The 57671-nt window shown below is 39.0% G+C and carries 49 protein-coding genes, 1 other RNA gene and 1 riboswitch (2 of these 51 running past the window's edge); of the genes, 20 read left to right on the top strand and 30 right to left on the bottom strand.

Annotated elements, in window-relative coordinates:
- The 5 genes from rsxC to sohB all read right to left on the bottom strand — a co-directional run.
- A protein-coding gene (gene rsxC, locus DV428_RS07080; RefSeq protein ID WP_114909202.1) for an electron transport complex subunit RsxC crosses the window boundary here: on the bottom strand, positions 1–1732 show its 5' portion. 644 nt of this gene lie to the left of the window's left edge; the window shows 1732 of its 2376 coding nt (coding positions 1–1732); it begins with the start codon at positions 1730–1732; its stop codon lies beyond the left edge, outside the window.
- Positions 1733–2314, bottom strand: coding sequence for an electron transport complex subunit RsxB (gene rsxB / locus DV428_RS07075; protein WP_114909201.1), 582 nt, complete (start codon positions 2312–2314; stop codon positions 1733–1735).
- Between the two features lie 87 nt (positions 2315–2401).
- Entirely contained in the window at positions 2402–2980 is a 579-nt protein-coding gene (gene rsxA, locus DV428_RS07070; RefSeq protein ID WP_114909200.1) for an electron transport complex subunit RsxA, read from the bottom strand.
- A 221-nt stretch (positions 2981–3201) separates the two neighbouring features.
- Positions 3202–4053 carry an OmpA family protein gene (locus tag DV428_RS07065; protein ID WP_114909199.1) on the bottom strand — a complete coding sequence of 284 codons (852 nt, stop codon included), beginning with the start codon at positions 4051–4053 and terminating at the stop codon, positions 3202–3204.
- Positions 4054–4238: 185 nt separating this feature from the next.
- Complete coding sequence (gene sohB / locus DV428_RS07060; RefSeq protein ID WP_114909198.1) at positions 4239–5300, bottom strand: protease SohB; 1062 nt, start codon at positions 5298–5300, stop codon at positions 4239–4241.
- Positions 5301–5500: 200 nt separating this feature from the next.
- Between sohB and DV428_RS07055 the strand changes: the two genes are divergently transcribed.
- A complete protein-coding gene (locus DV428_RS07055; RefSeq protein WP_114909197.1) occupies positions 5501–6169 on the top strand; it encodes a curli polymerization inhibitor CsgI-related protein in 669 nt (222 codons plus the stop codon).
- Between the two features lie 67 nt (positions 6170–6236).
- Positions 6237–8372, top strand: a complete 2136-nt coding sequence (gene yccS / locus DV428_RS07050; RefSeq protein ID WP_114909196.1) for a YccS family putative transporter — start codon at positions 6237–6239, stop codon at positions 8370–8372.
- Between the two features lie 116 nt (positions 8373–8488).
- On the opposite strand, the gene DV428_RS07045 is transcribed toward yccS, so the two are convergent.
- Both DV428_RS07045 and DV428_RS07040 read right to left on the bottom strand, forming a co-directional pair.
- Positions 8489–9031 carry a KdsC family phosphatase gene (locus tag DV428_RS07045; RefSeq protein ID WP_114909195.1) on the bottom strand — a complete coding sequence of 181 codons (543 nt, stop codon included), beginning with the start codon at positions 9029–9031 and terminating at the stop codon, positions 8489–8491.
- Between the two features lie 9 nt (positions 9032–9040).
- On the bottom strand, positions 9041–9976 hold the full coding sequence (locus DV428_RS07040; protein ID WP_162790796.1) for a KpsF/GutQ family sugar isomerase: 936 nt from the start codon (positions 9974–9976) through the stop codon (positions 9041–9043).
- Between the two features lie 160 nt (positions 9977–10136).
- On the opposite strand from DV428_RS07040, the gene rnpB reads away from it, so the two are divergent.
- Positions 10137–10513, top strand: an RNA gene (rnpB, locus tag DV428_RS07035) — RNase P RNA component class A.
- A gap of 75 nt (positions 10514–10588) precedes the next feature.
- On the opposite strand, the gene ytfE is transcribed toward rnpB, so the two are convergent.
- Positions 10589–11260, bottom strand: coding sequence for an iron-sulfur cluster repair protein YtfE (ytfE, locus tag DV428_RS07030; protein ID WP_114909193.1), 672 nt, complete (start codon positions 11258–11260; stop codon positions 10589–10591).
- A 316-nt stretch (positions 11261–11576) separates the two neighbouring features.
- Positions 11577–11717: riboswitch (molybdenum cofactor riboswitch) on the top strand.
- On the opposite strand from ytfE, the gene moaA reads away from it, so the two are divergent.
- The 4 genes from moaA to moaE all read left to right on the top strand — a co-directional run bounded on the left by moaA (position 11706) and on the right by moaE (position 13989).
- Positions 11706–12719 carry a GTP 3',8-cyclase MoaA gene (gene moaA / locus DV428_RS07025; RefSeq protein WP_114909591.1) on the top strand — a complete coding sequence of 338 codons (1014 nt, stop codon included), beginning with the start codon at positions 11706–11708 and terminating at the stop codon, positions 12717–12719. Its footprint overlaps the riboswitch before it by 12 nt.
- 87 nt (positions 12720–12806) lie before the next feature.
- Complete coding sequence (moaC, locus tag DV428_RS07020) at positions 12807–13289, top strand: cyclic pyranopterin monophosphate synthase MoaC (RefSeq protein ID WP_114909192.1); 483 nt, start codon at positions 12807–12809, stop codon at positions 13287–13289.
- 1 nt (position 13290) lies between these two features.
- Complete coding sequence (moaD, locus tag DV428_RS07015; protein WP_114909191.1) at positions 13291–13536, top strand: molybdopterin synthase sulfur carrier subunit; 246 nt, start codon at positions 13291–13293, stop codon at positions 13534–13536.
- Positions 13537–13989 carry a molybdopterin synthase catalytic subunit MoaE gene (gene moaE, locus DV428_RS07010; RefSeq protein WP_005631888.1) on the top strand — a complete coding sequence of 151 codons (453 nt, stop codon included), beginning with the start codon at positions 13537–13539 and terminating at the stop codon, positions 13987–13989.
- Positions 13990–14034: 45 nt separating this feature from the next.
- Here the strand turns inward: moaE and DV428_RS07005 are convergent, their stop codons facing one another.
- The 3 genes from DV428_RS07005 to purE form a co-directional block, all read right to left on the bottom strand.
- Positions 14035–15225: an amino acid aminotransferase gene (locus DV428_RS07005; RefSeq protein ID WP_114909190.1), complete on the bottom strand. Its 1191-nt coding sequence runs from the start codon at positions 15223–15225 to the stop codon at positions 14035–14037.
- Positions 15226–15364: 139 nt separating this feature from the next.
- Positions 15365–16453 (bottom strand): 5-(carboxyamino)imidazole ribonucleotide synthase, encoded by a 1089-nt coding sequence (gene purK, locus DV428_RS07000; RefSeq protein ID WP_114909189.1) that lies wholly within the window; start codon positions 16451–16453, stop codon positions 15365–15367.
- 69 nt (positions 16454–16522) lie between these two features.
- Positions 16523–17017 (bottom strand): 5-(carboxyamino)imidazole ribonucleotide mutase, encoded by a 495-nt coding sequence (gene purE / locus DV428_RS06995; RefSeq protein WP_114909188.1) that lies wholly within the window; start codon positions 17015–17017, stop codon positions 16523–16525.
- Positions 17018–17304: 287 nt separating this feature from the next.
- On the opposite strand from purE, the gene DV428_RS06990 reads away from it, so the two are divergent.
- From DV428_RS06990 to rnm, 6 genes are all read left to right on the top strand, one after another.
- On the top strand, positions 17305–17649 hold the full coding sequence (locus DV428_RS06990; RefSeq protein WP_114909590.1) for a type II toxin-antitoxin system HicB family antitoxin: 345 nt from the start codon (positions 17305–17307) through the stop codon (positions 17647–17649).
- Between the two features lie 53 nt (positions 17650–17702).
- Positions 17703–20312 carry an aminopeptidase N gene (pepN, locus tag DV428_RS06985; RefSeq protein WP_114909187.1) on the top strand — a complete coding sequence of 870 codons (2610 nt, stop codon included), beginning with the start codon at positions 17703–17705 and terminating at the stop codon, positions 20310–20312.
- Between the two features lie 295 nt (positions 20313–20607).
- Positions 20608–22878, top strand: coding sequence for a 5-methyltetrahydropteroyltriglutamate--homocysteine S-methyltransferase (metE, locus tag DV428_RS06980; RefSeq protein ID WP_114909186.1), 2271 nt, complete (start codon positions 20608–20610; stop codon positions 22876–22878).
- Positions 22879–23059: 181 nt separating this feature from the next.
- Complete coding sequence (locus DV428_RS06975) at positions 23060–30214, top strand: ESPR-type extended signal peptide-containing protein (RefSeq protein WP_114909185.1); 7155 nt, start codon at positions 23060–23062, stop codon at positions 30212–30214.
- 193 nt (positions 30215–30407) lie between these two features.
- A complete protein-coding gene (gene pyrD, locus DV428_RS06970) occupies positions 30408–31427 on the top strand; it encodes a quinone-dependent dihydroorotate dehydrogenase (RefSeq protein ID WP_114909184.1) in 1020 nt (339 codons plus the stop codon).
- A complete protein-coding gene (rnm, locus tag DV428_RS06965) occupies positions 31427–32251 on the top strand; it encodes an RNase RNM (RefSeq protein ID WP_114909183.1) in 825 nt (274 codons plus the stop codon). The genes pyrD and rnm overlap by 1 nt, the downstream gene beginning before the upstream one ends.
- 90 nt (positions 32252–32341) lie before the next feature.
- Here rnm and DV428_RS06960 read toward each other — a convergent pair whose 3' ends face one another.
- The gene (locus DV428_RS06960; RefSeq protein ID WP_114909182.1) at positions 32342–32950 is read right to left on the bottom strand and encodes a chalcone isomerase family protein; all 609 of its coding nucleotides are present in this window, start codon (positions 32948–32950) and stop codon (positions 32342–32344) included.
- A 127-nt stretch (positions 32951–33077) separates the two neighbouring features.
- On the bottom strand, positions 33078–34472 hold the full coding sequence (gene fumC, locus DV428_RS06955; RefSeq protein WP_114909181.1) for a class II fumarate hydratase: 1395 nt from the start codon (positions 34470–34472) through the stop codon (positions 33078–33080).
- Positions 34473–34706: 234 nt separating this feature from the next.
- Between fumC and DV428_RS06950 the strand changes: the two genes are divergently transcribed.
- Genes DV428_RS06950 through DV428_RS06925 form a run of 6 tightly spaced genes read left to right on the top strand, consistent with a single transcriptional unit; the run spans position 34707 to position 40130 of the window.
- On the top strand, positions 34707–35141 hold the full coding sequence (locus tag DV428_RS06950; protein ID WP_065245738.1) for a DNA polymerase III subunit chi: 435 nt from the start codon (positions 34707–34709) through the stop codon (positions 35139–35141).
- A gap of 15 nt (positions 35142–35156) precedes the next feature.
- Positions 35157–35669 (top strand): hypothetical protein, encoded by a 513-nt coding sequence (locus tag DV428_RS06945; RefSeq protein ID WP_114909180.1) that lies wholly within the window; start codon positions 35157–35159, stop codon positions 35667–35669.
- Between the two features lie 46 nt (positions 35670–35715).
- The gene (gene yqfB / locus DV428_RS06940) at positions 35716–36039 is read left to right on the top strand and encodes a N(4)-acetylcytidine aminohydrolase (RefSeq protein WP_114909179.1); all 324 of its coding nucleotides are present in this window, start codon (positions 35716–35718) and stop codon (positions 36037–36039) included.
- Between the two features lie 9 nt (positions 36040–36048).
- The gene (locus DV428_RS06935) at positions 36049–36351 is read left to right on the top strand and encodes a hypothetical protein (RefSeq protein ID WP_114909178.1); all 303 of its coding nucleotides are present in this window, start codon (positions 36049–36051) and stop codon (positions 36349–36351) included.
- Between the two features lie 17 nt (positions 36352–36368).
- Positions 36369–39233, top strand: coding sequence for a valine--tRNA ligase (gene valS / locus DV428_RS06930; RefSeq protein ID WP_114909177.1), 2865 nt, complete (start codon positions 36369–36371; stop codon positions 39231–39233).
- Between the two features lie 45 nt (positions 39234–39278).
- A complete protein-coding gene (locus DV428_RS06925) occupies positions 39279–40130 on the top strand; it encodes a hypothetical protein (RefSeq protein ID WP_114909176.1) in 852 nt (283 codons plus the stop codon).
- 41 nt (positions 40131–40171) lie between these two features.
- Here the strand turns inward: DV428_RS06925 and DV428_RS06920 are convergent, their stop codons facing one another.
- From DV428_RS06920 to DV428_RS06845, 16 genes are all read right to left on the bottom strand, one after another.
- Positions 40172–41452 carry a type II toxin-antitoxin system HipA family toxin gene (locus DV428_RS06920; protein WP_114909589.1) on the bottom strand — a complete coding sequence of 427 codons (1281 nt, stop codon included), beginning with the start codon at positions 41450–41452 and terminating at the stop codon, positions 40172–40174.
- Positions 41452–41730, bottom strand: a complete 279-nt coding sequence (locus tag DV428_RS06915) for a helix-turn-helix domain-containing protein (protein ID WP_005631862.1) — start codon at positions 41728–41730, stop codon at positions 41452–41454. Before DV428_RS06915 ends, DV428_RS06920 begins: the two co-directional genes overlap by 1 nt.
- Before the next feature lie 310 nt (positions 41731–42040).
- On the bottom strand, positions 42041–42316 hold the full coding sequence (gene hybG / locus DV428_RS06910; RefSeq protein WP_005626486.1) for a hydrogenase maturation factor HybG: 276 nt from the start codon (positions 42314–42316) through the stop codon (positions 42041–42043).
- Between the two features lie 29 nt (positions 42317–42345).
- Positions 42346–42855, bottom strand: a complete 510-nt coding sequence (gene hybE / locus DV428_RS06905) for a hydrogenase-2 assembly chaperone (RefSeq protein WP_114909175.1) — start codon at positions 42853–42855, stop codon at positions 42346–42348.
- Positions 42856–42946: 91 nt separating this feature from the next.
- A complete protein-coding gene (locus tag DV428_RS06900) occupies positions 42947–43420 on the bottom strand; it encodes a HyaD/HybD family hydrogenase maturation endopeptidase (RefSeq protein ID WP_114909174.1) in 474 nt (157 codons plus the stop codon).
- Entirely contained in the window at positions 43420–45129 is a 1710-nt protein-coding gene (gene hybC, locus DV428_RS06895) for a hydrogenase 2 large subunit (RefSeq protein WP_114909173.1), read from the bottom strand. Before hybC ends, DV428_RS06900 begins: the two co-directional genes overlap by 1 nt.
- Positions 45129–46355, bottom strand: a complete 1227-nt coding sequence (hybB, locus tag DV428_RS06890; RefSeq protein ID WP_005629305.1) for a Ni/Fe-hydrogenase cytochrome b subunit — start codon at positions 46353–46355, stop codon at positions 45129–45131. The genes hybC and hybB overlap by 1 nt, the downstream gene beginning before the upstream one ends.
- Positions 46348–47388 (bottom strand): hydrogenase 2 operon protein HybA, encoded by a 1041-nt coding sequence (hybA, locus tag DV428_RS06885; protein ID WP_005636015.1) that lies wholly within the window; start codon positions 47386–47388, stop codon positions 46348–46350. Before hybA ends, hybB begins: the two co-directional genes overlap by 8 nt.
- Positions 47389–47390: 2 nt before the next feature.
- Positions 47391–48536, bottom strand: a complete 1146-nt coding sequence (gene hybO / locus DV428_RS06880; RefSeq protein ID WP_114909172.1) for a hydrogenase 2 small subunit — start codon at positions 48534–48536, stop codon at positions 47391–47393.
- A gap of 209 nt (positions 48537–48745) precedes the next feature.
- Positions 48746–50179 carry a bifunctional indole-3-glycerol-phosphate synthase TrpC/phosphoribosylanthranilate isomerase TrpF gene (trpCF, locus tag DV428_RS06875; RefSeq protein WP_162790795.1) on the bottom strand — a complete coding sequence of 478 codons (1434 nt, stop codon included), beginning with the start codon at positions 50177–50179 and terminating at the stop codon, positions 48746–48748.
- A 56-nt stretch (positions 50180–50235) separates the two neighbouring features.
- On the bottom strand, positions 50236–51237 hold the full coding sequence (gene trpD, locus DV428_RS06870) for an anthranilate phosphoribosyltransferase (protein ID WP_114909170.1): 1002 nt from the start codon (positions 51235–51237) through the stop codon (positions 50236–50238).
- A 52-nt stretch (positions 51238–51289) separates the two neighbouring features.
- Positions 51290–51676, bottom strand: coding sequence for a tautomerase family protein (locus DV428_RS06865; protein WP_005636019.1), 387 nt, complete (start codon positions 51674–51676; stop codon positions 51290–51292).
- Between the two features lie 48 nt (positions 51677–51724).
- A complete protein-coding gene (locus tag DV428_RS06860; protein WP_114909169.1) occupies positions 51725–52306 on the bottom strand; it encodes an aminodeoxychorismate/anthranilate synthase component II in 582 nt (193 codons plus the stop codon).
- A 12-nt stretch (positions 52307–52318) separates the two neighbouring features.
- A complete protein-coding gene (gene trpE / locus DV428_RS06855) occupies positions 52319–53869 on the bottom strand; it encodes an anthranilate synthase component I (protein WP_162790794.1) in 1551 nt (516 codons plus the stop codon).
- 105 nt (positions 53870–53974) lie between these two features.
- Positions 53975–54739 carry a glycosyltransferase family 2 protein gene (locus DV428_RS06850; protein WP_420920774.1) on the bottom strand — a complete coding sequence of 255 codons (765 nt, stop codon included), beginning with the start codon at positions 54737–54739 and terminating at the stop codon, positions 53975–53977.
- A 411-nt stretch (positions 54740–55150) separates the two neighbouring features.
- Complete coding sequence (locus DV428_RS06845) at positions 55151–55633, bottom strand: Dps family protein (protein WP_046949279.1); 483 nt, start codon at positions 55631–55633, stop codon at positions 55151–55153.
- 269 nt (positions 55634–55902) lie between these two features.
- Here DV428_RS06845 and cdd point away from each other — a divergent pair, with 269 nt between their 5' ends.
- Positions 55903–56781, top strand: coding sequence for a cytidine deaminase (gene cdd / locus DV428_RS06840; RefSeq protein WP_114909166.1), 879 nt, complete (start codon positions 55903–55905; stop codon positions 56779–56781).
- A gap of 49 nt (positions 56782–56830) precedes the next feature.
- On the opposite strand, the gene cmoB is transcribed toward cdd, so the two are convergent.
- Positions 56831–57671: the 3' portion of a tRNA 5-methoxyuridine(34)/uridine 5-oxyacetic acid(34) synthase CmoB gene (gene cmoB, locus DV428_RS06835; RefSeq protein ID WP_114909165.1), read on the bottom strand. Its footprint extends 125 nt past the window's final position; the window shows 841 of its 966 coding nt (coding positions 126–966); its start codon lies beyond the right edge, outside the window; it ends in the stop codon at positions 56831–56833.

The raw sequence follows: 57671 nt of genomic DNA, 5'->3' as shown, positions 1-57671 counted from the left end.
CTCGAGCAAGCGCGGCTGCAACTGCTGCTTTTTTCGCATCGGTTGGTTGAGTTTGTTGTTCTTGGTTTTCGACTTGAGATTCTGCTTGCTGACGAGCCAGACGACGAGCTTTACGTTGTGCCATTAAATCAGCGTTATCAGGTAAAACTTCCCCTTTTTCTGAGGTAATCGTTTTAACTTGTACTGATTCTGTTTCAGTGGATTTTTTCGCTTTCAAGCGTTCTAGCGCCGCTTTAACAGGATCTTCACCTTTGGTTTGCGCTAATTCTTCTCGACGTGCTTCTGCTGCACGTTGTGAACGCGCTTTACGCTCTTGTTCTTCACGTTCCATCCGTGCTTGTTTTGCTTCAAAGCGAATTTTGGCTTCATCTGATTTCTTTTGTTTTTCTTTGATTTGCCAAATTTTTGCTTTTTCTTGGCGGAAATATTGAATCAGTGGAATATGGCTTGGGCATACGTAGGCGCAAATCCCACACTCGATACAATCTTTGAGGGCGTATTCTTCCGATTTTTTGTGATCTTCACTACGCGCAAACCAGTAGAGTTGCTGTGGCATCAAGTTGACTGGGCAGGCATCAGAACAGCTAGAACAGCGAATACAAGCTTGTTCAGGCTCTGGTTCTGCATATTCAAAATAGTCTGGTGCAAGCAAGCAGTTGACAATTTTTGTCACTGGTGCATTGAGATTGGAAAGTTCCAATCCCATCATCGGGCCACCTGCAAACACTGGATAACGTTCATCAAATTGATAACCAGCGTGCATCAATACTTGAGAAATTGGTGTACCAAGTCGGACCCAATAATTACCTTTTTCAGAAATTTTATCACCAGTAAGGGTGACGACACGTTCAATTAAAGGTTCGTCATTTATAACCGCTCTTTTAATTGCAAAGGCTGTACCAACATTATGCATCAGTACGCCAATACTAGAAGAACGCACACCACTTGGCACTTCCATTCCTGTAAGCAAATAAATAAGTTGTTTTGCAGCACCCGAAGGATATTTTGTTGGAATTACTCGAATGCTAATGTCATTTGCTCCCTGTAGCGCTTTGCTAATTGCCTCTATCGCTTCAGGTTTGTTATCTTCAATGGCGATGACTACGTTTTCAGGTCGTAGGATATAACGCAAAATACGAATGCCTTCTAAGATTTCATCTGAGCGTTCACGCATAAGACGATCATCACAAGTAATATAAGGCTCACATTCTGCACCATTGATAATTAGGAGTTTAACTTTTTTCTCTGCTGATTGAATTTTAGCGGCAGTCGGAAACACTGCACCGCCCAAGCCAGCTATACCTGCTTGATAGATTTTGTTAATGAGTTGTTCTGACGAGAGTGTTAAAAAATCATCAATAGGATTACGCTCTAGCCATTGATCTAAGCCATCCGCTTGCAAATGAATTGCTGGTTCATCAAGACCAGACGGATGTGCGGCGACATAAGGTTTAATCGATTTAATTGTGCCTGAAGTTGGCGCGTGAACTGGCAACATACGCAAGCCATCACCTTTTGTTAAGGCTTGACCTTTTAGTACGTAATCGCCCTCTTTTACCAAGAGATTTCCTGTTGTTCCTGCGTGCTGTTTAAGAGGAATGTAAAAATCCGTGACTAAAGGGTGATGACGTAGTGGTTGTGAATTAGATTGTGATTTCATTTCAGGCGGATGAATGCCACCTTTGAAATCCCATAATTTACCGGAATTGAAACGAGATAATACGTCCGCCATTTATTCCCCCACAACCAATTTTTTCTCAGTACCATTTACATTCATTACTGGAATGACTAATTTGGCATCAAACTTCCAATCCCAATTATCGATATTTTTTTTCACGGGAATCATTGATATACAATCTGTCGGGCAGGGAGCTACGCAAAGTTCACAACCTGTACATAGATCTGGAATGATCGTATGCATGAATTTATTTGTACCAATAATGGCATCAACAGGACAGGCTTGGATACATTTCGTGCAGCCAATACACATATTTTCATCAATAAAAGCGACTTTCTCGATAGGTTCTTCTACGCCGTCCATAGCTGGCACATCAACACCTAAAATCTCTGCGATTTTTACGATGGTAGGTTGACCTCCAGGAATACATTTTGTGATTTCATCTCCATTGCAAATAGCTTCAGCGTATGGTTTGCAGCCTGGATAACCACATTGTCCACATTGGCTTTGTGGCAAAATAGAGTCGATTTTTTCCACAATGGGATCGGCTTCGATTTTGAGTTTAAGTGAAGCAAAGCCTAAAATCGCACCGAAAATTAAAGCGAGTAAAGTGATTACGATGAATAGAAGGGTCATTATTTCTTTCTTGTTCCTGAAAAATACTGAGAGAATCCAATAAATAAAATCAAAATAGTAATAGCCATTAAAAGATAAATCATTTTATTACTTCACTAGTCCTGTGAATCCCATAAAAGCAAGAGACATCAACCCAGCTGTAATAAGTGCGATAGATGAACCTTTGAAAGTTAAAGGTACATCGGCTGCGACAAGACGTTCACGAAGCGCAGCAAAAAGCACTAATACAAGTGCAAATCCAAGAGATGCACCAAAACCATAAACAACAGATTCCGTTAAATTATGAGCAAGATTTACATTTAATAATGCGACACCGAGAACTGCACAGTTTGTGGTTATCAAAGGTAAGAAAATTCCAAGTAAACGATATAGTGTTGGGCTAGTTTTATTTATCACCATTTCGGTAAATTGTACAACTACGGCAATAACCAAAATAAATACTAATGTGCGTAAAAAAGTAGCATTTAAAGGAACAAGAATATAATGATCAACTAAATATGCGCAAAGGGAGGCAACGGTTAATACAAACATTGTTGCTAACCCCATTCCCACTGCGGTTTCAATTTTTTTGGATATGCCCATAAAAGGACAAAGTCCTAAGAATTTCACTAATACAAAGTTGTTAATCAGCGCAGTACCGATAATTAATAAAATATAGTGTGTCATTGCTTTCTGCCTTGTGTATAAGTCGGCTATTATCCTCATTTATAGGAACGATAACAATAGAAAATTTGGGGTAGGAGAAAGAGAAAATTGAGATTTTCACGTTTTGTTAGATATGAATAAAAAATGCAGCTAATCATTTAAATGATTAGCTGCGCAATATCTGAATTAACAATACTCAACTTGATTATGTTAGTAGAGTACTATTTGACGTTCTATATCAATTATTTTTGGTATAGTTTTACTGGACCTTGAGTACCACCGTTAGATTTTCCACCTTCTTGTAGTTTTAATTCAGAACCAGAGGCAGTGATCTCAACACGACGATTAGGACGTAAACAATCTTTTAACGCTTGTCCATTAATACCCTCACAAGCTTTTACTTGAGGATTTTTACCATAGCCTACAGCAGTAATTAGAGAATTTACACCATCTTCAACTAAACGAGCTTTAACGGTATTTGCACGACGTTGAGATAGATCCAAATTGTAAGCATCAGAACCTAAACGATCTGTATAACCAGCAACTTTAACTTCTTTCGCACCAGTAGATTTTAATTGAGATGCAACACTATCAACTACCTTCTTACCCTGAGCTGTTAAAGTATCTTTGTTAAAATCAAATAAGGAGTCGCCACTCAAATTGAATGCTGAATTTCCGTTACAACCGTTTGGATACCAGAAGAAACTTTGCGCATTATGGTTTTTATCAAATAATACTTTATATTGACAAATTTTGTGGGTGCCATTTTCACGATAATTGAATACATAATCCCATTCAGATACACCATACAAACCTTCAGTGAAGTGTGGATCACCAATTAATTGACGAATTTGATCTTTGTTCATGCCATTTTCAATCATGCGTACATTATCCCAGTTTGGCCAAGTACCAAATTGGCTACCATCATGATTGAACTTCGCTGAATCAATTTTAGGCCATACTAATTGAGGAACTTGTTCACCATTTACGTCTTTATATTCTGGGGTACCTGCGTCAGTCACTTTGCTTAAGTTGCCACAAGCGGCAACAGTTGCAATAGCAATGCTTGATAATAAAATACGAGATAATTTCATTTGTTTTACCTTTTATTTGTCAATAACTCTTTGGAAAGAGGATAAATAACTAAACTTCACGAATTAAATATTATAAAACTGTCAAAGTTTCGGTCGCACATACTAAAGGCAAAAAATCGACTTGTAAACAATAAAATCAGTGAACTAACTCTCTTTTTTGTAAAGAAATGTAAAGATATCTATATTTAATGTATAAAATCATTTGCTCGCTTTGTAGCATAACGATGAATAATATTTACCACACTTTCTTCAGCTTGACGACCTAATTTTTTTATTAAGGATTTTTTCAAGCGGTACTTTACACTTAACACATGTTTTTCTTTCATTTTTTCCAAAATTAAATCATCACTGGTTGAAATTTCATCGACTAATTTCAAGTCGATTGCTTGTTGGCCAAACCAATGTTCCCCAGTAGCAATTTTATCAATATCTACACAAGGGCGATTCTGTGAGACGAATTGTTTAAATAATTTATGTGTTTCTTCCAACTCTTGTTGAAATTTTTGTTTACCTTTTTCGGTATTCTCACCTAATACAGTTACTGTGCGTTTAAACTCACCCGCAGTCATCACATCTACATCAACATCATACTTTTTCAATAAACGATGAACGTTTGGAATTTGTGCTACGACGCCAATAGAACCAATGACAGCAAAAGGCGCAGATACAATTTTATCTGCTATACAAGCCATCATATAACCGCCACTTGCGGCAACCTTATCTACAGCGATGGTTAATTTTATGCCTTTTTGTTTCAAACGAGACAACTGAGAAGCTGCAAATCCATAATCATGAACAATACCACCTGGGCTTTCTAAACGTAATAATACTTCGTCTTCTGGTTTTGCTACATTTAAAATTGCTGAAATTTCTTCGCGAAGTGCGGTCGTTTCTGACGCTGAAATATCACCATGAAAATCTAAGACATACACACAGCTTTTCTTTTCGTCATCTAAGGTTTCACCTTTTTTTAATTTCTCTTTACGTTTTTTAGCCTTTTGTTTTTCGGCTTTTTTCTCTGCTTTCGCTTGCTGTTTTAGCTCTTCTTCTGAAAGATTAAAATCACGCAATACACGAACTTGATGATCAAATTCTTCAGATAAATCTTTAATTTCTAATTCCCCTATTTTAGATTTGTTATGTTGACGATAAGAAATTACCAAACCAACAATAGCAAGAATGAGTAATAAAATTGTCAAAATTTCCAGAATAAAAATTCCATAGCCAGTTAAAATATCGTTTAACATTGTTACTCCTATTGATATTTAATAGATTACATTGTGCTTTTTACTAGTTGTGACTAGGCTAGATATCAATATGATAAAATATTGTGAGTATTTGTGCTATTACAACAAAGGTTTTTAAACCAATTCTCACTTTTTTATTTTCATTTTTCCTGATTTAGCATAGCATAGGCAAGAATTTCATTTATACCAAAGGAGCAATTATGAAATTACGTGCTGTTGTATTAGGTCTTGCAACATTATGTGCTAGCACAGCGACTTTTGCTGGCATGGTTTCTACTTCATCTAACCTTGAGCTTTTAGCCATTGATGGTCAAAAGGCATCTAAATCTCTTGCAAAGGATGCTAAAACCTTTGCTGTAAATGACACCCAAAACCATCAGGTTGTTGTTCGTTTAAGTGAAATTATTGGTTCTGGATCTAGCCAAACCCTTTTTGAATCTAATCCAGTAATTGTGACATTCCAAGGTAGCACAGAGGATCTTGTTATTTCTGCGCCAGTTATTCGTAGTCGTTCTGAAAGCGATAAATTCAATGAGATGCCAAGCATTATCGTAAAAACAAAATCTGGTAATACGCTTTCAACAAAAGTGGATGTGTTAAAACAAGAAGGTTTATTCCCAAGTGCTAATGTGGTGAATGATCTTGCTGAATATAATGCCTCTGGTGCAACCGCATCTGTTGCTGCATTTGCTGCAACCACAGCTGCTAGCCCAATGGTCGCTACTCCAGCAAGTAATGCAAAAGCGAATAAAGGTAAAGTGGTTGTTCAAGGTGAAAACGTTGCAGAGCAACAGCTTCAATATTGGTTCCAACAAGCTGATAAAGAAACTCAAACACGTTTCTTAAATTGGGCAAAATCCCATAAATAATTACCGCACTTCGTACAATAAAAAGTGAGCCTTGTTGCTCACTTTTCTATTTTGATAAGGATTTGAAATGAATATTCGGTTAAATGCCAAAGTAATCGCTGCAATTCCTGTTTTTATTGCTGTAAATATTGCGGCAGTAGGAATATGGGCTTTTGATATTTCTTCGCAATCAATGCCTTTGATTCTAGGGATTATTGCAGGTGGTTTGGTGGATTTGGATAACCGTTTAACTGGACGATTGAAAAATGTATTTTTCACGCTAATTGCCTTTTCTATTTCATCCTTTATTGTGCAGTTACATATCGGTAAGCCTATCCAATATATTGTGTTAATGACGGTGCTGACGTTTATTTTCACCATGATTGGCGCTGTGGGGCAGCGTTATAGCACGATTGCGTTTGGTTCATTAGTGGTTGCCCTTTATACTACGCTGACTTATGTGCCTGAAGGAAATGTATGGTTTATTAATCCCGTAATGATTTTATGCGGTACCTTGCTGTATAGTGTGGTCACTCTGATTGTTTACCTGTTTTTCCCAAATCGCCCCGTGCAAGAAAGTGTCGCTAAAGCGTTTTGTGCGTTGGGTGAATATTTAGATACTAAATCCTGTTTTTTTGATCCTGACGAAGTGGCTGAGATTGAAAAAAAACACCTCAATTTTGCAATGAAAAATACGAATGTTGTCGCGGCATTTAATATTGTGCGCACCGCACTTTTTTATCGTATTAGAGGACAACATCGCCATCCTCGCACTCAGAGAATGTTACGTTACTATTTTGCCGCGCAAGACATTCATGAGCGCGCCAATTCTACGCATTTTGATTATCAACAAATAACAGAAAAACTAAAAAATACAGATTTGATTTTCCGTATTCAACGTTTGTTAGAGCTACAAGCACAATCGTGTAAAGAAATTACGGCGAGTTTGCGTGAAAATAAACCCTATCATTTTAATGAACGTGTCGAACGTGCACTTTTAGGTACATTGCATTCCTTTGAACTATATAAAGGACAACATCTTAATGATCAAGATGAACTGATTGATATCCAAACTTTGTTAGATAATTTACAAAGCATCAACTGGCAACTTCGCCAGTTAGCACAAGAAACGACGGATACAGAACAATTAGCTCAAATTCATACGGAACAAATCACAGGGTTAAAAAATATAAGTGCGGTGATTTTTAGCCATTTTACTTTTGAGTCACCGTTGTTCCGTCATGCAGTCCGCTTATCTATTGTGGTATTTTTATGCTGTGCAATTGTCGAGTTTTTCCAATTTAATCTTGGTTATTGGATTTTATTGACCACTGTATTTGTGTGCCAGCCAAATTATTCTGCAACTAAAGTACGTTTACGTCAGCGTATTATTGGCACGATATTAGGCGTAGTGGTGGGGTCTCTATTACCTTATTTAAATCCAACCTTAGAATTAAAACTAGGTCTTGTGGTACTTACAAGTACGTTGTTCTTTTTCTTCCGTAGTAATAATTATAGTTTCTCGACCTTTTTCATCACACTACAAGTATTACTGAGTTTTGATGTGATGGGATTTGATACGGCAGCTGCGTTAATGCCTCGTTTACTCGATACTTTACTTGGTGCCGCGATTTCATGGTTTGCCGTATCTTACTTATGGCCAGATTGGAAATATTTGCAGCTTGATAAAGTGAGTCATCAAGCATTGCGTAGTGACGCGGTGTATTTATTGCATATTATTAGTCAATTGCAATTTGGTAAAAGTGACGATCTTAAATATCGCATAGCACGTCGTAATGCGCATCAATATGCAGCCGCACTGAGTACAACACTTTCTAATATGAATAATGAGCCAGTGAAATACAAGGCATATTTACAGAAAGGTTTTGATTTGCTCAAGCTTAATTATTCTCTATTAAGCTATATTTCGGCCCTTGGCGCTTATCGCGACAGAATGAAAAATTTGCAACAGACCGCACAGTTTTTATCTGGTTTTTATCCTGTGGCAAAGAAAATTATCTATACCTTAGAACACATTGAAGAAATACCCGAAGCTATTTTTAACCAACAGCAAGAACGTATTGAAACACATTTAAAAGAATTAGAAAAACAAGAGATGACCGCGGAAGAACGAGCCGTCTTTAGTTTACCGTATCAGCAATTGAATTTGATTACCCAACTCTTACCGCAGTTCTATGAGTATTTTAGGAAAGAGTCTTGTTAAAGAGTATGGGGCTTTATAAATATAAAAGTGCGGTTGATTTTTGAGAGATTTTAAACCTCCTTGAAAATTAACCGCACTTTATTTTTTATTGAGCAATAACATTGACGAATGAGTTATTACTGTCCCATGTTTTTCACTGATTTTAGGAAACCTTGAGCACTATCAAACACAGAAGATTTTCCCTGTGCCAGTAAAATCATGTCGGACATTTCTCGGAAGGCACCTTTGCCGCCATTGGTAGAAAGTACATGATCAACAGCATTTTTCACATAAATAGGGGCATCAGCCACAGCAAAAGAAGTTCCACACGCTGCAAAGGCGGGGAGATCTACACTATCATCGCCAATATAAGCGGTCTGCTCGGCAGTGACGCCTGCTTGTTTCATAAGATCAAAACAAGCGGTTTCTTTTTCAAGTTTGCCAAGAAAGAATAATTTAATACCAAGATCGGCAATGCGACGACGTAAAATAGGGGAGTCGCGACCAGAAAGCACAGCCACTTGAATACCTACATCCATCAGCATTTTTATGCCTAAACCATCTCGTACATGAAAGCTTTTGATGGCTTCACCATTGGCATCATAATGAAGTTGTCCATCGGTGAGTACGCCGTCTACATCAGTAATGACAAATTTAATGTTTTCTAATTTTTGTTGCATTGAAATTCCTTAGCTTGAAAATTCCACTAAACCTACCACGTGATTTTCATCATTAACAACCACTAGCGAGTGAATTTTTTTCGCTTTCATAAAGTCTTCTGCTTTTGATAAAAATTCGTCTTGATGAATAGTTTTTGGTGAACTTGTCATAAAGTCTTTAGCTGTTTTATTCAACGTTTCTGCACCATTGGCGGTAAGCGCGCGGCGAATATCGCCATCCGTGATAATGCCTTTAAGTTGCTCGTTTTCCATTACCAAGGCAACGCCCATTCGCCCTTCATTCATGACAGTGAGGCAGTCAGTAAAATTGGTGGTGGGTAAAATTGTTGGTAGGCGAGTTTGCATTTGATCTTTCACTTTACATAATAAACGACGACCCAGACTGCCACCTGGATGGAATTTGGCAAAATCCGCAGGTTGGAAATTGCGAGCCGTAATAAGTGATACGGCGAGTGCATCGCCAAGCGCAAGTGTAACAAGTGCGGAGGTTGTTGGCGCGAGATTATTTGGACAGACTTCACGCTCAACAGTAATATCTAAAACATAATCTGCGTGACGTGCGAGTGTGGAATTTTTATTGCTCGTCACGGCAATAATTTTATTACCAAAATTTTTTAAACTTGGAATGAGTTTATTGACGTCATCGGTTTCGCCGCTATAGGAAATTAACATCACAATATCAATTGGTTTTAACATACCTAAATCGCCGTGAAAGGCTTCTGTCGGATGTAAAAAGAAACTTGGTGTACCAGTAGAGGCAAAGGTAGCCACCATTTTTTTCCCAATTAAACCGGATTTCCCTATTCCGCCGATGACTAATCGACCTTTGCAAGCAAGGATTAAATCCACGACTTGATTAAAATCCTCTCCTAAACGTTGGCTGAGTTGCAAAAGTGCGTTACTTTCTACTGAAAGGGAATCCTGTGCAATTTTTAGATAGTTCATTCTTCTTCCTAAAAGAGCGGTTGAAATTGGCGCTATTTTAGCGGAATCATAAAAAAATACGAATGAAAAATTAGGCATTATTGTTTATAAGATTGATGAGCAATATTCAAAAATTGGGGATTTTATTGACCGCACTAGCGATTGCCCCTATACTACGCGCCGAGTTGGTTAGACAATCGCTGGTTTATTGAAGCCCTTAACCGTATTTATACGACCTAGTGGGACAAGTAAACGAGAGGAAAGTCCGAGCTACACAGGGCAGAGTGCCGGATAACGTCCGGGCGGCGTGAGCCGACGACCAGTGCAACAGAGAGCAGACCGCCGTGTAAACGGTAAGGGTGAAAGGGTGCGGTAAGAGCGCACCGTGCCTCCGGTAACGGTTGGCAGCAGGGTAAACTCCACTCGTAGCAAGACCAAATAGGAACTCAATGGGTGGCCCGCTCAGAGTTCGGGTAGGTTGCTTGAGCGGCAGAGTAATTTGTCGCCTAGAGGAATGATTGTCCACGACAGAACTCGGCTTATCGACCAACTCAAAATTTTTATAGAAATGACCGCACTTTAGTTTGTTTTTCGGAATAGATTAAAGTGCGGTTATTTTTTGATGAATATGAATTATTTTTCGTTTAATACACGTGGAAATAAAATATTATTTTCCAAATGAATATGGTGCATTAAATCATCAATAAATTCATTAATACCGCTATATAAGGCTTTCCAACTGAAACAAGCATCTGCTGGTGGCGTGCAGTTATTAGTAAGTGATTTGATCACTTCCACATCTTGCCCTGCTTCATCGTGTTCCATTTCCATTACACGAATTGGCATTGAGGCCATAGCATAATTTCCCATTTTGATCATTGGGAACAAAATTTGTTCTTCTTTCATTAAATGCTGACTAAGTTCAGCATAAATTTTTTCTAACTGTGCGGCTATGCCGACAGGGCAGTCATCATGATCACCATGTACATTTTCTACTTTCTCCGCCAATGTAATTAATTCAGGGAGTTGTTCACGGTGGCGATTATGAAAACGAGTAATAATGTGATCGATCATTTCTGCATAAGATGCCGAAGTCCAATCTTTATCATTATTTTCTGCTTTACTTTGTTGTAAATCAGTTAAACGTTTTTCAATTTCAGTAAGGTTAAGATTCTTTTGTTGTGCTGCGACTTCTAATAATACAGAACCGCCGCAGCAAAAATCTAAATCATATTCACGAAAAATTTTAGTTGCACCTGGAATTGAAACAGCGAGCTCGCTAAGTTTTTGTTGGGCAAAAGACATAAATCACTCCTATATTGATTAAGTAAAAATAAATCCGATAAAAATAGTAGGATATTTTTCTGATTATGAAAAGTAGAGAGATTTATTTATTGATTAAATTATGATTTAAATCAATAAAAAATACCTCATAATAATCAGCTAAAAATTTATGGTTATTTACATAAATAGGATTAATTATCACTAATGAGCCAGCTTTAAATTCATTATGTATTTTTTTATATAATTGATTTTTAATAATTTAGGAAAATACTGATTTTCATCAATATTATTGATTGTGTTTATGAAGTGAAATCTTTTAGAATGACGTTAAATCAAATTTAACGCATAACTCCGAGCTTGTTTAGCCTAAGTTTCATCGAAATACGGCGACAAGCCAATAACGCCGTGTGTTATTCAGGGATACGCTGGAAACGGTTTATCCTCTCCGTATTTAGAAAGGTGTAAAATGCAATCCATTCCTATCAAGAACGTAGGAGAGTCTCGCTTAGTCGATCCTTTCCAACGCCAATATTACTATCTACGACTGTCGATTACCGATCAGTGTAATTTTCGTTGTACCTATTGTTTACCTGATGGTTATCAACCCGAAGCTAACAAACCAAGTTTCTTAACCTTAAAAGAAATTACCCATCTCGCTCAAGCATTTGCTGAAATGGGCACAGAGAAAATCCGTTTAACGGGTGGCGAACCGACTTTACGCAAAGATTTTATTTCTATTGCTGAAAGCATTGCTAATATTGATGGCATTGGTCAATTAGCCGTCACAACAAATGGCTATCGCATGACAAAAGATGTGGCTGATTGGAAGAAAGCAGGGATTACGTCTATTAACGTCAGTGTTGATAGCTTAGATCCAAAAATGTTCCACCAAATTACGGGTATCAATAAATTTGATGACGTGATGCGTGGTATCGATCGTGCGTTTGAAGTGGGCTACAACAAAGTCAAAGTTAATTCAGTTTTGATGAAAAATTTGAATGACAAAGAGTTTGAACAATTCCTTGTTTGGGTTAAAGATCGCCCAATTCAAATGCGCTTTATCGAACTGATGCAAACAGGTGAAATGGATAGTTTCTTTGATAAACACCATCTTTCTGGACAAGTCTTAGCCGATAAATTGATGCAAAACGGTTGGCAATTACAACACAAATCCCATACTGATGGTCCTGCAAAAGTATTCACGCATCCTGATTATGCTGGCGAAATTGGCTTAATTATGCCTTATGAGAAGAATTTCTGCTCAAGCTGTAATCGTCTCAGAGTATCAGCGAAGGGCAAACTTCATCTCTGTTTATTCGGCGAAGAAGGCATTGAATTACGTGATTTATTGCAATCCCATGAACAGCAAGATATTTTGCAAGCACGTATTTTTGCCGCACTGCAAGGCAAACGTGAACATCATTATTTGCATATCGGTGATAGTGGCGTAAGAAATCATTTAGCTTCTATCGGTGGCTAGAAGAAAATAGGTGAATTTACTATTCACTTATTTTGCTTTCATCACACATGTAAAACATTCAATATTTTAACCGCACTTTATTTTATTATGACTACATTTACGCATATCAATTCTCAAGGCGAAGCCAATATGGTGGATGTTTCTGCAAAAGCAGAGACTATTCGTGAAGCTCGTGCTGAAGCCATCGTTACTATGTCAAAAGAAACCCTTGCTATGATCGTGGAAGGCAAACATCACAAAGGCGATGTATTTGCTACTGCTCGTATTGCAGGCATTCAAGCGGCAAAACGTACTTGGGAACTTATCCCGCTTTGCCATCCCTTATTACTTTCTAAAGTAGAAGTAAATTTAGAACCATTACTTGAAACCAATCAAGTTCGTATTCAATCTCTTTGTAAATTAACTAGTAAAACCGGCGTAGAAATGGAAGCATTAACCGCTGCAAGTGTGGCTGCCTTAACCATTTACGATATGTGTAAAGCCGTACAAAAAGATATGGTAATTGAGCACGTTCGCCTGTTAGAAAAAAGCGGTGGAAAATCCGGTCATTTTATTGCAGAGGAAAAATAAGATGTTAAATGTTTTATTTTTTGCTCAAACTCGAGAATTAATTGGGGAAGATTCTATTCAGCTTGAAGGCGACTTTGCGACAGCGGAAGCTGTGCGTGAACATCTTGCTCAAAAAGGCGATAAGTGGTCATTGGCACTTGAAAAAGGGAAGCTTTTAGTAGCGATTAATCAAACTTTGATGCCATTAGAAAGTGCGGTCAAAAATGGGGATGAAATTGCATTTTTCCCACCTGTAACTGGGGGCTAAATGACGGATATTCAAATTTCAGTACAAGAACAACCTTTTGATCAAAATGCCGTTTATCAATGGCTATCTGAGCAACATTCGGTTGGCGCAACGGTTATTTTCGTGGGTAAAGTACGCGATCTTAATTTAGGCGATGAGGTATCCAGTTTATATTTAGAACATTATCCCGCAATGACAGAAAAAGCCTTACGTGAAATTGTAGAACAAGCAAAAGCCCGTTGGGATATTCAGCGGGTGTCGGTTATTCATCGTGTTGGACTTTTACATACTGGTGATGAAATTGTTTTAGTCGGTATCAGTTCTGCTCACCGAGGTGATGCTTACCATGCCAACGAATTTATTATGGACTTCTTAAAATCCAAAGCGCCGTTCTGGAAAAAAGAACAGACCAATCAAGGTGAACGTTGGATTGAAGCAAGAGAGAGCGATAAAGAAGCGTTAGAGAAGTGGTAATGACAAAGTGCGGTTAAACTTAACCGCACTTTTGCTTTTTATGAATTACAGCACTTTCACAATGCTTTCACATAAATAATGAATATTATCTTCTGTGATACCTGCCACATTGATACGACCAGAACGAACAGCGTAAATGGCAAATTCTTCTTTTAAACGATCTACTTGTTCAGGTGATAAGCCACTGAAAGAGAACATACCATTTTGTTCCATAATAAAGCTGAAATCTTGTTCCGCACCGTATTCTTTTAATAACTGAACGAATAAATGACGCATTTTTTTGATGCGTTCACGCATTTCAGTTAATTCATTTTCCCATTCTTGACGAAGTTGCGGATCATTTAACACTGTTGCTACGGTCGCTCCACCGTGAGATGCAGGGTTAGAGTAGAGTGTGCGAATAATTGATTTCACCTGTGTTAATGCGGTGGAAGCAATTTCTGCATTTTCAGCCACAAGAGTAAATGCGCCAATACGTTCATTATATAAACCAAAGTTTTTCGAGAATGAACTCGCCACTAATAATTCTTTGTGGTTTGTCGCAAAAGCACGCAAGCCATAAGCATCTTCATCTAAGCCATTTGCTAAACCTTGATAAGCAAAGTCAAAGAGTGGCAACCAGCCATTTTTTGCTGAAAGCGCGGCTAATTCTTGCCATTGTTCAGGGGTTGGGTCAATACCCGTTGGGTTGTGGCAGCAACCGTGTAAAAGCACCACATCACCTTCGCTTGCTTGGCTTAAATCTTCGAGTAAATGTTCCCAATCAAGGGCTTTGCGTTCAGCATCATAATAACGATATTCACGAATCGTCATGCCCACCGCATTGAAGATTGCATTGTGATTTGGCCAAGTTGGTGTGCTGATCCAAACATTTTGTGCTTTGGTTTGACGTTTAATAAATTCTGCCGCAATGCGTAATGCGCCTGTTCCGCCTAAACTTTGTACTGTTCTTGCACGATTAGATTGGATGACTTCAGAATCTTTACCGAAAAGTAGTGCTTTTGTACGCTCGTTATAATCCGCAATACCATCGATAGTCAGATAATTCTTTGTTTTTTCCTTATCAAATAAGCGTTTTTCTGCTTCTTTTACCGCGCGCATAATTGGGGTTGTGCCTTGCGCATCTTTATAAACGCCAATGCCCAAATTGATTTTATTTTCGCGAGTTTCGGATTTGAATGCTTCGCCTAAGCCTAAGATTGGATCGGCTGGTGCCGCTTTGATATGTTCAAACATAGCTTTTCCTTATGTATGTGTTGTGTGGTGGATAGTTTTATACTTCAGCCGTTTTGTTTTATCAAGAAAGATTTTTATAAAAATTAACCGCACTTTGATATTTTTAAATATTCATCAAAAAGTGCGGTCATTTTTTACATTATTTTAGTTTTTCAATCGTCCAATTTAATCCCGATTGATAATCTTCTGGTAACTCAGTGCGGAGTTTTTCTAATTGTTGAACAATGACCGCTTTATTAGGATGAGAAAGATTGATATGCCCAACTTTACGCCCAGCTCTCACTTCTTTACCGTACCAATGAAGTTGTGCAAACGGTGTATTAAGCCATTTTGGGTTATGGTTTGTGCCGATTAAATTCACCATTACACTTGGGGCGAAAGTTTGTAATTCAGGTGTTGGCAAATCAAGTAGCGCACGTAAATGTAATTCAAATTGGCTAATCGAGCATCCTAGTTGTGTCCAATGCCCACTGTTATGTACACGGGGCGCAAGTTCGTTAATCAGCAATTTATCGCCAACAACAAAACATTCCATTGCCATGACACCCACATAGCCTAGTTTATCCATAATTTTGCCGAGCATTGCTTCTGCTTGTTTTTGTTGTACAGATTGTTGAGGAAACGAAATATCAACCACACTGTAGCGTAAAATACCGTTTTGTTGCAGGTTATGCGTAACGGGATAAAAACGCTTTTCACCATTTTTAAATCTCGCGCCTACAATAGAAACCTCATAATCGAAAGGAATAAATTTTTCTGCGATCACTTCACCGAATAAGTCATCAGTGATGTCCGCTTTATTTTCATCGCTGATAATCCATTGACCGCGTCCATCATATCCGCCTGTTCTACGTTTGACGACGAATTTCTCGCCAACGGTTTGGAAAATATCATTCCATTGTGTTTTATCTTTTAATAAACACCAAGGAGAGGTAGAAAGATTGAGTTCATCTAGCAAGGATTTTTGAGTAAAACGATCGGCCAATAATCCAAATACATGTTGATTGACGAAGTTTTTATGATTGCCGAGTAATTCAGTCAAAGGCGTTTTTTCCCAGCGTTCAATTTCTGCCGTGATGATTGCATTTTCAGGTAAGTCAAAAACTGGCGCATTGAAGGCTAAGGGTTCAACATAAATATCTAAAGGTGCGCCCGCGTAACGTAACATTCTGCCTAGTTGCCCGTTGCCAAGTACATAAACGGTTGGATATAAGGTGGAGTTTTGCATAATATTTCTCGTTAAATTTACGAAAAAAACAACCGCACTTTAAAAGTGCGGTCAGATCTAAAGATATTTTTATGTGCGTGGATCGGGATTATCCAGTACAGCACGAGTTTGACTTTCACGGAAAGATTGCAAGCGTGAAAGCAATTCTGCATCCCAACCTGCTAGAATTTGGGCGGCTAACAACCCAGCATTTGTCGCGCCTGCAGGGCCAATTGCTAATGTTCCGACTGGGATTCCTTTTGGCATTTGCACAATTGAATAAAGACTATCTACACCACTTAACATAGAACTTTTTACTGGCACCCCTAGCACTGGCACAAGTGTTTTCGCTGCGATCATACCAGGTAAATGCGCTGCACCACCCGCACCAGCAATAATCACTTTGTAACCATTTTTTTGTGCATTTTCGGCAAATTCAAAAAGTTTATCAGGTGTACGATGAGCAGAGACGATTTCCACATGATAAGGTACTTTTAATTCATCTAAAATCTGAGTTGCCTCTTGCATGGTAGCCCAATCGCTTTTGGAACCCATCACAACGGCAACTTGTGCAGTTTTTGACATGCTATTTTCTCAATTTTTTACTTAAAAACGTGGTGTAGAATAGCATATCTTATATATACCAAGCAAACGTTTGCTATCTGCGTAGGTACTATCTAGTCTTATTTTATAATTATTTGATTTTTAAATTTTAGTAACTATACTTGATACCAAATTAATGGGCGATAGTTTATATGGGACGAACTGAAAAATTATTAGATAAGCTCGCACAGTCAAAATCTACATTTAATTGGAATCCTGAAAATTATATTAAAGTCAGTGAAAGAATCATTAAAACAGGTAGGTATTCTATGAAATTATTAAATTATAAAGGTTATGTAGGCACGATTGAGGCGGATTTAGAAAACAATATATTGTTTGGCAAACTTGCTTACATTCGTGATTTAGTGACTTACGAAGCAGAGTCATTATCTGAGCTAGAAAAAGAATTTCGTCAATCTGTTGATTTATATTTACAAGATTGCTTGGAATTAGGTAAAGAACCGAATAAGCCTTTTAAAGGTGTATTTAATGTACGAATTGGCGAGGAATTACATAGAGAAGCAACGATCATAGCAGGCGAGCGTTCGCTTAATGCTTTTGTGACGGAAGCGATTCAAGAAAAAATTTTTCGTGAAAAAACAAGTTTAAGATAACAAAACGTAACGATATCATATTCACATTTTCTTTCTTCAAAGTAGGGCAAATTATGTTAGCCAAAGCAAAATATAGAAAAGATTACAAACAACCAGATTTTACGGTCACAGACATTTATTTAGATTTTCAACTTGATCCTAAACACACAGTGGTGACGGCAACCACAAAATTCCAACGCTTAAATAATGAAGCGACTTCTTTACGTTTAGATGGGCATAGTTTCCAGTTTTCTTCTATTAAATTTAATGGTGAGCCATTTTCTGCCTATCAACAAGATGGCGAGAGTTTAACGCTCGATTTAAAAGGTAAAAGTGCGGAAGAATTTGAGCTTAAAATTGTGACTTTCCTTGTGCCAGCTGAAAATACTTCATTACAAGGGTTATATCAGTCTGGAGAGGGCATTTGTACACAATGCGAGGCGGAAGGTTTCCGTCAAATTACTTATATGCTTGATCGCCCTGATGTGCTGGCGCGTTATACAACCAAAATTACCGCAGATAAAACCAAATATCCTTACTTACTTTCTAATGGTAATCGCATTGCAAGTGGTGAATTAGAGGATGGTCGTCATTGGGTGGAATGGAACGATCCGTTTCCGAAACCAAGCTATTTATTTGCTTTAGTGGCGGGGGATTTTGATTTATTACAAGATAAATTCATCACCAAAAGTGGACGAGAAGTGGCGTTAGAGCTTTATGTGGATCGCGGGAATCTTAACCGCGCAACTTGGGCAATGGAAAGTCTGAAAAAAGCGATGAAATGGGATGAAGATCGCTTTACTTTAGAATATGACCTAGATATTTACATGATCGTTGCAGTGGACTTCTTCAATATGGGCGCCATGGAAAATAAAGGGTTAAATATCTTTAACTCTAAATTTGTATTAGCCAATCCACAAACGGCAACAGATGAGGATTATCTTGCTATTGAAAGTGTGATTGCACACGAATATTTCCATAACTGGACTGGAAACCGTGTGACTTGCCGAGATTGGTTCCAGTTAAGTTTGAAAGAAGGCTTAACAGTTTTCCGTGATCAAGAATTTTCTTCAGATACAGGTTCGCGTGCGGTAAATCGCATTAATAATGTGAAATTTTTACGCACCGTACAATTTGCCGAAGATTCAAGCCCAATGTCACACCCAATTCGCCCTGAAAAAGTGATTGAAATGAATAACTTCTATACAGTGACAGTATATGAAAAAGGGGCAGAAGTGATTCGTATGTTGCACACTTTATTAGGTGAACAAGGTTTCCAAAAAGGCATGCAACTTTATATTGCTGAAAACGATGGAAAAGCGGCAACCTGTGAAGATTTTGTTTCTGCGATGGAACGAGCAAATAAGCTCGATTTAAACCAGTTCCGCCGTTGGTATAGCCAATCGGGTACACCAGAATTATTGATTAGCGATGCTTATGACGAAAAAACGCATACTTATCGTTTAACGGTTTCACAATCTACACCGCCAACTGCCGATCAAATGGAAAAAGTGAATTTACATATTCCATTAAAAATCGCGCTTTATGATGCGAATGGCACGAAACAAATGCTACAACATAATGGCGAATTGTTGAGTGATGTATTAAATGTTACTGAAAAAGACCAAGCCTTCGAGTTTCATGGCATTTATGGTCGCCCAATTCCAGCATTGTTATGTGATTTCTCCGCGCCAGTAAAACTTGATTATGATTATAAAACCGAGCAGTTATTAGGCTTGCTTAAATTTGCAGACAATCAATTTATCCGTTGGGATGCGGCACAAATGCTATTTACGCAAGAATTACGTCGTAATGTTGTGCGTTTCCAACAAGGCGAGCCACTAGAAATTTCGCCTGAAATTTTGACCGCACTTTCTTATGTTCTGAACCATTATGAGAAAGATATTGAACTGGCAACCTTAATTCTCACCCTTCCAAAAGAAATGGAATTTGCGGAAGGTTTTAAAACCATCGATCCTGATGGCATTTCAGCCGCAAGAGCATTTATGCAAGCGCAAATTGCCGAGACTTTAAAAGATGATTTCTTGCGTGTTTATACCCATATTCGCCTTGATGAGTATCAAGTTACGCAACAAGACATCGCCTTGCGTGCAATGCGTAATCTTTGCTTAACTTATTTGGCTTACACCAATTTGGGCAACAACCTAGTGCAAAAACATTACAACAATGCGAATAATATGACAGATACATTGGCTGCATTAAGTGTTGCAACTAAAGCGGCATTACCTTGCAGAGATGTGTTATTAACTGATTTTGAACAAAAATGGCAACACGATGGATTAGTAATGGATAAATGGTTTGCATTACAAGCCACTCGCCCAGATGAAAATGTATTGGAAATTATTCAGTTATTAATGGATCATCCAAGTTTTAACTTCAACAATCCAAATCGTTTACGTGCATTAGTAGGTAGCTTTGCAAATCACAACTTAAAAGCATTTCACAACGTAAGCGGATCAGGCTATCGTTTCTTAACGGATGTGTTAATCCGTTTAAATGAAAGCAATCCGCAAGTGGCGGCGCGTTTAATCGAGCCATTAATTCGTTTTTCTCGCTTTGATGCTCAACGCCAAACGCTCATGAAACGAGCTTTAGAACGTCTAAGCATTGTAGAAAATCTGTCAAAAGATTTATTTGAAAAAATTGAGAAAGCGTTGCAGTAGGTGGAGTAAATGTGCGTAAAAGGGAAATGAGTTGGCTACAATTTGTAGCCAACTGAAAATCAAATCACCTAAAGCCAGATCTTTAAAATATGGTTAAAAGTGCGGTAAATTTTTCAATAGTTTTTGGGGCATTGATATGCCCCTTTGTTTTATACCTGGCTTTAATATTAATTTATTTCATACAAATCCTGAAAATAATAAGTTTGCATAATATATTGAGATGACGCATTCTATACCCGTACAGACGTTTAGCCGTCTAAATGATTAAGAAGATTACTTTAAAACGGGAGTTATTATGACAACATCACATATCTTAGGCTTTCCTCGTGTGGGTGCAAAACGTGAATTAAAATTTGCACAAGAACGTTATTGGCGTAAAGAATTAGCAGAGCAAGATTTATTAGATTTAGCGAAAGCGTTGCGTGAAAAAAACTGGAAACATCAAGCAGCGGCGAATGCAGATTTCGTTGCAGTGGGCGATTTCACGTTCTACGATCATATTTTAGATTTACAAGTGGCAACTGGGGCAATTCCTGCTCGTTTTGGTTTTGATAGCCAAAATTTAACCCTTGATCAATATTTCCAACTTGCACGCGGTAACAAAGATCAATTTGCGATTGAAATGACCAAATGGTTCGATACGAACTATCACTATCTCGTACCAGAATTTCATAAAAATACACAATTCAAAGCTAATCCAGCACATTATGTAAATCAAATCCGTGAAGCAAAAGCTTTAGGTTTAAACTTCAAACCAGTGATTGTTGGTCCATTAACATTCTTATGGTTGGGTAAAGAAAAAGGCGAAGCATTTAACCGTTTCGATTTGTTAAATCAATTAGTGCCTGTTTATGTTGAAATCTTAAATGCATTAGTGGCTGAAGGTGCGGAGTGGATTCAAATTGATGAGCCTGCATTAGCATTGGACTTACCTGCAGAATGGGTTGAAGCCTATAAATCTGTTTACGCTGAATTAAGCAAAGTGAATGCAAAATTATTATTAGCCACTTATTTTGGTTCAGTTGCACAACACGCTGAGTTATTAAAAGCTTTACCTGTTGCAGGCTTACATTTAGATTTAGTGCGTGCACCAGAACAACTTGCAGCCTTTGAAGATTACAGCAAAGTGTTATCCGCTGGTGTGATTGAAGGTCGTAATATCTGGCGTGCAAACTTAAACAAAGTGTTAGATGTATTAGAGCCATTAAAAGCAAAATTAGGCGAGCGTTTATGGATTGCACCAAGCTGTTCATTATTGCACACCCCATTTGATTTAGAAGTGGAAGTACAATTAAAAGAAAAAAATACCGCACTTTACAGCTGGTTATCTTTCACACTACAAAAAGTGGAAGAATTAAATGTATTAAAACAAGCGTTAAATCATGGCAGAGCTTCTGTACAAGCGGCATTAGATGCAAGCCAAACGGCTGCAGATGCTCGTGCAACCTCAAAAGAAATTCATCGTCCAGAAGTGGCTGAGCGTTTAGCAAACTTACCAAAAGGTGCGGATCAACGTAAATCGCCATTTGCAGAACGTATCGTTAAGCAAAATGCGTGGTTAAATTTACCGCTTCTACCAACTACAAACATTGGTTCATTCCCGCAAACGACTGAGATTCGTCACGCTCGTGCAAGTTTCAAAAAAGGCGAGTTATCTCTTGCAGATTATGAAGCGGCAATGAAAAAAGAAATTGAATATGTGGTACGTCGCCAAGAAGAATTAGATTTAGATGTGTTAGTTCACGGCGAAGCAGAACGTAACGATATGGTGGAATACTTTGGGGAATTATTAGACGGTTTCGCATTCACTAAATTTGGTTGGGTACAAAGCTACGGTTCACGTTGTGTAAAACCACCAGTGATTTACGGTGATGTAACCCGCCCAGAGCCAATGACAGTACGTTGGTCACAATATGCACAAAGCCTCACAAACCGCGTAATGAAAGGAATGCTCACAGGCCCTGTAACTATTTTACAATGGTCATTTGTGCGTAACGATATTCCACGTTCAACCGTATGTAAACAAATCGGCGTAGCATTATCTGATGAAGTGTTAGATTTAGAAGCAGCCGGCATTAAAGTTATCCAAATTGATGAGCCAGCAATTCGTGAAGGTTTACCACTTAAACGTGCAGATTGGGATGCATACTTACAATGGGCAGGCGAAGCATTCCGTTTAAGTTCAATGGGCGTGCAAGATGATACACAAATTCATACACATATGTGTTATTCCGAGTTTAACGACATCTTACCAGCGATTGCTGCATTAGATGCAGACGTGATTACCATCGAAACTTCACGTTCAGATATGGAATTATTAGATGCCTTCGTGAAATTCAACTATCCGAATGACATCGGTCCAGGTGTGTATGATATCCACAGCCCACGTGTACCAACCGCAGGTGAAATTGAACACTTATTACGCAAAGCGTTAAAAGTAATTCCAAAAGAACGCTTATGGGTAAACCCAGACTGTGGCTTAAAAACACGTGGTTGGACAGAAACTATCGATCAATTAAAAGTGATGGTGGATGTAACCAAAAAATTACGTGCGGAATTAGCGTAAATTTTAAGTTTATCATCATTCAACTGTAACTTAAGGACTGAATAAATTCAGTCCTTTATGTTTATGGTAGAGTCTAAAATAGACAATTATTATATTGTTGTTGTTGTTGTTGTTGTTGTTGTTGTTGTTGTGTATAATCCAGGACTATTTTATTTAATTTAATTATGTAAAAAGAGGACTTATGAATAAGATTTTTAGAATTGTATGGAGTGAAGTTTCTCAAGCTTGGGTAGCTGTATCTGAACTTACTAAATCACACAAAAAACGTGCTTCTGTAACCGTGGCAACCGCCGTATTGGCGACGCTGTTGTCTGCAACGGCTCAGGCGAGTACGAGTGAGTCGGATTGGGGACCAAACCCTGATAATCCTTCAGATGGGTATACTCCACCTAGACCAACTGGAATTATAGATGCAAATGGTAATGAATTAGGCGGCTTGGGTTTCGGTCTTGTTGTTGTTGATAAAGAAGGGAAGCGAAAAGAATTTCAAAAGGGTAAGAAGATTAATGATGATAATATCCCTGATGATGAGAAGATAAGTACAGTCATTACCGTAGAACCAGCTCCAGAGAGTGCTGCAGTACCACCGACTAATAAAACCAGCTACCTTTACTTAGTTGAGGGTAAAGGTGTTACGATTGATCAGACTGGACGTTCAGCTAAATTTAGCGTAAACACTGGCGACGGATTAAAAATTGATGAAGATGGTAATAAACTCACTGCCGACACCATTGGTCTTACCGTTAATAACGGCAAAGTAACCGCCCCTAAAGAAGAGGATAAGAAAAAACTTGTTAATGCAGGAGATTTATCGAGCACGTTAAATGAATTGGGTTGGAAAGTTTCTGCAAATGGCGGTGAAGCTTCAACCGTAAAAAGTGGCGAAGAAGTAGAATTTAAAGGCGAGGGCGGTATTACCGTAACTGCTACAACTGATACTAATGGTAAACACGTAGTTACTATTAAAACTGAACAACCACAAGGCGGTGCAGCTGCGGGTGGTAGCACCCCTGTTACTGCAGGAGATGGAATTTCAGTTTCTGCGGATAATAAGGTTTCTGTTAATGCGAAAACCAACGGTGGTCTTACTGTAGATGCAAATGGTGTGTCTGTCCATGCGAAAACTGACGGTGGTATTACTGTAGATGGAAGTGGTGTGTCTGTAGATACAGATAACACAACGATTAATGTCACAGGTGGCAAAGTCTCCGCGGTAACGGGTACGATTACGGCAGGGAATGATGCAAGTGTTGCAGATGCAGATAAAGGTAAGTTAGCGAAAGCAGGTGAAGTAGCGGCGGCGATTAATGCGGCGAAAACTAGCGTCACAAATGCAGATGCGACAACTACCGTGACACAAGATGGCAATGTTTATAAAGTAGCGGCGAAAGTTGAGTCGAATAAAGGTCTTGAAACCACTAATGGTTTAGCGGTGAAACAGGGTTCAGGTATTACTGTAGATGGAAGTGGTGTATCTGTTAAAGCGAAAGAGAAAGGTGGTATTAATGTAGATACAGATGGTGTATCTGTGAATACGGATGGTACGACAATCACACTGGATACTGCGACGGGTAATGTTAAAGCGGTAACGGGTGAGTTTGGTAAAAATAATAAAACAGGTGATACGATTGCATCGAATGGTGATGAGAATAAACTTGCGACAGTAAGCAGTGTAGCGACAGCGATTAACGCGGCGAAAGTGAAAGTTGAAGCGGGTAGTGGTGCTGACGTTTCTCATAATAAAGCGACTAATACCTATACGGTTTCAGCGAAAGTTGAGTCGGATAAGGGTTTAGAGAGCGGTGCTGCAGGGTTGTCAGTAAAAGCTGGAGATGGAGTTACAGTTGATAATAAGGGTGTCTCTGTTAAATCTAAAACCAACGGTGGTATTACCGTAGGTGCTGATGGCGTATCAGTACAAAATGGAAATGGTATTACTGTGGGTGCGAATGGTGTCTCTGTTAATGCGAAAACCAATGGTGGTATTACTGTAGATGGAAGTGGTGTGTCTGTAGATACAGATAACACAACGATTAATGTCACAGGTGGCAAAGTCTCCGCGGTAACGGGTACGATTACGGCAGGGAATGATGCAAGTGTTGCAGATGCAGATAAAGGTAAGTTAGCGAAAGCAGGTGAAGTAGCGGCGGCGATTAATGCGGCGAAAACTAGCGTCACAAATGCAGATGCGACAACTACCGTGACACAAGATGGCAATGTTTATAAAGTAGCGGCGAAAGTTGAGTCGAATAAAGGTCTTGAAACCACTAATGGTTTAGCGGTGAAACAGGGTTCAGGTATTACTGTAGATGGAAGTGGTGTATCTGTTAAAGCGAAAGAGAAAGGTGGTATTAATGTAGATACAGATGGTGTATCTGTGAATACGGATGGTACGACAATCACACTGGATACTGCGACGGGTAATGTTAAAGCGGTAACGGGTGAGTTTGGTAAAAATAATAAAACAGGTGATACGATTGCATCGAATGGTGATGAGAATAAACTTGCGACAGTAAGCAGTGTAGCGACAGCGATTAACGCGGCGAAAGTGAAAGTTGAAGCGGGTAGTGGTGCTGACGTTTCTCATAATAAAGCGACTAATACCTATACGGTTTCAGCGAAAGTTGAGTCGGATAAGGGTTTAGAGAGCGGTGCTGCAGGGTTGTCAGTAAAAGCTGGAGATGGAGTTACAGTTGATAATAAGGGTGTCTCTGTTAAATCTAAAACCAACGGTGGTATTACCGTAGGTGCTGATGGCGTATCAGTACAAAATGGAAATGGTATTACTGTGGGTGCGAATGGTGTCTCTGTTAATGCGAAAACCAATGGTGGTATTACTGTAGATGGAAGTGGTGTGTCTGTAGATACAGATAACACAACGATTAATGTCACAGGTGGCAAAGTCTCCGCGGTAACGGGTACGATTACGGCAGGGAATGATGCAAGTGTTGCAGATGCAGATAAAGGTAAGTTAGCGAAAGCAGGTGAAGTAGCGGCGGCGATTAATGCGGCGAAAACTAGCGTCACAAATGCAGATGCGACAACTACCGTGACACAAGATGGCAATGTTTATAAAGTAGCGGCGAAAGTTGAGTCGAATAAAGGTCTTGAAACCACTAATGGTTTAGCGGTGAAACAGGGTTCAGGTATTACTGTAGATGGAAGTGGTGTATCTGTTAAAGCGAAAGAGAAAGGTGGTATTAATGTAGATACAGATGGTGTATCTGTGAATACGGATGGTACGACAATCACACTGGATACTGCGACGGGTAATGTTAAAGCGGTAACGGGTGAGTTTGGTAAAAATAATAAAACAGGTGATACGATTGCATCGAATGGTGATGAGAATAAACTTGCGACAGTAAGCAGTGTAGCGACAGCGATTAACGCGGCGAAAGTGAAAGTTGAAGCGGGTAGTGGTGCTGACGTTTCTCATAATAAAGCGACTAATACCTATACGGTTTCAGCGAAAGTTGAGTCGGATAAGGGTTTAGAGAGCGGTGCTGCAGGGTTGTCAGTAAAAGCTGGAGATGGAGTTACAGTTGATAATAAGGGTGTCTCTGTTAAATCTAAAACCAACGGTGGTATTACCGTAGGTGCTGATGGCGTATCAGTACAAAATGGAAATGGTATTACTGTGGGTGCGAATGGTGTCTCTGTTAATGCGAAAACCAATGGTGGTATTACTGTAGATGGAAGTGGTGTGTCTGTAGATACAGATAACACAACGATTAATGTCACAGGTGGCAAAGTCTCCGCGGTAACGGGTACGATTACGGCAGGGAATGATGCAAGTGTTGCAGATGCAGATAAAGGTAAGTTAGCGAAAGCAGGTGAAGTAGCGGCGGCGATTAATGCGGCGAAAACTAGCGTCACAAATGCAGATGCGACAACTACCGTGACACAAGATGGCAATGTTTATAAAGTAGCGGCGAAAGTTGAGTCGAATAAAGGTCTTGAAACCACTAATGGTTTAGCGGTGAAACAGGGTTCAGGTATTACTGTAGATGGAAGTGGTGTATCTGTTAAAGCGAAAGAGAAAGGTGGTATTAATGTAGATACAGATGGTGTATCTGTGAATACGGATGGTACGACAATCACACTGGATACTGCGACGGGTAATGTTAAAGCGGTAACGGGTGAGTTTGGTAAAAATAATAAAACAGGTGATACGATTGCATCGAATGGTGATGAGAATAAACTTGCGACAGTAAGCAGTGTAGCGACAGCGATTAACGCGGCGAAAGTGAAAGTTGAAGCGGGTAGTGGTGCTGACGTTTCTCATAATAAAGCGACTAATACCTATACGGTTTCAGCGAAAGTTGAGTCGGATAAGGGTTTAGAGAGCGGTGCTGCAGGGTTGTCAGTAAAAGCTGGAGATGGAGTTACAGTTGATAATAAGGGTGTCTCTGTTAAATCTAAAACCAACGGTGGTATTACCGTAGGTGCTGATGGCGTATCAGTACAAAATGGAAATGGTATTACTGTGGGTGCGAATGGTGTCTCTGTTAATGCGAAAACCAATGGTGGTATTACTGTAGATGGAAGTGGTGTGTCTGTAGATACAGATAACACAACGATTAATGTCACAGGTGGCAAAGTCTCCGCGGTAACGGGTACGATTACGGCAGGGAATGATGCAAGTGTTGCAGATGCAGATAAAGGTAAGTTAGCGAAAGCAGGTGAAGTAGCGGCGGCGATTAATGCGGCGAAAACTAGCGTCACAAATGCAGATGCGACAACTACCGTGACACAAGATGGCAATGTTTATAAAGTAGCGGCGAAAGTTGAGTCGAATAAAGGTCTTGAAACCACTAATGGTTTAGCGGTGAAACAGGGTTCAGGTATTACTGTAGATGGAAGTGGTGTATCTGTTAAAGCGAAAGAGAAAGGTGGTATTAATGTAGATACAGATGGTGTATCTGTGAATACGGATGGTACGACAATCACACTGGATACTGCGACGGGTAATGTTAAAGCGGTAACGGGTGAGTTTGGTAAAAATAATAAAACAGGTGATACGATTGCATCGAATGGTGATGAGAATAAACTTGCGACAGTAAGCAGTGTAGCGACAGCGATTAACGCGGCGAAAGTGAAAGTTGAAGCGGGTAGTGGTGCTGACGTTTCTCATAATAAAGCGACTAATACCTATACGGTTTCAGCGAAAGTTGAGTCGGATAAGGGTTTAGAGAGCGGTGCTGCAGGGTTGTCAGTAAAAGCTGGAGATGGAGTTACAGTTGATAATAAGGGTGTCTCTGTTAAATCTAAAACCAACGGTGGTATTACCGTAGGTGCTGATGGCGTATCAGTACAAAATGGAAATGGTATTACTGTGGGTGCGAATGGTGTCTCTGTTAATGCGAAAACCAATGGTGGTATTACTGTAGATGGAAGTGGTGTGTCTGTAGATACAGATAACACAACGATTAATGTCACAGGTGGCAAAGTCTCCGCGGTAACGGGTACGATTACGGCAGGGAATGATGCAAGTGTTGCAGATGCAGATAAAGGTAAGTTAGCGAAAGCAGGTGAAGTAGCGGCGGCGATTAATGCGGCGAAAACTAGCGTCACAAATGCAGATGCGACAACTACCGTGACACAAGATGGCAATGTTTATAAAGTAGCGGCGAAAGTTGAGTCGAATAAAGGTCTTGAAACCACTAATGGTTTAGCGGTGAAACAGGGTTCAGGTATTACTGTAGATGGAAGTGGTGTATCTGTTAAAGCGAAAGAGAAAGGTGGTATTAATGTAGATACAGATGGTGTATCTGTGAATACGGATGGTACGACAATCACACTGGATACTGCGACGGGTAATGTTAAAGCGGTAACGGGTGAGTTTGGTAAAAATAATAAAACAGGTGATACGATTGCATCGAATGGTGATGAGAATAAACTTGCGACAGTAAGCAGTGTAGCGACAGCGATTAATGCGGCGAAAGTGAAAGTTGAAGCGGGTAGTGGAATTTCTGTAGAACACAATCCTGTATCGAATGCTTACACTGTTTCTGCACCGTTTGAAAAAACTGAAAACGATAAAGGAACAACAGTAACCTTTAAAGGTAAAACAACAACTGAACATCCAAATGGAGAAACTAAACTATCAGGGATCGCAGCTGGCGATATTTCACCAACAAGTTCAGATGCTGTGAATGGTGCTCAAATTTATGCATTAAATCGTGGAGCTAAAACAGAAGTAACGAATGTTACTATCGGTGGAAACACTTATGAAAATGTGATTGTAAGTAGTGATGGTAAAAATACTCCGCTCTTAAAAACCTATAATACGCAAGACAGAAGAACAGTTCTTACTAATTCTGTTTATGAAGCAATTTATAATATGAATGAGCATGGTATTAAGTTCTTCCATGTTAATGATGGTACTGTGAATACTAAGAGAGAGGGGCACAGTGAAAATGATTCAAGTGCGAGCGGTAAATATGCGACAGCTATTGGTGCATTATCTGAAGCATCGGGTCAGAATGCCGTTGCAATGGGCTTTGGTTCTACAGTAACAGGTGATAATTCTATTGCGATTGGTACTGGTAACCAAGTAAACGCTGCAAAATCAGGTGCCTTTGGTGACCCGAATATTATTAACGGTAAAGATGTGAATAATGTCGCTGTTTCAGGTAGCTATGCTGTAGGTAACGATAATATTATTGATAGCAGTAATACCTTTGTTTTAGGTAATGATATTAATAATAAAGGAAACTCTACAGCTGTTGGACATACTGTTGAAAATTCTGTTTATCTAGGTAATAAAACAACAGCAAGAGGTGGTGATGGTAGCCAAACTGCGGCATTGAAAAATATTAAGCATGATGGCTCTGAAGGAACTACAACGACAGCGGGTTCTATTGGAACAGTGAATGAGGCGATCGTAAATGGTATGAGTTATGGTGGTTTTGCTGGTGCTAAAGGGCATGGTGTTGTTTCTGTTGGTGCAGCAGATGCTGAACGCCGTATTCAAAATGTGGCAGCTGGCGAAATCTCTGCTACTTCAACAGATGCGATTAATGGTAGTCAGTTGTATTCTATATCTAGTCGTTTAGGTAACAATATGAATAGATTAAATGATCGCATCAATAAGGTTGGCAAACGTGCAGATGCAGGTACGGCAAGTGCAATTGCTATGGCAAACTTGCTCCAATCTTATCGCCCTGGTTTGTCAGCTGCTACTGCTGCAGTAGGTCAATATCGTGGTCAATCTGCGATTGCTGTTGGTTATAGTCGCCTTTCTGATAATGGAAAATATGGGGTTAAATTCTCATTAGGTGCTAATACACAAGGTAATGTTGGTGCCGGTGCTGGTGTAGCATATTTCTGGTAATAACCTGATTTTCCTTTAACTTTCGAATGAAAGGTTGATATTAAAATGTGATGATTACGTTGTGATCATCACATTTTTTATTATTTGCACATTATTCCTGTTCCTCGTAGAATACGAGCAGTCTTACCCTTAAAGTGCGGTGAAAATTGACCGCACTTTTCTTACAGTCAACTATCCCGAGAGATAAACGAGTATGTATCAATTATTCCGTCACGGCATTTTCCAAATGGATGCTGAAAAGGCTCATAATTTCACGATCCAATGCTTGAAATTAGCTGGTAACCCTTTATTTCAACCGATCTTAAAATCTCTTATTCATGCTCCCAAAGGTTTTCCGAAAACGGTAATGGGTGTGAATTTTCCTAATCCCATTGGATTGGCAGCAGGGGCGGATAAAAATGGTGAGGCGATTGATGGTTTCGGTGCATTGGGTTTCGGATTTCTTGAAGTAGGAACTGTTACGCCCGTTGCACAAGATGGTAATGCAAAACCACGTCAGTTTCGCTTGATTGAAGCTGAAGGCATTATTAACCGTAATGGCTTTAATAATAATGGTATTGACTATCTTATAGAAAATGTGAAAAACGCACGTTATAAAGGCGTGATTGGCATTAATATTGGTAAGAATAAATTTACACCTTTGGAACAAGGCAAAGATGATTATATTTTCTGTTTGAACAAAGCCTATAACTACGCTGGTTACATTACGGTAAATATTTCATCACCCAATACACCGGATTTACGTCAGTTACAATATGGTGATTATTTCGATGATTTATTGCGAAGCATCAAGGATCGTCAAGCTATTTTGGCAAACCAATATAATAAATATGTGCCGATTGCGGTAAAAATTGCACCAGATTTAACGGAAAGTGAATTAGTGCAAATTGCGGATACGTTAGTTCGTCATAAAATGGATGGCGTTATTGCAACGAATACCACGATTTCTCGTGATACTGTTATGGGGATGAAAAATGCGGAACAGCAAGGGGGATTAAGTGGAAAGCCGCTGCAACATAAAAGCACGGAGATTATTAAGCGATTACATCAAGAACTGAAAGGTCAGATTCCGATTATTGGTAGCGGCGGCATTGATGGCTTGCAAAATGCGCAAGAGAAAATTGAGGCTGGCGCCGAGTTGTTACAAGTTTATTCAGGATTGATTTATCATGGTCCAAAATTAGTAAAAGAATTAGTAAAAAATATTAAATAATGACAAAAAAATACGACTTACATTGCCATAGCACCGCATCAGATGGGGTGTTGAGCCCAACTGAATTAGTGCATCGTGCTTATGCGCAAGGCGTGAACGTGTTGGCATTATGCGATCACGATACGATTGCGGGCATTGATGAAGCTGAGATTGTAGCGAAAGAAGTAGGCATTGAATTAATTACCGGAGTAGAAATTTCGACAAATTGGGAAGGGCGGGGGATCCATATTGTAGGATTAAACTTCGATAAAACTCATCCCAAAATGACCGCACTTTTGCAAAGCCAAAAAGCATTACGCGAAAAAAGAGCGGTGGAAATTGGCGATAAATTAGAAAAAGCAGGGATCCCTAATGCTTATGAAGGAGCAAAGGCTTTAGCCGATGGTGAAGTTACACGCGCTCATTACGCACGTTATTTGGTGCAGATTGGTAAGGTATCTAATGATGGTCAGGCCTTTAAACGCTATTTAGGGCAAGGAAAATCGGCATTTGTCAAAGCTGAATGGACAGATATTCCTACAGCGATTGAGACAATCCATGCCTCGGGCGGTATAGCCGTTATTGCACATCCATTACGTTATAACATGACAGGAAAATGGGTGCGTAAGCTGATAACCGATTTCAAGGCTTGGGGCGGTGATGGCATGGAAATGGCGGACTGTGGTCAGACAAAAGATCAACGTCAAATGCTTGCTCGTTGGGCAAAAGAATTTGAACTACTGGGATCCGTTGGTTCTGATTTTCATTTTCCTTGTGGTTGGATTGAGTTAGGAAAAAATTTAGATTTAGTTGATGGCGTTATCCCTATTTGGGAAAAATTTTAACAAGCCATAATGTATAAATACCTGTTTCCTTGATAATAAAATTTATTTGGAAACAGGTATTTTTTATGGTTCAAAATATAAAAACTGAATTTATCCTTCGGATTTTTTCTGATTATCTAATAAATAATGTGGCGGCAATTCAGGCATTGAATCTTGTTCATCAACGGATTCAATTTCAGGTTTGAGATAAAATTCAGCCGCTTCATGATTGCTTTTCGTTTTGCCTAATAATTGTGGCTGAAGTTTTACAAAAGTGCTATTCGGTGCAAGCCAGATGCCGATAAATGCTTGATTAAATTTAGCATCAAAATTATGTTCCAAAACAGTATCATTTAATACAAAGTAGCCTCTATCTGGTAAGGCAATATAGTTCAAAATATCGTTTGGGGAAAAATCAGGAAAGGTCGCTTGCATTTCTTTAAGCCAGCTTTGAGTATCGCCATCATTAAGTTTTAAGGTTTCGATTTCTTTAATGAGCGTAATTGCAAAATTTTTTCCTTCAATGGGTTTTTCATATTTGAAAGAGAGCATTAATGGGCGTTCATTTTCTTGATAAGTGCCCGTTTCGGAAAATAAGCCAATGGTATAAACATGGAACGGCCCCCAAGTGTATTCTGCATTTCCGATGGGTTGCCAATGAGCAAAAGGTGCGGCAGAAAAAAACGTTATCATTGCCACAAAAAGGGATTTCATTTTCATAATAAATTGCCGTGAGTAAAATTGTGTTGATTATAACAAACCGCATCAAAAAACAAATGAGAAACGAGTAAAAAGGCGAGTAATTTTACTCGCCTTTAATATTACTGATGTTAATTTGTGCGCTGAATTATTTTAGACTACCTACCATATCTTCAGGGCGAACCCATTTATCAAAATCTTCTGCAGAAACTAAGCCTAAATTAATCGCTTCTTCACGCAATGTTGTGCCATTTTTGTGAGCTGTTTTTGCAATTTTAGCTGCGTTTTCATAGCCAATATGCGTATTAAGTGCGGTCACCAACATTAATGAATTTTCAAGTTGTTGTTTAATTCGAGGATAGTTTGGTTCAATACCCACTGCACAGTGTTCATCGAAAGATACGCAAGCATCACCCAATAATTGAGCAGATTGTAAGAAGTTTGCAATCATCACAGGGTTGAACACATTTAATTGGAAGTGACCTTGTGAGCCTACAAATGCGATAGTGGTGTCGTTACCAAATACTTGTGCGCAGACCATTGTCATCGCTTCGCATTGAGTGGGGTTGACTTTACCTGGCATGATTGAAGAACCTGGTTCATTTTCAGGAATTAAAATTTCGCCAATTCCTGAACGAGGGCCTGATGCTAATAGACGAATATCGTTCGCGATTTTAAATAAACTCATTGCTAATTGACGTAATGCACCGTGAGTTTCAACAATCGCATCATGAGCCGCTAATGCTTCAAATTTATTATCTGCGGTGACAAACGGAAGTACGGTGAATTTTGCAATGTAATCTGCCACTTTCACATCATAGCCTTTCGGCGTGTTCAAACCTGTACCAACTGCAGTTCCACCCAATGCTAATTGACTTAAATGGGGAAGGGTGTTTTTTAATGCTTTTAAGCCGAAATCTAATTGAGCAGCATAAGCTGAAAATTCTTGACCTAATGTGAGTGGCGTTGCATCCATTAAGTGAGTGCGGCCAATTTTTACCACGTTTTTGAAGGCTTCAGATTTTGCCGCAAAAGTTTTTTGTAAACGTTCAACACAAGGAATAGTGTGTTCAACTACTTTTTTATATGCCGCAATGTGCATTGCCGTTGGGAAAGTATCATTTGAGGATTGTGATTTGTTCACATCATCATTTGGGTGAATGATGGATTTTTCACCTAATTTGCCACCGTTTAGCACATGAGCACGATTTGCAACCACTTCGTTCACATTCATATTGGATTGTGTACCAGAACCAGTTTGCCAAATAACGAGTGGGAATTGATCATCTAATTTATTTGCTAAAATTTCGTCACAAGCCTGAGCAATTAAATCACGTTTTTCAAGAGGTAATACACCTAAATCATGATTAGCAAATGCGGCTGCTTTTTTCAAATAGCCAAAAGCTTTGATAATTTCATGTGGCATTGAGGCGGCAGGACCAATTTTAAAGTTATTGCGTGAACGTTCAGTTTGTGCAGCCCAGTATTTATCTGCTGGAACTTGAACTTCACCCATTGTGTCTTTTTCAATACGAAATGCCATTCTGTACTCCTATGAATTGAATGAAAATTAAAACTAGATTGATTTTAACACTTCCGAGTTATGAGTGGAACGTAACAAAAACGTTAAAAATCAGTTTTGTGACATAGATCATAAAAGTGCGGTGGATTTTCATGCATTTGTAATAATGTGTATTTAATTATTTATTTTTTAGGGTTTTTTCGTTAGAATTTCACCCTTTTTATAGGGCAAGATTGAGAAAATAACGGGGCTAAAATGGCAAAAACTGCGCAATTTTACATTCTTACGGAAGATTGTACTTTAACTGTCGAAGAAATTGCCTGTAATCTTGCTGCCTCAATATGGCGTTCAGGGAAAAAAGTATTGATTAGCTGTGAAAGTGAGGCTCAAGCGTTAGAGATTGACGAGCGTTTATGGCAACGAGATCCTAATGAATTTGTTCCACATAATTTATCGGGTGAGGCCACACAATATCCTACACCAATTGAGATTTCGTGGCTTGGGAAACGGAATTTACAACGCCGTGACGTGTTAATTAATTTGCAACAAGAAATTCCAGATTTTAGCCATAGTTTTACCCAAATTATTGATTTTGTGCCGAAAGATGATGCCTTAAAAACACAAGCTCGAGAACGTTATAAACAGTTAAGGACATTGGGATGGGCACTTTCTACAGAAAATATAGCATAACAGAATGGAGTAATGATGAAGAAAACCAAATTTTGCTTAAGTTTATTATTAGGAACAGCTGTATTGATGATTTCAGCTTGTGAGAAACAAGAAAATAAAGTTGAAGCTACACCTAAAGTTGAAGCAACCCCTAAAGTTGAAGAAACTCAACAAGCCACAAAACAGGATGTTAAAAAGGAAGCAGTTCTTTTAGAGGAAAATAAAGAGAAAACTTCTGTTGTAGATCAGAAATCTGAAGCTGTTGAACAAGAAAAAATGGTTGAAGCTGAAAAAACGGTAGAGATGACTACTCAACAAAAAACGCAAGAGGCTCAAGTTTCATCTAAAGTATCGCCGGCTCCAGCTAAAATAAAACAAAAGAATGATCCAAATACAGAAAAACGAAAAATATTACAAATACTAGAACAACAATATCAGCAAGTTCGTTGTACTAGCGAGGGAGAGAAACTAGGTTCTGAGAGTTTTTGCCATCAAGAAGAATATCGCTTATTAAATGAAATTGATCGTTTAAAGAAAGAATTGAAATAGTTTTTGTAAAAACTTTTTAAAACCCAACCGCACTTTAAGGATCAAAATGCAACCAAACGACATCACTTTTTACCAACGCTTTGAAGCCGATATTCTCGCCGGGCGTAAAACGATTACTATTCGAGATAAATCTGAAAGCTATTTTAAAGCGGGTGATATCTTGCGTGTTGGTCGATTTGAAGATAATCAATATTTCTGTACGATTGAAGTGTTAAGTGTGTCGCCGATTACCCTTGATGAACTGACGGAACAGCATGCGAAGCAGGAGAATATGGGATTGGAAGAATTAAAAGAGGTAATTCGGGGGATTTATCCGAACGAAAAAATATTTTGGCTAATTCAGTTTAAAACTATCTATAAAAAACAATAGGAGATTTATATGGGCGGCGAATGGTTGCTTGAGGAACAAGATAAAGAGTGTGACTCAAAAAATTATCAAGAAAGATTAAAAGAAGTTGTTGTTGATGTTATTGATGGAAATTTAACTCGCAGAGGTGCCATTAAAATAGCAGAAGAAAGAACTGAAATGATGAAGGAATATACTGAAGAGTTAGAGTATCATCCTGACTATCAATTTTTACAGAACACATCTTATGATCCCAAAAATCCACAGCATCGTGCAGTATTAAAAGCATTGTATGACGAATCAGATAATTATACAGATTCTGAACTGGAATTTTAGTTAGAGACAATTAAACGATGACAAAAAACCTCCAAATGGCAGACCGTTTTAATCCGTCTGCGGTAGAACAAGCCCTTTATCAACATTGGGAAGAGAGCGGTTATTTTAAACCGTCTGAAAATGAAAATGCGCCGAGCTATTGCATTGCGATTCCGCCGCCGAACGTAACAGGTTCGCTACACATGGGGCATGCTTTCCAACAAACCTTAATGGATACTTTAATCCGTTTTAACCGTATGGAAGGGCATAACACCTTATGGCAAGCGGGGACAGACCATGCGGGTATTGCAACTCAAATGGTGGTGGAACGTAAAATCGCCGCAGAAGAAGGCAAAACCCGCCACGATTATGGCCGCGAAGCGTTTATCAATAAAATTTGGGATTGGAAAGCCTATTCTGGTGGCACTATCAGCCAACAAATGCGCCGTTTAGGTAACTCAATCGACTGGGAACGTGAGCGTTTCACTATGGACGAGGGGTTATCCAATGCGGTAAAAGAAGTGTTTGTTCGTTTGCACGAAGAAGGTTTGATTTACCGTGGCAAACGCTTAGTAAACTGGGATCCAAAACTTCACACCGCGATTTCTGATTTAGAAGTAGAAAACAAAGAGAGCAAAGGTTCCCTTTGGCATTTCCGCTATCCGTTAGCAAATGGTGCAAAAACGGCAGATGGTAAAGATTATTTAGTAGTGGCAACCACGCGTCCAGAAACTATGTTGGGCGATACGGCGGTGGCTGTGCATCCTGAAGATGAACGCTACAAAGATTTGCAAGGTAAGACGGTAATTCTACCGCTTGAAAACCGTGAAATTCCGATTATTGCCGATGAATATGTAGATCGTGAATTCGGTACTGGTGTGGTTAAAATTACCCCTGCGCACGACTTCAACGACTACGAAGTGGGTAAACGTCACAGATTGCCAATAGTTAATGTATTAACTTTAAATGCAGATATTCGTGATGAAGCGGAAATTATCGGTACTGATGGCAAACCACTTACCGGCTATGAAGCAACTATTCCTGCGGATTACCGTGGCTTAGAGCGTTTTGCTGCACGTAAGAAAATCGTGGCAGATTTTGAAGCGCTTGGTTTATTAGACGAAATTAAACCACATGATTTGAAAGTGCCTTATGGCGACCGTGGCGGCGTGCCAATCGAGCCGATGCTAACCGACCAATGGTATGTGAGCGTGAAACCGCTTGCTGATGTAGCGATTAAAGTAGTGGAAGATGGAGAAATCCAATTCGTACCGAAACAATACGAAAACCTTTACTTCTCTTGGATGCGTGATATTCAAGATTGGTGTATCTCTCGCCAACTTTGGTGGGGGCACCGTATTCCAGCGTGGTATGACGCGGAAGGCAATGTGTATGTTGCGCGTAACGAAGCAGAAGTGCGGTCAAAATACAACTTAGATTTTGCGGTTGAACTTAAACAAGATGAAGACGTGCTGGATACGTGGTTCTCCTCAGGCTTGTGGACGTTCTCAACTTTAGGTTGGCCAGAGCAAACTAAAGAACTCAAAATGTTCCACCCAACGGATGTGTTAATCACTGGTTTTGATATTATCTTCTTCTGGGTTGCACGTATGATCATGTTTACGATGCACTTTGTGAAAGATGAAAACGGCAAACCACAAGTACCATTCAAAACGGTGTACGTAACAGGCTTGATCCGTGATGAGCAAGGCCAAAAAATGTCGAAATCAAAAGGTAACGTACTTGATCCAATCGATATGATTGACGGTATCAGCCTTGAAGATTTACTTGAAAAACGCACTGGCAACATGATGCAGCCGCAATTAGCAGAAAAAATTGCTAAAGCAACCCGCAAAGAATTTGCGGACGGCATTGCTGCTCACGGTACAGACGCATTGCGTTTTACATTAGCTGCGTTGGCTTCAAACGGTCGTGACATCAACTGGGATATGAAACGCCTAGAAGGCTACCGCAACTTCTGCAATAAATTGTGGAATGCAAGCCGTTTCGTCTTAACTAATGACAAATTAGATTTAAGCGAAGGCGAGATCGAGTTATCATTAGCGGATCGTTGGATTCAATCAGAATTCAATCGTACCGTGGAAACTTTCCGTAACTCACTAAGCCAATACCGCTTCGACCTTTGTGCCAATGCGATTTATGAGTTTACTTGGAACCAATTTTGTGACTGGTATTTAGAATTGACTAAACCAGTATTTGCAAACGGCAATGCAGCGCAAATCCGTGCGGCAAGTCAAACCTTGGTTCACGTGTTAGAAAAATTATTACGTTTAGCCCATCCGCTTATTCCATTTATTACCGAAGAAATTTGGCAAAAAGTGAAAGGATTCGTCGATATTACTGCTGACAGCATTATGTTACAACCTTTCCCCCAAGTGGAAGAAAACGGCTTTGATCTAGAAGCAGAAGCTGAAATTGAGTGGTTAAAAGAAGTGATCGTTGCGGTGCGTAATATCCGTGCGGAAAGCAACATCGCACCAAGCAAAGGCTTAGATCTGTTATTCCGTAATTTAAGTGCAGAAAACGCAAAAATTCTCGAAAAACAGACCGCTCTTTTAAAAGCCATGGCGAAATTAGACAACGTTCGAGTGTTAGCCGCAAACGAAACAGCACCACTTGCGGTAGCGAAACTTGTTGGCAATGCTGAATTGCTCGTGCCAATGGCTGGCTTTATCAATAAAGAAGCAGAGCTTGCCCGTTTAGCTAAAGAGATTGAAAAATATCAAAATGAAGTTAAACGCATCGAGAATAAACTCAGCAATGAAGCTTTCGTGGCTAAAGCACCTGAAGCAGTGATTGCGAAAGAACGCGAAAAACAAGCGGAATACCAATCTGGATTAGAAAAAATCCAAGAGCAGTATAAGGAGATAGAAAAATTATGATTAAATTAAGTTGACAATTTTACTGACCATTTTATGGATATCAAGATGTGTAAAAATATTGGAACCTGCAGATTATGTGATACTGAAAAAATTCTGTTAAAGGAATCACACATTATACCTAAGTTTATTTATGATTGGATAAAGGAGACATCTCCAACTCCCTATTTGAGATACTCAGATAATGTGAATAAAAGAGAACAAGATGGTATTAAGGTATACTTATTATGTAATAGTTGTGAACAACGATTATCTTCTTGGGAAGATAAATTTTCTAGAGAAATTTTTAGGAAAATTGCAAATTATCGAACTCAATCGAAGGAATTAAATGTAAGTAAAGAAAGTTTACTGGCAATTATTTCTATTTTTTGGAGAAAACTTATAACTATCGACTTTAATAAAAATAATAATTGGGAGTTGGCAGATAAAGAGTATATCTTTAAGCTTTCTGAAATTTTGAAAAAGCAAATGCTAAGTTTAGTAGTTAATACTAAAATTTATTTTTTACCATTATTTCGTGAAGATATTAGTGGTATGGAAATATATGCTAGATATTTTCTAGAAAGATCTGTAGATAATTTTGATATTAGATTTTTAGATGATCCTCATAGGTATATTTCTTTATTTAAATTACCATTTATGTATTTTTATATTTTTAATGATGGCTGGGATGCGATATCAGAAATAAATAATACTCTAGAATTGGAAGAGGGTATATTTAACATCAATAATATTGTGGATGCGCCTGAAGTTTTGAAGAAATTAATTTGTGATCAGATATGTTTTTTTTATGATATGAGGAGGGAGATGAACGATAATAATTTAAACAAAATTCGTGATGACATAAAAAATAATCCTAATTTCAAGACTACTGGTGCTTATAAGTCATTAGTTAAATAATTCTTTAGTTGTAAAAGTGCGGTGGAAATTCACCGCACTTTTTAACTTATCTTTTTCATCTGCATTTCTAATCCCATTAAAATAGGCTCAACAATTTCATCAGGTAATCCATGGGTATTTATTTCACTTACTCTTGGATATAGTGCACAGATCTCATGCAAAATGTCTTCTACCGTTTCCTTTGCTAGGCCGGCGAGTTTAGCCGTATTAAAAATGTGGCGGAGTTGTATTTTATCCCATAAATAATGTTTATTTTCGCCGTGCCACGTCATTGCCATTTTGACTTTTTGCTTTTGTAGTCCGTTGTGTTTGATGAGCGGATAGGCGGACATCACATCATAAAAAGGCGTTAGACGATAGCGATTCTCTTGTTCCAAAAATAAACTGAAGTTTTTGCCATGACCGTCAATGGCACAAAGTAGCCAGAAAATAATTTGTGCTTTAAAAAACTGCTTGCGATCTGCTTGGGCGTTGGATGAACCGTTGAGGAGCGACATAATTTGCAGAATGCTCGGACCACCGTCATTTTCATATTTTCGTGCAGGAGCGATGTTGAGTGCTTGGCACATATCTTCTTGTGGTAAACGAATTAGCCAACTCCTATTTTCAGACCAACGACGATCAAAGCGCTCCACAATCAGTACTTTCATTTCACCGAAATAATGAATTTGGCTTTGAGGAACCGATAAACCGAGGGCTTTCATGATATTCAAGCAAAGCCATTCATTTTCACAGCTGCCGGAAAGATCAAGCTGCCCTTGTGCGACCATACCAATCGGGAGTTTAAAAATATGGCTGGTCGCGGTGGAATGCAAAGGGCGCTGCCATTGATTCTGATAATAAAGCAGCGCTGTTTTTTCCTGAGCGCCGGCTAAAGAAATTCGGAAATCCTCGCGTTCTTCCATGCCTAGAGGAAAAGTGTGGTAGTTTTTCAGCACGTTTTCCACCTCTTTGTCATTTAGCGGTTCTGCATAAATTTGACGTACCGAGCGGTTCTCGCCCTGATAAAGTTGAATTGCGCCGATACAATCCTGTCCAATCGCCGAAAGTAAATCAAATGGGGATTTCGTTGAGGTTTGGAAACGTTGTTGAATGCGTGAACGGATCTGCTCATTGTCCGGGAGGAGATTATCGAAGAAATTGTAAACGGAATCTCCTCGATAAATTTTGTGCGACAAGGGCAGTGACAATGAAATAGGACGCGAGCGAACAGATTCAAGCCATTTTTCCGCATACTGAAATTCGGTGGCGCCACTGGTGAGTTTTCGCCATTCACCGACTAACAAGCCATTCATGGCAACGTTTAGAATCGAGTTACTCATTACCATGCCTCGTCGTCATCGTATGTTGCTGTTGGCTCCTTGATTGAGAGAGCAGTATCAGATGACTTTTTGCGTGGTTGCACAATAAGCTCTAGTTCTAATCCTGCTAGAATTTTAAATAGCGTTTCTAATTTAGTACGCTCTGGCTCATTCTCAAACGCTGAAATTCTGGCTTGGGTAGTTCCGGCGAGTTTAGCAACATCAGTTTGTGACAGATCGCCTTGATAGCGAAATTCACGAATGACATGAGAAAGCATTTTTGCGGTGGTGATAACCATTGTGACTCCTCATACGCTATAGCATATAGAAATTGTTTTATACGCCATAAAGTATAAATCTTGTTTTATATCTTGTAAAGTATAATTTGTTATTTATATCCTATGAGATATAATTTGTAAAAGATTAAAATTTCCACTGCACTATCATCTTCTACATTACAATTAAATGATTCAATTAATAGACTTTTTACATTGTTATAGAGATATTTCTTAAATAAAAAGATAAGAGAAATATTGGTTTAGATTAGAAAAATTAGAGAGATTGAGAGGTATAAATTGGAATAAAAAAGTAGGCGCAATGCCTACTTTTTTATTTTTGATTTAATCCTAAAAAATCCCCAACTTCGTGTTCTAGTTGACTCATAGCGAGCAGGGCTTCTTGGGTTTTCTTGGCTTCATCTTCATCAATAACACTCATTGCAAAGCCTACATGAACGAGCACCCATTTGCCAAGTAAATCGGCAGGATCTCCAGTGCAGACCAGTGAAATATTCACATCACGTTGTACGCCACATACATCCACGGTGGCAAGTTGAAGAGCACTTTCGCCAATTTTAACAATTTGGCCTGGAACACCTAAACACATAATACTTTCACTCCTATTGAAATTTGTGTCTATTTTACTATTGCGCGGAATAAGTTACGTCGATCTGGATCAAAAGTTGTTGCTTTTGTTGGCATCGATAAAATCATTCTGAGGCAATCTTGCGCGAGTTGAGCCGCTTGAGTATTTGTCATTGCAGGATCAATCGGAGAATGAAGGGAGCAACTAAGATATTGTGGAATATTTTCTAAACTACTCACTGTGAACGTGAAGGTTTTATAGGGTAGTTGTACTGAAAGTTTATCGCCAATTTCGCGCGGTTCCCATTCTTGATCTTTGCCTGGCAAAATGACAATGCTCAACATCCAAGGTGTCACAACCGTACCTATCCATTGGTTTTCAAAAAGTACAAATTTAGGGCAATAGCAGTCGATACCTTTTCGATAGAAAGGAAGATCTTTCATTTCTTCTGCAACTTTTTGCATTTCGTTTTGGAAGATTGAAGATGGCTCTTCGGCTAAGCCTTGAATGACACCTTCAAGTGCGGTGGTATTTTCTGGTGTTTTTTCGTGTCGATACATAATTATTAAAATTTATAGCGAGGTGAATTTCAACAATTCACGCATACTATAAGAACAAATTATGGTGTGCGTGAAATCTGTTATTTCTCATCTACATTTGAACGTGAAATCCATACTCTTTCAAAACGTTTTCTAATGTTTTAAAAATTTCTGGAAATTGTTTTTGAATTGTTTCACTTAATGTAATCTGCGGCTCAAAAGTTTCTGGTTGAACCCCTATTAAGCATAGGTTTTTAGGGAATTCATCCGTTAATTTTAACGCAGAAAGTACATCGCAAATACCAAGTTGGTGTGGTGAAATTTTACGTGAGAAAAATACTGGCACTTGCTCATCATGAAGCACAATGATTTCTCCTGGCTGTTTATTGGCGAGTATAGCATCAATGATGATGATATGCTCACGATTTGCCATTTCATCCAATAATTCCATGCCGCAAGTGCCACCGTCAACCACGTCAAAGTGTGGTAAAATTTCAGAGCGATTTTCTAGGGCTTGGGCGATTCGTACGCCCACGCCTTCATCGCCGAGTAAAATATTACCAACGCCTAAGATTAATGGCTTCATTAGAGCACCTTCACTTGTGTGACTTCACCATTTTCTGTATTCACAACATGCACTGCGCATGACATGCAAGGGTCGAAAGAGTGGATTGTACGCACAACTTCTAATGGTTTTGTTGGATCTGCTACAGGTGTACCGATGATGGAAAGCTCATAAGGCCCCATTTCATCATTTTGGTTACGAGGGCCTGCATTCCAAGTCGATGGTACAACGGCTTGATAGTTTTCAATTTTGCCATTTTTAACAACAACCCAGTGAGAGAGCATGCCACGAGGTACTTCACCAAAACCAACACCTTTAAACTCACCTGTTTGTGGAATGTCTGTCTTGAGATAAGCAACAGTATCACCAGTACCAATATTATCAACAAGTAGTTTCCATTGTTGTTCAAGAATATTATTTAGCACGCAACAATGTACGGTACGAGCAATAATACGTCCTAAGGTTGAATGTAAATGGTCAACAGATAAGGTATTGCCGCTTAGTTTTTCATACAACCCTTTAATATGGTTAAAGTGATGTAATGTATCTTTATTTTCGTTTGCTAAGTTACACATTAAATAGGCAAGAGGGCCCACTTCAACAACTTTTCCGTAGAAACTTGGCGCTTTAACCCATGAATATTTGCCTTCATCTTGCCAACCAGTATATTTCGGACGTGTTAAACCAGCCCAAGGTTCAAGTGGTTCATCGTCTTCATACCAAGCGTGTTTACCACTTTCTTTAATGCCTTTTACAACAAATTCATCTTTCTGTTGGGTAATTGGACGGAAGGTCGAAATATCGAAGTTTTCAATATAGCCACCTGTTAGAGCAAATTTAGAATTATCACCGTCAATTGGATATTCAGGTACAGAAAGATAGTTACCTGATGTTTTACCAAGATTAAGCCATTCTGGGTAATAAGCTGCAATGATAGCCGCATCAACACGATAAACTTGAGTCACGAAGTCATTTAAACGATCAATACAGGATTTTACAAACATTAAACGTTCTAAGTTTAATACTGATTGAGAGTCTAAGTTGATTGGGTTTGCTACACCACCAATTGCTAAGTTTTGAATGTGCGGTGTTTTTCCGCCGAGTAATGCCACAATACGGTTACAATCACGCTGACATTCAAGTGCTTGTAAATAGTGAGCCACCGCAATTAAGTTTACTTCTGGCGGTAATTTCATGGCAGGGTGACCGAAATAACCATTGGCAAAAATACCAAGCTGACCGCTTTCAACTAAAGATTTAATTTTATTTTGTACATTGCGGAATTCATTTGCACTGTTTAGTCCCCATGTTGAAATACCTTTAAGCATTTCAGCGGCTTTATCTGGATCAGCGTTCAGTGCCGCAGTGATATCCACCCAGTCCATCGCAGAAAGTTGGTAAAAATGAACGATATGGTCGTGCATGCTATGAGCAGAAAGAATCATATTACGGATATATTGTGCATTCACTGGCACTTTGGCACCGAGAGCATCTTCCACTGCACGCACACTTATAATGGCGTGAACGGTTGTACAAACGCCACAAATACGTTGCATAATCATCCAAGCATCACGCGGATCTGAACCTTTCACGATATTTTCCATACCACGCCACATTGTGCCTGATGACCAAGCGTTTGTTACTACGCCATTTTCAATTTCGCAATCGATACGCAAATGGCCTTCAATGCGTGTGATAGGGTCGATTGAGATACGTTTTTTTTCAGTCATTATTCTGCTCCGCTCATTTTTTTACTGAATTGTGCTTTTTCGGCAATAATTTGTTCCGAGTCTTCATGATGTTTTTCTTTCAACACTGGTAAGACAGGGAATAGACGAATTATTAAAATATAGGCGCAAATTTCGATGGAAACGAAACCAATAGAAATTAGTAATTCTTCTGCTGATGGGAAGTAACGATAGCCATTACCAGGATCGTACATAATCATTGAATAATTTAAACGCCATAGGGCTGCGCCGAGTAACATGCTCAAGGCTGAGATAAATAGCCAACGTGAATCAGATTTTTTCTCACCAAGAAATAAAGTGAGTAATGGTAATGTCATTAGCCATACTTCCATCCAAAACATCCAGGCTTCAAATTTACCAAGTTTATCGAATCCGAATACATAATGGAGTTTGTCATGGTAAATCAATTCGCCAAAGCGTACTGCAAGGAAAAGTGCGATTAATCCAGCGGTCACTTTTGCAAGCTGGGTAAAGAGTGAACGTTCATCTGGCGTTTTTCCTGCCAAACCTGCACGCACTAAAGAACCTTCAAAAATGACGATAGAAAAGCCCATAATAAATGCGGTCAGCAAGGATAAGATTGGTAATGCTTCATAGCTTTGCCATACTTGATGAACTTTATGACCTGCGGCGATCATTAATGATCCCATAGATGATTGGTGCATCATTGGCAATAGTGCGCCAAGTGCGATGACAAAGAACATAATTTTGTTGAGCTTATTAAACCATTTTTTCAATCCTAAGAAGCCGAGCCAAACTGGCGCAAATTCAAGGGTGACAACAATGATGTAAATCGTCATACAAAATGCGGTTTCAAATAACACCGAGTTTGTATTGAATTGACCTGGGATGTAGAAGTAAGGCAAGTGCCAGTAACGACCCATATCAATGGTGATGGAAAGACCACCTAATGAATAGCCGAATAAGCTGGCAAGTAATGCGGGACGCACAAGAGGGTGATATTTCCCTTTGTTGAAAATATATACTGTCCAAGCTAATGCCCAACCACCACAGGCAAAACCTGTACCTACAAGTAAGTCAAAGGAAATCCATAAGCCCCAAGGATAACCGCCGTTAAGGGCGGTGACGGAACCGATACCTAAGAACAAACGTTTGATAATTAATAAGATACAAATTACAGCCAAAGGTGCAAAAAAGAGAATACTGGCGGAAACTAATCGGCCGCCCACCGGACGTGGATTACCCATGATGTTCATCCTCCGCTTCTTCCATTTCTTTACGCGCTTGGCGCATTGCTTCTTTTTGCGCTTCAATTCGTTCGCGAATTTTATCGCCGTGCATATTCTTATAAGTCATCATTGTTAAACCAGCTAACGCCACCAGTGGCAATGCCAAACCGCGATACAAGAAGTGTTGTAAATGCGCTGCGCGTGCGCCTGTAGCAATATCATCTAACTCAGGGAAACCTAAATTTTCTTGCGGAACTGCACTTAATACCAATACTTGTGTACCGCCACCTTCTTTTTCACCGTAAATACGATATTGATAGGCTGGCACAGTTGCGCGATAAGTGTCTTTACTGTTTACATGTTGGCGAGGATAGTCATATTCAGTGCCACGTAATAAACTTAAACGACGTTTTGCTTCCGCTAAAAGTTCTTCACGGGTACCAAAAATAATTGCCCCAGTTGGACAAACATGACAACAACCTGGTAATTCACCTTTATCTAAGCGTTCCACACCTTTTTGGTTGCAAAGTTCACATTTGCTGATTTGACCAAATGGATTGTCGTAATCATATTTTGGCACGTCAAACGGGCAGCCCACCATGCAATAACGGCAACCAGTACAAATATCAGGATCGTATTTAACAATACCTGTTTTAGGATCTTTGGTTAAAGCCTGTACTGGACAAACAGAAACGCAGTTTGGATCAACACAGTGCATGCATTGTTTTTTAACATAAGCATAACCGTTTTCTGTTTTATCTTTATTTTTTCCGTCGCCATCACTCCATACTTGAATCACATTGCGTGTGAACGGCGTGAGTTTGTCATTGTTTGCCCAAGTTTGTTCACCTTTGGGATTGACAGGTGTTTTGTTCACTTGCTGACATTCTGCGACACAAGCCTGACAGCCAACGCAAAGTGTGGAGTCATAAAGCATCCCAAGTGCACCAGGAATAGGCGGAAGGTTTTCCACCGCTTCGGCTTTTGCAACGGGCAGACCTGATGTGACAGTTCCCAGCAGACCTGCTTTAAGGAAATTTCGTCTATCCATCTTTAATGTCCTTGATCTTGATTGGCTTGTTTGTCTGCTGCTTTGTTCGCTTTATGTTGTTTGCTCAATTCTTTCAAGGTCATCACGCTGACACCTGCTAAAATGGCTGCAGCACCGCCTAATAAGCCAATCGCCGTCATTGAGGCACCTTCGCCTTCAACATTGTTCACATCGGGTTTTTCCACGCGTGGCGTTGGATTTTCGACGTTCGCTAATTGGAAAATGCCTTTGGTAAAGCCGATACCTTGATCGTTACAGCCATAGCAAGGATGTCCGATACCTACTGGCCAGTTATTACCACCAACATCACAGAATTCTAGTGTCGAGCAGTTGCCGTAAGTTTCGGGCCCTTTACAACCTAAATGATATAAACACCAGCCATGGCGATGACCATAATCGCCAAATTCTTTTGCGAAACGGCCTGCATCAAAGTGCGGTCGGCGATAACAGTTTTCATGGATTAGACGGTCATAAGCAAACAATGGGCGATTTAACTTATCCATTACTGGTAATTTTTTATAAGTGATGATATAGGCAACGGTTGCTAAGAAATTATGTGGGTTAGGAGGGCAACCAGGAATGTTAATAATTGGTGTGCCTTTTGGTAAAACTTCAGAAAGACTGACCGCACCTGTTGGGTTGCCACCGCAAGATGGAACACCGCCCCAAGATGAGCAGGATCCAATTGCAATAATGGCTGCGGCACCTTTTGCGGCTTCACGAATATGTTCCACAATTGGTTTGCCTGCCACCATGCAGTACACACCGCCGTCTTTTATTGGAATGGAACCATCCACCACAAGCACATATTTGCCGTAATAGTTATGGATAGCATTATGTTTATTTTCTTCCGCTTGTTCACCAAATGCAGTAGAAAGTACCTCATGATATTCGAGGGAAATTAAATCTAGCACGAGATTTTCAACAGTTGGGTGGGTTGCACGCAGTAAAGACTCAGTACAGCCAGTACATTCTTGCGCACCAATCCAAAGCACTGGTGGGCGTGCTGGACTGGTCATTGCTGCCGTCATTTCAGCGCCAGCTTTAGAATTTAGCCCCATTGTAGCCGCAAGTGCGGTACATAATTTCATAAAATCTCGGCGAGAAACATCTGCCAACGCAGAAAAAACGCCATCCGGATTATTCATAGTATCACTCCAAAGACACACATTTATTGTGGAAATTGCGCAATGATAAATGTTTTTATCAAAAATAATTTGACTAGAATCAAAAAATGAAGAATTTATAACAGAAGTATGTCCAAATTGTGAACGGAATGTTATTGTATTTGAGAGTTGTTCTTATTTAATTGAAAAAGAACAAAAATAAAGGCTGTAGAACACAGCCTTAGATTGGATTAAGAACAAATTTTTTCAAAAACTAACCGCACTTTTTCTTGATCTTTTACACCCGCAGAGCTTTCCACTCCAGAATTAAGATCCAAGCCTAAGCAGTCTTGCGCAATGGCTTGTTCTACATTATTTGGCGAGATCCCTCCAGCTAAAATAATCTTGTACTTAAGATGTTCAGGAATTAATGACCAATCAAAGGTTTTACCCGTGCCACCTTGTTGGTTAGCTGTTTGGCTATCAAAAATATAACGATCCACATTCAAATCATCGGTAAAATTGACCGCACTTTGGGCTTCAGTATTGACAGAAATCGCTTTCCAGATTTTCGTGTTTTCTGGTAGCTGCTGGCGAAGTGCAGTAATAAATGCTTCAGTTTCTGCACCATGTAATTGCACCGCATAAAGCTGTAACTGGCTGGCTATTTTTACGATAAAGTCAATTTCTTGATTCTGAAAAACACCAACAAATCGAAGTGGCGCAGTGGTTACTAATTCTTGCGCTTGGCGTAAACTCACACAACGTTTTGAATGTTCTGCGAAGATTAATCCGCCGTAAAGTGCGCCGTTTTCGTAAACGATTTTGACATCTTGCGCGTGTGTTAAACCGCATACTTTATTTTCTCCAAAAATCACCGAGCGAACCGCATTATTCAAATCTTGGTTGCCCATTAAGCTGCTCCCAATTAAGAAACCATGCGCCACTTTTTGTAATTGACGAATTTGCTTATGATTGTAAATGCCTGATTCGCTAATAATACGTACATCAGCAGGGATTCGATCGGCGTATTTTTCAGTGAGTTCAACAACACGATTTAAATCCACAGTTAAATCGTGCAAGTTACGATTATTAACACCAATAATTTTTGCACCAAGCGCGAGGGCGCGTTCAAATTCTTCTTCATTGCTGGTTTCAGTCAATATACCCATGCCAAGAGAATGCGCAAGATCTGCCAGCACACGATAGGTTTCATCATTTACCACGGAAAGCATTAATAAAATCGCATCAGCTTGATAGTAGCGTGCAAGATAAACCTGATATTCGCTGATCATAAAATCTTTGCACAATATAGGTTGTGAGACAACGTCACGTACTTGCGGCAAATATTCAAATTTACCTTGGAAGTATTTCTCATCCGTTAGCACAGAAACCGCTGACGCATAATGTTTATACACATTGGCGATTTCGTCTAAATTAAATTCATCACGAATTAATCCTTTAGAAGGGGACGCTTTCTTACATTCTAAAATATAAGCAGGCTTTTGATGTGTGCCTTTAGCCAACGCATCATAAAAAGAGCGGTCAGATTTTTGAATGTTTTCTTTAAATTGTGAAAGCGGAAATTCGGCTTCCTTTGCTTTAACCCATTGTGCTTTGTCTAAGACGATTTTTTGCAGCACTGTAGCAGAGTCAATGGGTTTGGTGAAATTTTGCGTGATCATAATTTTTCTTCTTATTTATTGAGGCTTTATTACGGCGTACCAAATCAGCCTTTATCTTAATATTTTGTTAAATGTTGCAGTGTCTCAAACGCTTTGCCTGATGCAAGGTGAGCCAACACATTTTGAACATTTTGTTTTAAGTCATCATGACCAAATAATTTCAACAATAATGCTACATTTGCGGCTACCACATTAGCATGTTCTGATTTGCCTTTACCTTGTAAAAGTGCGGTCAGATATTGGGCGTTTTCTTGTGGTTCACCACCGCGAAGACTTTCGAGGGATTGCGCTTTTAAGCCAAAATCTTCAGGTGTTAAAGTAAAATATTCAATTTTGCCACTTTTAATTTCTGCCACTTGTGTTTCACCGTGTAATGCGACTTCATCTAAGCCAGAACCATGCACAACAAAGGAATGTTGATGTTCTAAGGCAACCGCAGTTTCAGCATAGGTTTTTACTAATTCAGGTGCATATACGCCAAGTAAATGATAAGTCGGGCGAGCTGGATTGATAAGCGGACCTAAAATATTAAAGATAGTGCGCGTTTTTAAAGCTGCACGGACTGGCGCAACATGGCGGAAGCCAGAATGATATTGTTGAGCAAATAAAAAGCAGACGCCAATTTCATCTAATGCTTGTCGAGCTTGCTCTGGTGTGACATTCACATTCACGCCAAGTGCCGTTAACACATCGCTAGCACCTGATTTACTCGACACGCTACGATTGCCATGTTTTGCCACTTTTGCTCCCATTGATGCTGCTACAATCGCACTAGCAGTGGAAATATTAATGGTGTTTTGCCCATCACCACCTGTTCCCACAATATCCGCAAAAGGATAATCTGGACGTGGAAATGCTTTGGCATTTTGTAATGAGGCGGCAACCGCACCAGTAATTTCCTCTGTATTTGCTCCCCGCACTTTTAAAGCGATAAGCATTGCAGCAATTTGTTCATTGGAAAGTTCACCTTGGATGACGGCATTAAAAAGTGCGGTGCTTTCTGAGGTTGAAAGTGAATGTCCGCTATAAAGTTGTTCTAATAATTGATTGTGTTGCATAGTCTATTCCTGTTTTTCTTTGTATGTGGATTTGTTAATTTTATGTATTTTATTAAACATAAATATCGTAATCTAAATCGCGCGCCTCATCGCCTGTCATACCTCGGAAACCCCAGCAATGTGCAGGTTGTTCTTTAATCGTAATTTCCACATCGTGAGCACGGATGCCAAGTTTGTACTCTAATTCGCTAAATAGCATTTTTATCAAGCGTTTTTTGGTGCCTTCCATACGACCAGCCATCAGGTTAATTTCGATGACCGTGTAATCATCGCTACGGTCAAAAGGGTAGTAAAAATCCTCTTTTTCTAAACACAAAAAGCGAATCGCATGTTTGCCTTTTGGAATATCTAAGCCAAGGTAGAGGCTGTTATAAATGACTTCTGCCAGTTGTTCACGACGTGGTGCGAGTTTGGATTTAAGTCCGAATACGGTGATCATTTTTTCTCCTTTAAAGTGCGGTTAAGAATCACCGCACTTTTTGATGTCTTATCTATTTAACAACCATTCAATTGATTGTTGTAATAATTGCGAACCTTGCACAGTTAAAATACTTTCAGGGTGAAATTGGAATGCGCAAATGGGTAAATCGCGATGACGAATTGCCATGATAATGCCATTATATTCCGCATTGACGATAAATTCTTTTGGTAAATCTTGTCCCATTAAAGAATGATAACGCGCCACTGGCATTGGATTAGTAAGATCTTTAAACATTGCTTCGTTATCATGGGTGATACGAGAAACTTTACCATGCAATACTTCGCCAGCGTGAACAACCTTCCCGCCAAAGGCTTGAATCAATGCTTGATGACCTAAACAAATTCCAATAATCGGTACTTGATTTTTTAAGCGTTCAATCAATGGCAGTAAAATCCCAGCTTCTGATGGTGTTCCTGGCCCTGGAGAAAGTGCAAGAATAGTATCAGGTGTATTGAGTGCGGTTTCTACCAGTTTTTCTAAATCACAATCATTGCGGTAAATTGTGACGTTGTGACCCAATACACGGAATTGATCCACAAGATTGTAAGTAAAGGAATCGAAGTTATCTAAAAATAAAATATTAGCCATAATAATTCTTCCTTATTTTGCTTGTGTATTAACTTGACGAATTGCTTTTAAGACAGCCGCGGCTTTGTGGCGTGTTTCATCGGCTTCCATTTGTGGATCAGAATCCAATACTTCTCCGCAACCTGCCTGTACATGGGCTATGCCATTTTGTACAAAAGCAGAACGGATCACGATACAGGTATCAAAATGTCCATCGGAAGTGAGATAACCCACTGCACCACCGTAACTATGGCGTTTTTGTTGTTCAAATTGATAAATAAGCTGCATTGCTTTGATTTTTGGCGCACCAGTTAATGTTCCCATATTCATACAGGCTTGATAGGCGTGAAGTGCATCTAACTCAGGGCGTAATTTACCCACTACGCGAGAGACCAAATGCATGATGTGAGAATAGCGATCTACCTGCATTAATTCAGCGACTTTACGGGTACCGCTTTGGCAAACTCGAGCGATGTCGTTACGCGCTAAATCAACCAACATTAAATGTTCTGCTTGTTCTTTGTGATCAAGACGAAGTTCTAGTTCTAAACGTGCATCTAATTCAGGATCGATATTGCCATGAGCATCAAAACCACGAGGGCGTGAACCTGCGATGGGGTAAATTTCTAACTGACGATTTTCAGGTTCATATTTCAGCGCACTTTCTGGCGATGCACCAAACAAAATAAAGTCTTCATCATTCATATAGAACATATAAGGGCTTGGATTATTTTGTTTGAGTTGGGCGTAACTGGCTAATGTATTCGGGCAAGCAAGGGAAAAACGGCGAGAAGGTACAATTTGGAAAACATCACCAATGTTAATATGGTGCTTTAAGGCTTTCACAATGCCCGTAAATTCAGGATCGTCAAAGTTTGTTTTAACTTCATCACTTGCTGCTTTAATAGAAAGAACGTTATCAATATTTTTTAGTTTTTGCGCAATAGAAAGCGAGGTTTTCGCAATATTGACTTGTTCTTCTTGTGCAAAACAGAAACTTTTGAGTGTTGCTTGTTGATTTTTATGGTCGATGGTAATGAGATGTTCGGCAAGATAGAAACTGTAATCAGGGCAGGTGATACCATCATGTTGTAATGTAATGCCATCCATTGGAATGAAATTTGCAACGAGATCGTAAGCAAACAATCCGCCTAAGAAAATAGGCGTTTGGCTATGTTGATAAAGAGTAGAAATAACACGCAGTCCGTCAAAAATAGTGGAAGATTGTAATTTACTATCTTCATCGAGTTGATTATCAAGTGGCGAAAATTGTACAGAAAATTCATCATCAAAATTAACCGCACTTACTTTTCCAAGTGCGGTCAATTTTGGATGAATTTCTTTTAAAACTTGTTTTCCATTCTCGTTTAATGCTTTAAATGTCACATTATGACCTAAGCACGTTATTTTAACCGCCGCATTGACTAAGATAAGGCTTTGTAAACTGTTTTTACTCCCGATTTCGGCAGAGTCGAGTAGGAGAGAATTTGAATTGGGTTGGCAAAGTGTATTAAAAATAGCGGTGGTATCAGCATAATAGGGAATGGGTTGAGTTGTCACCGCAATAAAGGCTTGAGTTTGCATATTGATATCCTTTTGGAAACTTTTGTACTATTAAACTAGTGCATTAGAAATAAGTCAAGCCTGAATTAATATTTTTTATGTTTTTTTGATTAAAAATGTTTACTTTTATTCCTTTGCCCAGGGACGACCTCCGTAGTATTCGATATTTTGTTGATTTAGCTCTTTCAATATATCTGATGAAATGAGGTTGATCATTTCATCAGATAAAGTTAGTTGAGGGAACCAGTGATGAACTCCAATCATTTTATCAAAATCAACTGTATATTTTACAGTATATTTTCCAGAAGTTTGTCCCTTTAATTCTAATTGATTTAAAGCTGAGAAAAATTTTTGATCTCCAATAAAAGGCGTGTACCAAGCATGTGCTGTTTTCTGAGCAATTTCACGAGGAATCGCATAACAATTAGTATCAATATGCTTCTTAGTTGTAGTATTAATAAAGCAACCTATCTGTTGAGCATTTTCCATAATAAAGCGAACCGGCACATTCTCTTTAGGTTTCCAGTTACCGAGAGATTCGCAATCATCGCGACATATAAATTGATGATTGGAATCGTAAAAAACGCGCAGTGAATAGGCAAAATCAGCTCCTTGATCAATCACATTCACTAAACTTTCTACATGATCTTCTCGTAACTGATTGTCATCATCCAAGTAACAAATAATATCTTCTTCAACAAGAAAAGCCGCTGTTGCGTTAATGGCTCCGTTAAGAATTCCGTTTTTTCCTGTATTCATTGGTAAGTAAATAGGAATGACATCAGGGAATTGTTCCAATATAGATTTGGCTTTATCCCAGAAAATATTGCCATCGACAAATACATAATGCTTACATGGATAAGTTTGATTTTGCACGCTTTCAATAGCCAACGCTAATTCTGGGCGACCAATTGTTGAAGTCACTACCGCAACTGTTTTACCATTTGGTTGGTTGGTTGGTTGGTTGGTTGGTTGGTTGGTTGGTTGGTTGGTTGGTTGGTTGGTTGGTTGGTTGGTTGGTTCATCAGTATGGATCCCTTTCATTTTTACAATAACCTTTGACTAACACAAAATACACTGAATTTTTTAATTTTAAATGTATGCAACGATAAACATAAATATAAAGTCCGCGGATAATAGCACTTATGAGATTTTTTTCACTTTGTTTTTGTAAATTCAATTTAAAATTTAAAATGAAAAAACCAAGTTCTTAGAAAAGTAGAACTTGGTTCTTAAATACATCTAACTTTGTTAAGTTAGATAGATTACAGGTTAGTTTTCGTTAGAGCTGAAATTTACCCATTAAGCATGGCAAGTTTGGCAAGCTGCTTGGAACATCCATACTAATTTTTCTTGTTCTTTAATGTAGTCACTCATTTGTGATGCGGTACCTTCGTCATCAGCATCGCCTGCAAGAGCTAGAATTTCACGTTGTTGGTCGAGTAATGTTTTTAAACCTTGTAATGTGCCTGATAAACATTCTTGTGCGCCGCTTACTGCGATATCTTCTTTAATACGAGATACTTTTAAGTATTGGCTATATGCGTTATCTGGTGTGTAACCTAAAGTTAAAATACGTTCTGCAACTTCATCAACTTTGGTGATTAAATCTGTGTAGATTTCTTCAAATTTTGCGTGTAATGCAAAGAAATTCACACCTTTAATGTTCCAGTGGTAACCACGTACATTAGTATAGAATACTTGGTAGGTTGCAAGTAATTCGTTAAGTTTATTGGCTAATTCTGCTGATTGAACTTTGTCTAATCCGATAGATGTTTTTGACATAATAATTTCCTTTTTCTAGTTAAATAATTGAGCTAATGCCCTGCCTTTGATATGGGTATTATACGTTTCTAGAATTTGCTGTGAAATTGTTCTATTCAATAAAATTGATAGTCTTTGACTATATGTTAATGAATTGTAATAAATTTAATCTATCAAAATAAGTGATCGAGATCACAGTTATAAGGAATACCTTAGTAAAGGGTCGCGGCTAACAGTAAATTTTGCTTTAATAGGTGCAGTTATAATTTTTAATATTTTAAGGATGTCTTATGCAAGAACTTATTAAGCACGCATTGCCACAAGATGATGCACTCAATCAAGCTATTGTTGATGAAATTCGTTTGCAAAATTGGGCTGGCTTTTTAAATCGTTCCCAGGTGGAGCAGCTTTGTCGTGATTTTGAACTTACTCCACTGAAATTAGCTATGCATTTGTTGCCGATTGCGGCGAGTTATAGTCATACTGCTATTTCTCATTTTAATGTGGGAGCCATTGCTATTGGTGAAAAAGGTGATTTTTATTTTGGTGCGAATCAAGAATTTTCTAATTCAGCCATTCAGCAAACGATTCATGCAGAGCAAAGCGCAATTTCTCATGCATGGTTGCGTAATGAACGTCGTATTTCAGACATGGTGGTTAATTACACGCCGTGCGGGCATTGTCGTCAATTTATGAATGAATTGCATGGCGCTGAAAAAATTTCAATTCATTTACCACATAGCCAAAATAATCCGTTACATTCTTATTTACCAGATGCTTTTGGACCGAAAGATCTCGATATTGCTACTCATCTTTTGGCAGAAGAAAATCATGATTTAGTTGCTGATCATCAAGATGATTTGGTTAATCAAGCTATTTTAGCGGCAAATCAATCTCATTGTCCTTATTCAAATAGTCCGCACGGCATTGCGATTTTATTTAAAAGTGGTGATGTGGTGACAGGACGTTATGCAGAAAACGCTGCGTTTAATCCAAGTTTGCCAGCGTTGCAAACCGCACTTAATTTTGCTTATTTAAATGATAAAAAATTGAGTGATATTGAGCGAATTGTAATGGCTGAAAAAGCCTTAAAACTAAGCCATAAAACGATGGCTGAAACGTTGCTCTCAACATTAACATCGGTGAAATTAGAGTATCATTCATTGTAAGTATGAAAGATTCTTGATAGAAAATAAAAAAGGGAATAATTTCCCTTTTTTATTTGTTTGCTAAAATTACCGCTCTTTTTGGTGCTTGATAACCTTCAATAGTTTTACTGTGATCATTTGGATCTAAGAAGTCAATCAGGCTTTCATTTTCCAACCAATCAGTTTTACGCTGTTCTTCTAATGTAGTTGTCGCAACATCCACACAACGTACGTTGGTAAAGCCAACTTTTTCTAGCCAGTTGATTAGTGCGGCGACAGATGGGATAAAATAAACATTTTTCATTTTTGCATAGCGATCTGCTGGTACGAGCACAGTATTTACATCACCATCCACCACTAGCGTTTCTAATACCAATTCACCACCTTTTACCAATTGATTTTTCAACTGGCTTAAATGATCTAATGGTGATTTACGATGATAGAGTACGCCCATTGAAAATACAGTGTCAAATGCCGCTAATGGTTGCATTTGCTCAATGCCAAGTGGGATAAGATTTGCTCGACGATCATTATTAAGCAGCTTGCGTACTGCTTCAAATTGGCAAAGAAAAAGCTCGGTAGGATCAATCCCAACGACCATTTTTGCGCCTTCGCCTACCATTCTCCACATATGGTAACCGCTGCCACAACCCACATCTAAAATAGTGCGACCTTGCAGCGGTGCTAAATGAGGAAGAACACGCTCCCACTTAAAATCTGAACGCCATTCACAATCTACATGAATGCTGAAAAGATGATAAGGCCCTTTTCGCCATGGCATTAATTGTTTTAAATGATGGATAATTCGTTGTTTTTCACCTTCTGAAAGGGGAAAAGTGCGGTCAGATTTTACCGCACTTTTTAGATCGATTTTGTCAGCATGTAAATCAGGTAGGAAATCAACAATTTTG

Source organism: Haemophilus haemolyticus (assembly GCF_003352385.1).
GTDB classification, from domain to species: Bacteria; Pseudomonadota; Gammaproteobacteria; order Enterobacterales; family Pasteurellaceae; genus Haemophilus; species Haemophilus haemolyticus_I.
Note: the sequence above shows the minus strand (reverse complement) of the source record. Positions and strands in the feature narration are given on the sequence as shown.

What these genes read in the sequence shown, in the direction of transcription:
- rsxB (WP_114909201.1), bottom strand. Translation starts at nt 2,314, where the DNA reads ATGACCCTTCTATTCATCGTAATCACTTTACTCGCTTTAATTTTCGGT.
- rsxA (WP_114909200.1), bottom strand. Translation starts at nt 2,980, where the DNA reads ATGACACACTATATTTTATTAATTATCGGTACTGCGCTGATTAACAAC.
- DV428_RS07065 (WP_114909199.1), bottom strand. Translation starts at nt 4,053, where the DNA reads ATGAAATTATCTCGTATTTTATTATCAAGCATTGCTATTGCAACTGTT.
- sohB (WP_114909198.1), bottom strand. Translation starts at nt 5,300, where the DNA reads ATGTTAAACGATATTTTAACTGGCTATGGAATTTTTATTCTGGAAATT.
- DV428_RS07055 (WP_114909197.1), top strand. Translation starts at nt 5,501, where the DNA reads ATGAAATTACGTGCTGTTGTATTAGGTCTTGCAACATTATGTGCTAGC.
- yccS (WP_114909196.1), top strand. Translation starts at nt 6,237, where the DNA reads ATGAATATTCGGTTAAATGCCAAAGTAATCGCTGCAATTCCTGTTTTT.
- DV428_RS07045 (WP_114909195.1), bottom strand. Translation starts at nt 9,031, where the DNA reads ATGCAACAAAAATTAGAAAACATTAAATTTGTCATTACTGATGTAGAC.
- DV428_RS07040 (WP_162790796.1), bottom strand. Translation starts at nt 9,976, where the DNA reads ATGAACTATCTAAAAATTGCACAGGATTCCCTTTCAGTAGAAAGTAAC.
- ytfE (WP_114909193.1), bottom strand. Translation starts at nt 11,260, where the DNA reads ATGTCTTTTGCCCAACAAAAACTTAGCGAGCTCGCTGTTTCAATTCCA.
- moaA (WP_114909591.1), top strand. Translation starts at nt 11,706, where the DNA reads ATGCAATCCATTCCTATCAAGAACGTAGGAGAGTCTCGCTTAGTCGAT.
- moaC (WP_114909192.1), top strand. Translation starts at nt 12,807, where the DNA reads ATGACTACATTTACGCATATCAATTCTCAAGGCGAAGCCAATATGGTG.
- moaD (WP_114909191.1), top strand. Translation starts at nt 13,291, where the DNA reads ATGTTAAATGTTTTATTTTTTGCTCAAACTCGAGAATTAATTGGGGAA.
- moaE (WP_005631888.1), top strand. Translation starts at nt 13,537, where the DNA reads ATGACGGATATTCAAATTTCAGTACAAGAACAACCTTTTGATCAAAAT.
- DV428_RS07005 (WP_114909190.1), bottom strand. Translation starts at nt 15,225, where the DNA reads ATGTTTGAACATATCAAAGCGGCACCAGCCGATCCAATCTTAGGCTTA.
- purK (WP_114909189.1), bottom strand. Translation starts at nt 16,453, where the DNA reads ATGCAAAACTCCACCTTATATCCAACCGTTTATGTACTTGGCAACGGG.
- purE (WP_114909188.1), bottom strand. Translation starts at nt 17,017, where the DNA reads ATGTCAAAAACTGCACAAGTTGCCGTTGTGATGGGTTCCAAAAGCGAT.
- DV428_RS06990 (WP_114909590.1), top strand. Translation starts at nt 17,305, where the DNA reads ATGAAATTATTAAATTATAAAGGTTATGTAGGCACGATTGAGGCGGAT.
- pepN (WP_114909187.1), top strand. Translation starts at nt 17,703, where the DNA reads ATGTTAGCCAAAGCAAAATATAGAAAAGATTACAAACAACCAGATTTT.
- metE (WP_114909186.1), top strand. Translation starts at nt 20,608, where the DNA reads ATGACAACATCACATATCTTAGGCTTTCCTCGTGTGGGTGCAAAACGT.
- DV428_RS06975 (WP_114909185.1), top strand. Translation starts at nt 23,060, where the DNA reads ATGAATAAGATTTTTAGAATTGTATGGAGTGAAGTTTCTCAAGCTTGG.
- pyrD (WP_114909184.1), top strand. Translation starts at nt 30,408, where the DNA reads ATGTATCAATTATTCCGTCACGGCATTTTCCAAATGGATGCTGAAAAG.
- rnm (WP_114909183.1), top strand. Translation starts at nt 31,427, where the DNA reads ATGACAAAAAAATACGACTTACATTGCCATAGCACCGCATCAGATGGG.
- DV428_RS06960 (WP_114909182.1), bottom strand. Translation starts at nt 32,950, where the DNA reads ATGAAAATGAAATCCCTTTTTGTGGCAATGATAACGTTTTTTTCTGCC.
- fumC (WP_114909181.1), bottom strand. Translation starts at nt 34,472, where the DNA reads ATGGCATTTCGTATTGAAAAAGACACAATGGGTGAAGTTCAAGTTCCA.
- DV428_RS06950 (WP_065245738.1), top strand. Translation starts at nt 34,707, where the DNA reads ATGGCAAAAACTGCGCAATTTTACATTCTTACGGAAGATTGTACTTTA.
- DV428_RS06945 (WP_114909180.1), top strand. Translation starts at nt 35,157, where the DNA reads ATGAAGAAAACCAAATTTTGCTTAAGTTTATTATTAGGAACAGCTGTA.
- yqfB (WP_114909179.1), top strand. Translation starts at nt 35,716, where the DNA reads ATGCAACCAAACGACATCACTTTTTACCAACGCTTTGAAGCCGATATT.
- DV428_RS06935 (WP_114909178.1), top strand. Translation starts at nt 36,049, where the DNA reads ATGGGCGGCGAATGGTTGCTTGAGGAACAAGATAAAGAGTGTGACTCA.
- valS (WP_114909177.1), top strand. Translation starts at nt 36,369, where the DNA reads ATGACAAAAAACCTCCAAATGGCAGACCGTTTTAATCCGTCTGCGGTA.
- DV428_RS06925 (WP_114909176.1), top strand. Translation starts at nt 39,279, where the DNA reads ATGTGTAAAAATATTGGAACCTGCAGATTATGTGATACTGAAAAAATT.
- DV428_RS06920 (WP_114909589.1), bottom strand. Translation starts at nt 41,452, where the DNA reads ATGAGTAACTCGATTCTAAACGTTGCCATGAATGGCTTGTTAGTCGGT.
- DV428_RS06915 (WP_005631862.1), bottom strand. Translation starts at nt 41,730, where the DNA reads ATGGTTATCACCACCGCAAAAATGCTTTCTCATGTCATTCGTGAATTT.
- hybG (WP_005626486.1), bottom strand. Translation starts at nt 42,316, where the DNA reads ATGTGTTTAGGTGTTCCAGGCCAAATTGTTAAAATTGGCGAAAGTGCT.
- hybE (WP_114909175.1), bottom strand. Translation starts at nt 42,855, where the DNA reads ATGTATCGACACGAAAAAACACCAGAAAATACCACCGCACTTGAAGGT.
- DV428_RS06900 (WP_114909174.1), bottom strand. Translation starts at nt 43,420, where the DNA reads ATGAAGCCATTAATCTTAGGCGTTGGTAATATTTTACTCGGCGATGAA.
- hybC (WP_114909173.1), bottom strand. Translation starts at nt 45,129, where the DNA reads ATGACTGAAAAAAAACGTATCTCAATCGACCCTATCACACGCATTGAA.
- hybB (WP_005629305.1), bottom strand. Translation starts at nt 46,355, where the DNA reads ATGGGTAATCCACGTCCGGTGGGCGGCCGATTAGTTTCCGCCAGTATT.
- hybA (WP_005636015.1), bottom strand. Translation starts at nt 47,388, where the DNA reads ATGGATAGACGAAATTTCCTTAAAGCAGGTCTGCTGGGAACTGTCACA.
- hybO (WP_114909172.1), bottom strand. Translation starts at nt 48,536, where the DNA reads ATGAATAATCCGGATGGCGTTTTTTCTGCGTTGGCAGATGTTTCTCGC.
- trpCF (WP_162790795.1), bottom strand. Translation starts at nt 50,179, where the DNA reads ATGATCACGCAAAATTTCACCAAACCCATTGACTCTGCTACAGTGCTG.
- trpD (WP_114909170.1), bottom strand. Translation starts at nt 51,237, where the DNA reads ATGCAACACAATCAATTATTAGAACAACTTTATAGCGGACATTCACTT.
- DV428_RS06865 (WP_005636019.1), bottom strand. Translation starts at nt 51,676, where the DNA reads ATGATCACCGTATTCGGACTTAAATCCAAACTCGCACCACGTCGTGAA.
- DV428_RS06860 (WP_114909169.1), bottom strand. Translation starts at nt 52,306, where the DNA reads ATGGCTAATATTTTATTTTTAGATAACTTCGATTCCTTTACTTACAAT.
- trpE (WP_162790794.1), bottom strand. Translation starts at nt 53,869, where the DNA reads ATGCAAACTCAAGCCTTTATTGCGGTGACAACTCAACCCATTCCCTAT.
- DV428_RS06845 (WP_046949279.1), bottom strand. Translation starts at nt 55,633, where the DNA reads ATGTCAAAAACATCTATCGGATTAGACAAAGTTCAATCAGCAGAATTA.
- cdd (WP_114909166.1), top strand. Translation starts at nt 55,903, where the DNA reads ATGCAAGAACTTATTAAGCACGCATTGCCACAAGATGATGCACTCAAT.